Annotated in this window: 67 protein-coding genes, 1 pseudogene and 1 riboswitch (1 of these 69 running past the window's edge); of the genes and pseudogenes, 11 read left to right on the forward strand and 57 right to left on the reverse strand. The window is 31.7% G+C overall.

What is annotated here, in order from left to right; genetic code table 11:
• Positions 1–267: 267 nt before the first annotated feature.
• The 13 genes from TICRE_RS01890 to TICRE_RS01950 form a co-directional block, all read right to left on the reverse strand.
• Positions 268–699 (reverse strand): VOC family protein, encoded by a 432-nt coding sequence (locus TICRE_RS01890; protein ID WP_075724574.1) that lies wholly within the window; start codon positions 697–699, stop codon positions 268–270.
• A gap of 116 nt (positions 700–815) precedes the next feature.
• Positions 816–1,568, reverse strand: coding sequence for an alpha/beta hydrolase (locus TICRE_RS01895; protein ID WP_075724576.1), 753 nt, complete (start codon positions 1,566–1,568; stop codon positions 816–818).
• A gap of 39 nt (positions 1,569–1,607) precedes the next feature.
• The gene (locus TICRE_RS01900; RefSeq protein ID WP_143583007.1) at positions 1,608–1,925 is read right to left on the reverse strand and encodes a GNAT family N-acetyltransferase; all 318 of its coding nucleotides are present in this window, start codon (positions 1,923–1,925) and stop codon (positions 1,608–1,610) included.
• A gap of 24 nt (positions 1,926–1,949) precedes the next feature.
• Positions 1,950–2,423 carry a hypothetical protein gene (locus TICRE_RS01905; RefSeq protein WP_075724580.1) on the reverse strand — a complete coding sequence of 158 codons (474 nt, stop codon included), beginning with the start codon at positions 2,421–2,423 and terminating at the stop codon, positions 1,950–1,952.
• Between the two features lie 32 nt (positions 2,424–2,455).
• Positions 2,456–2,971, reverse strand: a complete 516-nt coding sequence (locus tag TICRE_RS01910; RefSeq protein WP_075724582.1) for an AAA family ATPase — start codon at positions 2,969–2,971, stop codon at positions 2,456–2,458.
• Between the two features lie 6 nt (positions 2,972–2,977).
• The gene (locus tag TICRE_RS01915; protein WP_075724585.1) at positions 2,978–3,484 is read right to left on the reverse strand and encodes a GNAT family N-acetyltransferase; all 507 of its coding nucleotides are present in this window, start codon (positions 3,482–3,484) and stop codon (positions 2,978–2,980) included.
• Between the two features lie 71 nt (positions 3,485–3,555).
• A complete protein-coding gene (locus TICRE_RS01920) occupies positions 3,556–4,002 on the reverse strand; it encodes a GNAT family N-acetyltransferase (protein ID WP_075724586.1) in 447 nt (148 codons plus the stop codon).
• 48 nt (positions 4,003–4,050) lie between these two features.
• Positions 4,051–4,629 carry a histidine phosphatase family protein gene (locus TICRE_RS01925; RefSeq protein WP_075724588.1) on the reverse strand — a complete coding sequence of 193 codons (579 nt, stop codon included), beginning with the start codon at positions 4,627–4,629 and terminating at the stop codon, positions 4,051–4,053.
• Positions 4,630–4,723: 94 nt separating this feature from the next.
• Positions 4,724–5,314 (reverse strand): hypothetical protein, encoded by a 591-nt coding sequence (locus tag TICRE_RS01930; protein ID WP_075724590.1) that lies wholly within the window; start codon positions 5,312–5,314, stop codon positions 4,724–4,726.
• 1 nt (position 5,315) lies between these two features.
• Positions 5,316–5,573 carry a hypothetical protein gene (locus TICRE_RS01935; protein ID WP_075724592.1) on the reverse strand — a complete coding sequence of 86 codons (258 nt, stop codon included), beginning with the start codon at positions 5,571–5,573 and terminating at the stop codon, positions 5,316–5,318.
• Between the two features lie 3 nt (positions 5,574–5,576).
• Positions 5,577–6,938, reverse strand: a complete 1,362-nt coding sequence (locus tag TICRE_RS01940) for a DNA cytosine methyltransferase (RefSeq protein WP_075724594.1) — start codon at positions 6,936–6,938, stop codon at positions 5,577–5,579.
• 2 nt (positions 6,939–6,940) lie between these two features.
• A complete protein-coding gene (locus TICRE_RS01945; protein ID WP_075724596.1) occupies positions 6,941–7,291 on the reverse strand; it encodes a DUF7768 domain-containing protein in 351 nt (116 codons plus the stop codon).
• A gap of 19 nt (positions 7,292–7,310) precedes the next feature.
• Entirely contained in the window at positions 7,311–8,213 is a 903-nt protein-coding gene (locus TICRE_RS01950; RefSeq protein WP_075724598.1) for a conjugal transfer protein TrbL family protein, read from the reverse strand.
• A 182-nt stretch (positions 8,214–8,395) separates the two neighbouring features.
• Between TICRE_RS01950 and TICRE_RS01955 the strand changes: the two genes are divergently transcribed.
• Entirely contained in the window at positions 8,396–8,695 is a 300-nt protein-coding gene (locus tag TICRE_RS01955) for a DUF2089 family protein (RefSeq protein WP_233120121.1), read from the forward strand.
• Between the two features lies 1 nt (position 8,696).
• Positions 8,697–9,020, forward strand: a complete 324-nt coding sequence (locus tag TICRE_RS01960; protein WP_075724600.1) for a hypothetical protein — start codon at positions 8,697–8,699, stop codon at positions 9,018–9,020.
• A 124-nt stretch (positions 9,021–9,144) separates the two neighbouring features.
• On the opposite strand, the gene TICRE_RS01965 is transcribed toward TICRE_RS01960, so the two are convergent.
• The 31 genes from TICRE_RS01965 to lspA form a co-directional block, all read right to left on the reverse strand.
• Positions 9,145–9,486, reverse strand: coding sequence for a DUF3852 domain-containing protein (locus tag TICRE_RS01965; protein WP_075724602.1), 342 nt, complete (start codon positions 9,484–9,486; stop codon positions 9,145–9,147).
• Between the two features lie 25 nt (positions 9,487–9,511).
• Complete coding sequence (locus TICRE_RS01970) at positions 9,512–11,203, reverse strand: hypothetical protein (protein ID WP_075724604.1); 1,692 nt, start codon at positions 11,201–11,203, stop codon at positions 9,512–9,514.
• Between the two features lie 65 nt (positions 11,204–11,268).
• Positions 11,269–11,910, reverse strand: coding sequence for a DUF6550 family protein (locus TICRE_RS01975; RefSeq protein ID WP_075724606.1), 642 nt, complete (start codon positions 11,908–11,910; stop codon positions 11,269–11,271).
• Between the two features lie 108 nt (positions 11,911–12,018).
• The gene (locus TICRE_RS01980; RefSeq protein WP_075724608.1) at positions 12,019–12,579 is read right to left on the reverse strand and encodes a hypothetical protein; all 561 of its coding nucleotides are present in this window, start codon (positions 12,577–12,579) and stop codon (positions 12,019–12,021) included.
• 5 nt (positions 12,580–12,584) lie between these two features.
• Positions 12,585–12,980, reverse strand: coding sequence for a DUF4320 family protein (locus TICRE_RS01985; RefSeq protein WP_075724610.1), 396 nt, complete (start codon positions 12,978–12,980; stop codon positions 12,585–12,587).
• Positions 12,981–12,991: 11 nt separating this feature from the next.
• Entirely contained in the window at positions 12,992–13,864 is an 873-nt protein-coding gene (locus tag TICRE_RS01990; protein ID WP_075724612.1) for a secretion protein F, read from the reverse strand.
• A gap of 5 nt (positions 13,865–13,869) precedes the next feature.
• Entirely contained in the window at positions 13,870–14,799 is a 930-nt protein-coding gene (locus TICRE_RS01995) for a type II secretion system F family protein (protein WP_075724614.1), read from the reverse strand.
• Positions 14,800–14,804: 5 nt separating this feature from the next.
• A complete protein-coding gene (locus TICRE_RS02000) occupies positions 14,805–16,388 on the reverse strand; it encodes a CpaF/VirB11 family protein (protein WP_075724616.1) in 1,584 nt (527 codons plus the stop codon).
• Positions 16,382–17,191: an AAA family ATPase gene (locus tag TICRE_RS02005; RefSeq protein ID WP_075724618.1), complete on the reverse strand. Its 810-nt coding sequence runs from the start codon at positions 17,189–17,191 to the stop codon at positions 16,382–16,384. The genes TICRE_RS02000 and TICRE_RS02005 overlap by 7 nt, the downstream gene beginning before the upstream one ends.
• Before the next feature lies 1 nt (position 17,192).
• Positions 17,193–18,023, reverse strand: a complete 831-nt coding sequence (gene cpaB, locus TICRE_RS02010) for a Flp pilus assembly protein CpaB (RefSeq protein ID WP_075724620.1) — start codon at positions 18,021–18,023, stop codon at positions 17,193–17,195.
• Positions 18,024–18,035: 12 nt separating this feature from the next.
• Positions 18,036–18,479, reverse strand: coding sequence for a prepilin peptidase (locus tag TICRE_RS02015; RefSeq protein WP_084191740.1), 444 nt, complete (start codon positions 18,477–18,479; stop codon positions 18,036–18,038).
• Positions 18,469–18,699, reverse strand: a complete 231-nt coding sequence (locus tag TICRE_RS02020) for a DUF6133 family protein (protein WP_075724622.1) — start codon at positions 18,697–18,699, stop codon at positions 18,469–18,471. Before TICRE_RS02020 ends, TICRE_RS02015 begins: the two co-directional genes overlap by 11 nt.
• A gap of 24 nt (positions 18,700–18,723) precedes the next feature.
• Positions 18,724–19,278, reverse strand: a complete 555-nt coding sequence (locus tag TICRE_RS02025) for a YodL domain-containing protein (protein ID WP_075724624.1) — start codon at positions 19,276–19,278, stop codon at positions 18,724–18,726.
• A 90-nt stretch (positions 19,279–19,368) separates the two neighbouring features.
• Entirely contained in the window at positions 19,369–19,869 is a 501-nt protein-coding gene (locus tag TICRE_RS02030) for a hypothetical protein (RefSeq protein ID WP_075724626.1), read from the reverse strand.
• A 29-nt stretch (positions 19,870–19,898) separates the two neighbouring features.
• Positions 19,899–20,726 carry a DNA adenine methylase gene (locus TICRE_RS02035; RefSeq protein WP_075724628.1) on the reverse strand — a complete coding sequence of 276 codons (828 nt, stop codon included), beginning with the start codon at positions 20,724–20,726 and terminating at the stop codon, positions 19,899–19,901.
• Between the two features lie 18 nt (positions 20,727–20,744).
• Positions 20,745–21,083, reverse strand: coding sequence for an HTH domain-containing protein (locus TICRE_RS02040; RefSeq protein WP_158016383.1), 339 nt, complete (start codon positions 21,081–21,083; stop codon positions 20,745–20,747).
• A gap of 128 nt (positions 21,084–21,211) precedes the next feature.
• On the reverse strand, positions 21,212–21,499 hold the full coding sequence (locus TICRE_RS02045) for a hypothetical protein (protein ID WP_075724632.1): 288 nt from the start codon (positions 21,497–21,499) through the stop codon (positions 21,212–21,214).
• 75 nt (positions 21,500–21,574) lie between these two features.
• A complete protein-coding gene (locus TICRE_RS02050; protein WP_075724634.1) occupies positions 21,575–22,594 on the reverse strand; it encodes a hypothetical protein in 1,020 nt (339 codons plus the stop codon).
• Positions 22,591–22,869, reverse strand: a complete 279-nt coding sequence (locus TICRE_RS02055) for a DUF4314 domain-containing protein (protein WP_075724636.1) — start codon at positions 22,867–22,869, stop codon at positions 22,591–22,593. Before TICRE_RS02055 ends, TICRE_RS02050 begins: the two co-directional genes overlap by 4 nt.
• Positions 22,862–24,523: an antirestriction protein ArdA gene (locus TICRE_RS12920; protein WP_084191742.1), complete on the reverse strand. Its 1,662-nt coding sequence runs from the start codon at positions 24,521–24,523 to the stop codon at positions 22,862–22,864. Before TICRE_RS12920 ends, TICRE_RS02055 begins: the two co-directional genes overlap by 8 nt.
• A 16-nt stretch (positions 24,524–24,539) precedes the next feature.
• The gene (locus TICRE_RS02070) at positions 24,540–25,229 is read right to left on the reverse strand and encodes a hypothetical protein (RefSeq protein WP_075724638.1); all 690 of its coding nucleotides are present in this window, start codon (positions 25,227–25,229) and stop codon (positions 24,540–24,542) included.
• 211 nt (positions 25,230–25,440) lie between these two features.
• The gene (locus TICRE_RS13710) at positions 25,441–25,548 is read right to left on the reverse strand and encodes a hypothetical protein (protein ID WP_158016387.1); all 108 of its coding nucleotides are present in this window, start codon (positions 25,546–25,548) and stop codon (positions 25,441–25,443) included.
• 146 nt (positions 25,549–25,694) lie between these two features.
• Entirely contained in the window at positions 25,695–25,964 is a 270-nt protein-coding gene (locus tag TICRE_RS02075) for a thioredoxin family protein (RefSeq protein ID WP_075724640.1), read from the reverse strand.
• The gene (locus TICRE_RS02080) at positions 25,957–26,379 is read right to left on the reverse strand and encodes a MerR family transcriptional regulator (RefSeq protein WP_075724642.1); all 423 of its coding nucleotides are present in this window, start codon (positions 26,377–26,379) and stop codon (positions 25,957–25,959) included. Before TICRE_RS02080 ends, TICRE_RS02075 begins: the two co-directional genes overlap by 8 nt.
• An 87-nt stretch (positions 26,380–26,466) precedes the next feature.
• Complete coding sequence (locus TICRE_RS02085; protein ID WP_075724644.1) at positions 26,467–27,276, reverse strand: ABC transporter permease; 810 nt, start codon at positions 27,274–27,276, stop codon at positions 26,467–26,469.
• Entirely contained in the window at positions 27,263–28,234 is a 972-nt protein-coding gene (locus TICRE_RS02090; protein ID WP_075724646.1) for an ABC transporter ATP-binding protein, read from the reverse strand. The genes TICRE_RS02085 and TICRE_RS02090 overlap by 14 nt, the downstream gene beginning before the upstream one ends.
• Before the next feature lie 177 nt (positions 28,235–28,411).
• The gene (locus tag TICRE_RS13360; RefSeq protein WP_332881334.1) at positions 28,412–28,663 is read right to left on the reverse strand and encodes a TraM recognition domain-containing protein; all 252 of its coding nucleotides are present in this window, start codon (positions 28,661–28,663) and stop codon (positions 28,412–28,414) included.
• A gap of 410 nt (positions 28,664–29,073) precedes the next feature.
• Positions 29,074–29,622 (reverse strand): Csac_0668 family 2Fe-2S cluster-binding (seleno)protein, encoded by a 549-nt coding sequence (locus TICRE_RS02100; protein WP_332881333.1) that lies wholly within the window; start codon positions 29,620–29,622, stop codon positions 29,074–29,076.
• A 20-nt stretch (positions 29,623–29,642) separates the two neighbouring features.
• Positions 29,643–31,055, reverse strand: a complete 1,413-nt coding sequence (merA, locus tag TICRE_RS02105; protein ID WP_158016385.1) for a mercury(II) reductase — start codon at positions 31,053–31,055, stop codon at positions 29,643–29,645.
• A 1-nt stretch (position 31,056) separates the two neighbouring features.
• Positions 31,057–31,410 carry an ArsR/SmtB family transcription factor gene (locus TICRE_RS02110; protein ID WP_075724650.1) on the reverse strand — a complete coding sequence of 118 codons (354 nt, stop codon included), beginning with the start codon at positions 31,408–31,410 and terminating at the stop codon, positions 31,057–31,059.
• 369 nt (positions 31,411–31,779) lie between these two features.
• The gene (gene lspA / locus TICRE_RS02115) at positions 31,780–32,235 is read right to left on the reverse strand and encodes a signal peptidase II (RefSeq protein ID WP_075724652.1); all 456 of its coding nucleotides are present in this window, start codon (positions 32,233–32,235) and stop codon (positions 31,780–31,782) included.
• 364 nt (positions 32,236–32,599) lie between these two features.
• Between lspA and TICRE_RS02120 the strand changes: the two genes are divergently transcribed.
• Positions 32,600–33,295 carry a ZIP family metal transporter gene (locus TICRE_RS02120; RefSeq protein ID WP_084191748.1) on the forward strand — a complete coding sequence of 232 codons (696 nt, stop codon included), beginning with the start codon at positions 32,600–32,602 and terminating at the stop codon, positions 33,293–33,295.
• Positions 33,296–33,301: 6 nt separating this feature from the next.
• Here the strand turns inward: TICRE_RS02120 and TICRE_RS13365 are convergent, their stop codons facing one another.
• From TICRE_RS13365 to rlmD, 8 genes and pseudogenes are all read right to left on the reverse strand, one after another.
• Complete coding sequence (locus TICRE_RS13365; protein ID WP_075724656.1) at positions 33,302–33,769, reverse strand: HAD-IC family P-type ATPase; 468 nt, start codon at positions 33,767–33,769, stop codon at positions 33,302–33,304.
• 4 nt (positions 33,770–33,773) lie between these two features.
• Complete coding sequence (locus TICRE_RS13370) at positions 33,774–33,938, reverse strand: hypothetical protein (RefSeq protein ID WP_198927464.1); 165 nt, start codon at positions 33,936–33,938, stop codon at positions 33,774–33,776.
• Entirely contained in the window at positions 33,931–34,161 is a 231-nt protein-coding gene (locus tag TICRE_RS13375; protein WP_075724658.1) for a P-type ATPase, read from the reverse strand. The genes TICRE_RS13370 and TICRE_RS13375 overlap by 8 nt, the downstream gene beginning before the upstream one ends.
• A 344-nt stretch (positions 34,162–34,505) precedes the next feature.
• Positions 34,506–36,344, reverse strand: a complete 1,839-nt coding sequence (locus TICRE_RS02135) for a heavy metal translocating P-type ATPase (RefSeq protein ID WP_233120122.1) — start codon at positions 36,342–36,344, stop codon at positions 34,506–34,508.
• Between the two features lie 15 nt (positions 36,345–36,359).
• Positions 36,360–36,581 (reverse strand): cation transporter, encoded by a 222-nt coding sequence (locus TICRE_RS13590; protein WP_233120123.1) that lies wholly within the window; start codon positions 36,579–36,581, stop codon positions 36,360–36,362.
• A 145-nt stretch (positions 36,582–36,726) separates the two neighbouring features.
• Complete coding sequence (locus TICRE_RS02140) at positions 36,727–37,095, reverse strand: ArsR/SmtB family transcription factor (protein ID WP_075724660.1); 369 nt, start codon at positions 37,093–37,095, stop codon at positions 36,727–36,729.
• A 202-nt stretch (positions 37,096–37,297) separates the two neighbouring features.
• Positions 37,298–37,618, reverse strand: a pseudogene (locus tag TICRE_RS02145) (MATE family efflux transporter); the annotation flags it as partial.
• Positions 37,619–37,829: 211 nt separating this feature from the next.
• On the reverse strand, positions 37,830–39,209 hold the full coding sequence (rlmD, locus tag TICRE_RS02150) for a 23S rRNA (uracil(1939)-C(5))-methyltransferase RlmD (RefSeq protein WP_075724664.1): 1,380 nt from the start codon (positions 39,207–39,209) through the stop codon (positions 37,830–37,832).
• Between the two features lie 210 nt (positions 39,210–39,419).
• On the opposite strand from rlmD, the gene TICRE_RS02155 reads away from it, so the two are divergent.
• Together TICRE_RS02155 and TICRE_RS02160 are read left to right on the forward strand one after the other, a co-directional pair.
• Positions 39,420–40,436, forward strand: coding sequence for a C40 family peptidase (locus TICRE_RS02155; protein WP_143583009.1), 1,017 nt, complete (start codon positions 39,420–39,422; stop codon positions 40,434–40,436).
• 101 nt (positions 40,437–40,537) lie between these two features.
• Positions 40,538–41,239: a zinc dependent phospholipase C family protein gene (locus tag TICRE_RS02160; protein WP_075724668.1), complete on the forward strand. Its 702-nt coding sequence runs from the start codon at positions 40,538–40,540 to the stop codon at positions 41,237–41,239.
• A gap of 42 nt (positions 41,240–41,281) precedes the next feature.
• Here the strand turns inward: TICRE_RS02160 and TICRE_RS02165 are convergent, their stop codons facing one another.
• From TICRE_RS02165 to TICRE_RS02180, 4 genes are all read right to left on the reverse strand, one after another.
• Positions 41,282–43,159, reverse strand: a complete 1,878-nt coding sequence (locus tag TICRE_RS02165; RefSeq protein WP_075724670.1) for an ABC transporter ATP-binding protein — start codon at positions 43,157–43,159, stop codon at positions 41,282–41,284.
• Entirely contained in the window at positions 43,156–45,369 is a 2,214-nt protein-coding gene (locus TICRE_RS02170; RefSeq protein ID WP_075724672.1) for an ABC transporter ATP-binding protein, read from the reverse strand. The genes TICRE_RS02165 and TICRE_RS02170 overlap by 4 nt, the downstream gene beginning before the upstream one ends.
• On the reverse strand, positions 45,363–45,815 hold the full coding sequence (locus tag TICRE_RS02175) for a MarR family winged helix-turn-helix transcriptional regulator (RefSeq protein WP_075724674.1): 453 nt from the start codon (positions 45,813–45,815) through the stop codon (positions 45,363–45,365). Before TICRE_RS02175 ends, TICRE_RS02170 begins: the two co-directional genes overlap by 7 nt.
• 222 nt (positions 45,816–46,037) lie before the next feature.
• Positions 46,038–48,365, reverse strand: coding sequence for an ATP-dependent DNA helicase (locus TICRE_RS02180; RefSeq protein WP_075724676.1), 2,328 nt, complete (start codon positions 48,363–48,365; stop codon positions 46,038–46,040).
• A gap of 165 nt (positions 48,366–48,530) precedes the next feature.
• Positions 48,531–48,655, forward strand: a riboswitch (cyclic di-AMP (ydaO/yuaA leader).
• 166 nt (positions 48,656–48,821) lie between these two features.
• On the opposite strand from TICRE_RS02180, the gene TICRE_RS02185 reads away from it, so the two are divergent.
• Positions 48,822–50,693, forward strand: coding sequence for a glycine betaine ABC transporter substrate-binding protein (locus TICRE_RS02185; RefSeq protein WP_084191752.1), 1,872 nt, complete (start codon positions 48,822–48,824; stop codon positions 50,691–50,693).
• Positions 50,683–51,885: a quaternary amine ABC transporter ATP-binding protein gene (locus TICRE_RS02190; protein ID WP_075724680.1), complete on the forward strand. Its 1,203-nt coding sequence runs from the start codon at positions 50,683–50,685 to the stop codon at positions 51,883–51,885. The genes TICRE_RS02185 and TICRE_RS02190 overlap by 11 nt, the downstream gene beginning before the upstream one ends.
• A gap of 49 nt (positions 51,886–51,934) precedes the next feature.
• Here the strand turns inward: TICRE_RS02190 and TICRE_RS02195 are convergent, their stop codons facing one another.
• Positions 51,935–54,067 (reverse strand): adenosylcobalamin-dependent ribonucleoside-diphosphate reductase, encoded by a 2,133-nt coding sequence (locus tag TICRE_RS02195; RefSeq protein WP_075724682.1) that lies wholly within the window; start codon positions 54,065–54,067, stop codon positions 51,935–51,937.
• 204 nt (positions 54,068–54,271) lie between these two features.
• On the opposite strand from TICRE_RS02195, the gene TICRE_RS02200 reads away from it, so the two are divergent.
• The 4 genes from TICRE_RS02200 to hydA all read left to right on the forward strand — a co-directional run.
• Positions 54,272–54,985, forward strand: a complete 714-nt coding sequence (locus TICRE_RS02200; RefSeq protein WP_084191754.1) for a ZIP family metal transporter — start codon at positions 54,272–54,274, stop codon at positions 54,983–54,985.
• Between the two features lie 155 nt (positions 54,986–55,140).
• A complete protein-coding gene (locus TICRE_RS02205) occupies positions 55,141–56,559 on the forward strand; it encodes a sigma-54 interaction domain-containing protein (protein ID WP_143583011.1) in 1,419 nt (472 codons plus the stop codon).
• Positions 56,560–56,790: 231 nt separating this feature from the next.
• On the forward strand, positions 56,791–57,555 hold the full coding sequence (locus TICRE_RS02210; protein ID WP_075724688.1) for an isochorismatase family protein: 765 nt from the start codon (positions 56,791–56,793) through the stop codon (positions 57,553–57,555).
• A 110-nt stretch (positions 57,556–57,665) separates the two neighbouring features.
• Positions 57,666–57,671, forward strand: the beginning of a protein-coding gene (gene hydA / locus TICRE_RS02215) for a dihydropyrimidinase (RefSeq protein ID WP_075724690.1). The gene runs 1,413 nt beyond the window's last position; only the first 6 of its 1,419 coding nucleotides appear in the window; it begins with the start codon at positions 57,666–57,668; its stop codon lies beyond the right edge, outside the window.

Here is a 57,671-nt window from a genome sequence, read left to right on the forward strand (position 1 = left end):
TCTATGCCCTTTTTCTGTGTATAACTAGATTCTCCAAAATTAACGAGCATATTTATTTATTGAATTAAATTTCCCTTTGTGGATAACCTTAGATAATTTCAAAACTCTATTCTGCAACTATCTATATATATTTTGGGTATAACTTTCATTTTATCAAATATAATAAATATGATTTATATATCTTAATTCTATGGGTTTGTTGGGAAATCAACTATATTTTTTATTCTCATCAAATATAAAATAATACTTTTCATAAGATCTGTTTGTTTAAAAAACAAGTAAACCGTCATCATCATATTTAAAGTTGGGCCCCCAAGCAACCTCCCAATAATATCCATCTAAATCAGCAAAATATGCATGATAACCACCCCAAAAAACGTCTTGGGGTTCTTTGACTATTTTTGCACCGGCATTTTTAGCTAATTCAATAATTTTATCAACATCTTCTTTGTGTTCAACATTATATGCTAATGTAATTCCAGCAAAACCATTAGCTATTCTGGGGGTATTCTCTTCACTAATATCTTTTGCTAATAAACCCAAGGGAAATAGTTCAAATTTTGTTCCGGGAGTATTGAAAAATATTACATCGGGATTATTGTCTTTCTCATCAGTTTGAAACCCTAGTTCATCCCTATAAAATCTTATGGATTTCTCCATATTCCGTACACCTAAACAAATACATGTAATTTTATTCATCTTAAATTCCTCCTCAACGAATACCTTTTATCTTTTTAAATAAGAAGCTAGCTGTATTGTTTTACTTATAAATAATTTCTTAATATATCGTCAATAACAAATATGAAACCATTCCATCAAAGATGCTTTTTAATCCAGTCAGTTGACAATTTGACTACCATATCAAAATAATCCAAAAAACTATGTGTTGCTCCATTAATAACCTCTATTCGTGAATCAGTTGAAAGTAGATTAATCGCTACTTTTGATTTTTCATAAAGTAAACTTTCTTCCTCATCACCATCTCCATGAATTATTAAAACTGGACACTTAACCTCTTTTAATAATTCCCCTTGATCAATTAGTTCAAATCCCTCTATTACCTTTCTATCGATTATAATCTTATTTCGTGTTCCTCCGGATATGTATTCTGTTATGGATCCATTTTCCTCTAATTCCTTCATTTGCTCTTGAGTAAAGAATTCATCCCAATTGTATTTCATAGGACCAGTTAAAGCTCCTAATAAAACCATTGTTACTATTTCAGGAATATAACTCTTCAAGCAAATTAAGGTTCCAAGACTATATCCAAATAAAGCAATTCTTTCATATCCCTTTGAAATTACATGTGAAATTGCAGATTTTAAATCATCTACTTCTTTTTCAATAGTTAAGCTATCATTATCACTTTCTCCACAACCACTAAAATCAAAGACTAAAGCATCAAAACCACACTTATTAAAGGCTGTAGCGAGCTTGTCGAATCGGCCTTTTGAATATTTATCAGACATAAACCCATGGCACATTATGATTATAGTTTTTGAATTAGATGAATATAGATTTCCTACTAATCTTAAGGATCTTGAATTTTTAAATGATATTCGTTCCATTACTATTCCTCCTAGAGGTTGATCTATCATACTATCAACTTAAATTTCAAACCAATACACTGGACTTTTTTTAATAAATTCAAAGCCTGCTTTTTCTGCTATTCTATTTGAAGCTATATTGGAATCCATACAATCCCATTGAGCTACATACCCATTATCCATACATTCATTTACAAAGTAGCGAATTAGTGTTAATGCAACACCTTTTTTCCTGTGCTCATTTTCTGTTTCAATATCAATTGAAATTATATTTTTAAATCTGGCTGTTCCAATAATTACTGCAATGATTTTATTTTTATTAACTGCTACAAAAGCCACGCTTTTACTTAAAAAGTTTTCATACGTACTCCAAGACATCAATAATCGCTCTGTCAAAAATTCCTAATTTACAAATTCTCCTGTTTCCAACATCTCTAAAAACTCATAATCAACTTTAAATATTTTATAACTAACTGGAGTTGTAGTGATTTTATCATACTTATAATCCCTTCGAAAAGTATATTCATCCTCACTTTGAATTACTCTATTCTTAAATATGTCAAGTATATATGGCCTTGCCTCTTTCGACTCAATAGAAAACTCAAAATAATCAATGCCTTTATCTTTTAATTGTACAAATATATCTTCCACTATAAAAATTGCAAATTCATTATAGGACTCTATATTAGGAAGTTCCCCTAATATGGAAAATCCACCTACTGCAAATGAAAATACTAGTGCAATATTGGGATTCTTAAAATCATCAACCCACATTTCTCCTGTACATTCACCTGCAATAATTCCTGAAAAACTAGGACTATCATCATATGTTATATTACTGATAACGCTTGCACAAAGATTCTCTACCTTAAACAAATAATACACCCCTATTATTATAATATATATCCCTATTCATTTATTACCTTACGAATATAGACTAAAATCTCTTCTAAGCTATTACAACTATCAATATAATACTCATGTTCCAAAAGTTTCATATCATTATAATCATAGTGGGATTCAGCTTGTTCTACAGATTTAAAATATTGATTTGGAGTAGGATTATTTAACCTTTCTCTAATCCGGTTCTCCCAAATAATCCTATCTGTACAATCACACAAGAAATTATAAACCTTGCATTCTTTGAAATCTATCTTGGATTGAAATGTGTGCCAATGAGTATTATTATATAATCCTATATCTACTATTAAATCAGTATTGTTATTTATATTTGTTTGAATTAACCTTGCTAGCAAATCGTGGGTTACTCTATTATTATCTGAATTATCCCCTATATATTGTGATATAACATCAAATATATCATCTTTTCTCAATACCCCAACATTTATTTTCTTACTCAATATGTTAGTTATAGTTGTTTTGCCTGTAGCTGCCTTACCTCTAAAAAAGTAAATACTTGACACTCTTCCTCACCTCATTTCATTTAAATTAAGTACATATATTGATTGTTCAGTCCCAAATCGCCTTATTTTATCCTTTAATCTAAACCTTAGTTTTTGGAGTAATCTACAAGATCTAATATTTTCAGTTTGTGTTTCAGATACTAGATATTTTATATCCAATACGTTTGAACAATATTCGATTACTGAATGTATTGCTTCATATGCATATCCCATTCCCCACATCGATGGTAAGAATTGATATGACAATTCTTTGTTCATAGATTCGTGATAAGTTGATATATCAATAATCCCAGCAAATTCTCCACTATTTTTTAGTCTAACAGAAAGATACAAGGAATCACCAGCAGTAATCCATTTATTAAGCTTTTCTATTGCTGCATCAATCTGTATGACTCCTCCCAAATGTTTCCTTACACCATGGTTAATAAACAATGCTACTGCTTCATTGATATCATTTTTGCTTAGGGGTTGTAATATACATCTTTTAGTCTCAATTAGATAATTAGAATCCATTTATTAATCTCCTTATTCTAATATACAAATATTTATTGTGCATATCTCTCTAAAGATATAGATTTCATACTCTATAATTTCACCACATATTGGCAGGTTCTCTTCCTACCTATTTTATACATCTCATGCCATGGTGGAACATCTACAATGTCTATAAATTCTGCACCACTGTATTCACATGTCTTTCTAGAGGCAATATTTTCAGGGCTGCAAGTTATAATTACTTTATCCATATCATGTTTTTTAGCCAGCAGAAATAGCAACTTACAAGCTTTTGATGCATAACGATTTCCCCTGAATTCTTCAAAGACTTCATACCCAATATTTCCACCATATTTAGTATTCTCATTATGTCCTACCCGTAAATCGCATTTACCAACTTCATATCCATCTATGTTTCTAATAATAGTAAAATAGTATGCAGGTACATATCCCTTCTCTTTATTTTCATCGGCAGTTTTATCTAGATGTAAATAAATTTCCTGATCATTTAAATTGATAGTATCATAAAGCAACATAGTTTCCCCCCTAACTTTATCAATAGTATTCAGATAATGGTATACATCTTATAACTCTGGATCCCATAGTCTTTCAACATTCTTTAATTCGTTTGATACGAAACTTAATTTATAAATATCTGGCATTGAAGTGCTATTCCAAAAATTAAATCCATATTCTTTATTATAATAATTCATTATAATTGTCATTATATTTCCATGTGTTCCAATAACTATACTTTTACCCTTAAATTCATCAAGTAACTTCTCCATAATCGGTATAGATCTTTCCTGAGCCTCTCTAGTAGACTCACCACCCCTAAGTGAATAATCTATATCGTCAAAAGATTTCTCTATAGCTTTCACCAATTCATCCCAAGGTAACTTATAGTCTAAACCTTTTATCGGTCTTTCTCGTAATTCTTCAAATTTATTAATAGGTAAATTTCTCTTATTCGCCAGATATTCTACAGTTTGAATGGCTCTTTTATAGGAGCTTGAGGCAATAAGGTCAACATCTATATCCTTAAATATTTCTGCCACTCTTTTTGCTTTTTCTAATCCTTCTTTGGATAACTCTCTTGTTTTCTCTTTCCCAAATACAAAAGGTGATTCTGCATGCCTGATCATGTAAATTGTTGTCTGCATCTTCTTCCCCCCAATATTCTCTTAATTCACAACTTTATTGTTATAATCATTGTACTATATAATTTTTACTAAATAAACTCAATATTTCCTTATCTTACATATCCCCCAATACAATCCATCTCTCCCCATCATAATCCTCATACTTCTCTGTGGTTACATTCTGTTCATAATAGACTCCAAGAAGTCTTTTAATATCTTGATTATCTGCTCTTCTAGTGGCAAAACCTTGATCTTTTAAATTCTTTTCTATTCTTGATAAATATGGAAAGATATTTGATTCCTTTTCATCTTTAAGTCTTATTATAATTAGAAACTCTCTAGCAGTTGCCATTTGTACCTGCATTCTATCAAGATTCGTACTATCTTGCTTTAGTAAATTTCTTATAGCAGGATTTTGTTCCATTTCTATTCTTCTTTTTAAATACTGCTTATTATCTTCAAAGTTCTCTTTTGAATTAAGACAAAGCATTTCAATTTCAACTATTCCTTTTAATACTGTCATTAATGCATAAATCCTTGCAGTTATACTTTCATCTGATAGTACTGAAATGTTAGTTGGGTGGATTTTAAAATACACTAACTCTCCATATGGAGTCTTAAGACTATAATCTGTGATTTCATCAATGCCAATGAGTTCCCTTGTTGATTCTTTTTGTTTCTCTTTCTTTCTCTGTTTTCTTCCCATTTTATAACCTCCAGTCAAATAATTGTTGCTTAATAATAAAGAAGTTACAAGCATATCTGATAAAATTTAAGATGCTAGTATCTTCAAATTGTATAGTTAAAAATGCATATACTGATGTTATAACAATTGGTGGCATGAATCCTAATTGCGATAAGGCAAACACAGAAATAATAAGCCCTATCCCAATAAATACAATATCTCTTAATTCCCATAGCCAAAGTGTTGCCTTTGCTTTTAGATTATCAGGATACATATACATTATTTATTCATCTCCTTCTTCCTTTTCTTTTCTTAAAAAATAAGCAATCCCTCGCATAATAAAATCTACACAAGGGATCGCTACACTATTACCTAATGCCTTATACCTTGCACTATCTGATGCTTTTTCAATATTAGTCCATCCATCAGGAAAACCTTGAAGCCTTTCACATTCAAGTGGGGTAAGTCTCCTAACAAGATTATTTTCATAAGTTTTAAGTGGATTGTAGACTGCATGTATATCAGTTGTAGTTAGAGTATAACTAACATCTTCTTGAAATCCACATCCATTTCCACCATTGTGATCTTGTCTTCCTATTATATTTGCTGATATACAATAGCCCTTATTATCTATTTTATTTGACACTAAAGGTACATTATTTCCACCAGTTCCATAGGATGCTGATATTGTTGGTGCCACTGTTAGTGGTCCATTATATCTACAATCTTTTCCATGATTTTCAAATAATTCTTGTGGATGCTTATATATCTTGTCCATGCAATCATGATTCAAAACTATAGGTAGGTTTCCTACCATACCTGCTCTTAAGGTTCCCGTAATATTTTCTGTTAAATCCATTCTTTCTCCACCTTGATCATTTAGGCATATTATTGGTTCTACACTTCTACTTCTATTCCAGCTTGAATCATTAATGCTTTTTTGAGTTGTACTGGCAGTTCCTTTTCTCTTTCCTTGGATCTTCTCAATATCCCCAAACAAGCCCTCTTGCTCAAATAATATTTTTGCCGCGGTGTGTCCTCCAAGATCTGCCACAAGAAAGATTCTTTTTCTTCTTTGGGGGACACCCCAGTATTGAGCATCGAGTACTCTCCAAGCAATGGAGAATTCATCTCCCAGGATGGTCCCAACAGATTTCCATATCCCTTTCGGAGGTCTAGGTATAGATATTCTGCTGTCTGCAATCTTCGCTGTCTCCTCGAGGACTGCCCTAAGGTCTTCTCCTCCTGCACTTGAAAAGGCTCCAGGGACATTTTCCCAAAGGAAGTATCTAGGTCGAATAAGGTGATTTGCTTTTCTTCCCTCTCCATCTCTCCACCTCATTTCTTTTGTTATTCTAATCTGTTCCATAAACAGTCCTGATCGTTCACCAGCTAGTCCTGCCCTTTCCCCTGCAACAGATAGATCCTGACAAGGTGAGCCACCAGTAATTAAATCAACAGAAGGTAATTCCTCCCCTTTTAATTTAGTAATATCTCCAAGATGAATCATATTAGGAAACCTAACTTTTGTCACTCTAATGGGGAAAGTTTCTATTTCACTTGCCCATATAGGTATAATTCCATTGTATAGACCAGCAAGGGGGAATCCTCCTATTCCATCAAAAAGACTCCCCAAGGTAAGCATTATTACATTCCTAACCTTAAAGGAGCCAATTCATTTGTTTGCATATCTAATTCCATTATTCTTTTAATAGGTATCCCTTTTCTCCTAGCAAATTCTATTTCTTCAAACATGCCACTTGAAATACAGTTACCAAATACCCAAAGTTCATCACACTTATCTAGAAATTCTTTCCCCATATTAATTCCTAGTTTTCTTTCTTCTAAATTATCATCATCTAAAATCTGAGGATAAAGAAGATGGGGACAAAAAAAGGCATTACCTTCATTTAATACATATCGGCAAGCCTCTTTAGCATATTCTATATTCTTTTCTACATCTCCAGCATAGGGAGATGCAACAAATATTAGTTTCATAAAACACAACCTTTCCAATTTATTTTGGTACTGTTTGAACAATGGTCTTAGTTGTATTAACTGCTGCTTGTGCTGTATAAACTGCGCTCATTACATTGGCACGAGTTGATGTATCTAGTCCGAATGCTCCTGCAACTCTTGGCACTTCTCCTGCTGATAACATTAAACCTAGACCCAATAATGCGTGATCTTTTACTACCATTAAACCAGCTGTTAGTATTGTTGCTTGTAGAAATGTAGTTAAACAAAGACCAATTATCTGCTTAGACCATTGAATAAATCCATCTATATATCCACGAGGAACAGAAAACATATACAGACTTCCTACTGCTATTTGTATCAGGAGAATTCCACCTCTTTTAAGGTTAGCAAAGAACACTTTAATAACTGCATAACCCATTAGTACAATTATAAATAGAGCCATAAATGGACTTGTTATCATGGAAAGTCCTCCAAATATTCCTGAACTTCCTACACTAGTAATATCTCCTACAGTATTTAGATTTGCAATAATACTTGAAGCTAACTCATTAATTCCAGTGCCATACCCAGTGATTCCTGCAGTTAAACTTGCTTGTAGATTAACAGATAATTTATATAATTCTATTGGTACAATGGTAAACAGACTTACTGCCATAAATCCTTTTATAGCATTTAAGCCTGCATCCCTGATACTACCTCTGCCATTTTGATATTCTATTCCTGTTTCAAAGACTGATACTATAAGACCTGTTCCGTATAATGACCAGGCAAGATAGGAGAAAAATAGAACAATAGACTGTACCCAACTCATTTCAAATAGTTCTACTCCCATATTTCCCATATTAGCAAAGAAATCAGCAAGAAATCCTACAATTTGACCATAGGCCCAATCTATTATTTGATTCATTACATCTCCTAATATAAAATCCCAAATAAACATTTTTATCACCTCAATTCCTTTAAAAAGTGCATTCTCTTTTATATGATAGACTAATAGCTACTATATTTTCTTAGTAGTTGCTGTTAATCCATCCTTTATTTTTACTTATGTTTATATAGTGTTTAATATTGACTTTAATAATGTTAAGGTATATATTAAATATTATTAAAGGAGGTTTTAATATGGCAATAGATGTTGTGCCCGAATGGATGATTAACCTTGATGATGAAGATGTATCATTTATCAAAAAATTTCTTTTAGCTTCAGGTTCACTAAAGGAGATTGCTAATCAATATGAAGTTACTTACCCCACCGTAAGACTCAGGCTTGATAAATTAATACAAAAAATTCAAATAAGCGAAAATACTGCAAACGAACCTTACATCTCTTTAGTCAAGCGATTAGCTTTAAACGATAAGGTGGACTTTGAAACTGCTAAACTATTAATTTCAGAATACAAAAAAGTTAAAGGAGCTGAATAATATGAAAAACGTAACTATAATGTTGTTTCTTGTGATGCTATTGTTAGTTGGAGGAATTTTTCTTCAAATATTTCTATCTAAAAAGAAGAGCAAGTGGTTTGGACTTATACTTCCAACAATCACATTTCTATATTCTTTATTGATGATTTTTAGTATTGCTGTTTTTGAGGGAATGAAGAGTGGCGAGATATTCATGCTATTTGCTTCAACCTTTCTAATTAGTAATATTCCGACCATTGTCTTACTTGGGATTTATTTTGGTTGTCGTGAGAAAATGAAACTTCGTTCCCAACTTGACAAAATGAATATTCAAGACTTGGAGTAAACTCCTATTATTGATATACACTTTATGGGTCTATACCAATTCCACTAAAACTAATGTTAATTATGATGAGAGAGTGAGTAATCCTTCAAATTTATGATTGGATTGCTCACTCTCTATTTCACCACTACATCCCAAGTATTGTCCAAATATATGTTGGAGCAGTTAAGGTAAACACTAAACAAGCAAACAAAATTGCTGGTGCTGCCCACTCAAACTGGCCATGTTTTCTGTAGTCAAAATAAGCCATGCCAAGTTTAGCAAAGAAAAACACTGCCAAAACTAAATCAATTGCAGGGAACACCACCTTGTTTACCACAGTCTTAATTTGCTGGGATGCATCTCCCCAGGTACCTTCGATTGCTCCTGCTACATCTCCTGTACCTCCAGCAAATGCTGTGGTACTAGCTATTAATACAATCAGCAATAATATCAAAACTATTAATACATTCTTCTTGTATCTCTTCATAAAAACCACCTTTCTTTTTCTGATTTTAAGGTTTCAAGGGAGCAATATGCCAATCTTGCCATAGGTTTCCCCTTATTGTTAGTGCATCTGTTAAATTTATAGAAAGCATTCCCACTGGAGTCCATGCATCTATAAGCCAAGTATTTACTGTATATGCTCCATCAGGCATCCATATAGGAGTAAAGTGGGTACGATTTTTATAGGTTGAATAATTGTTTTTCTTAAATTCAAATTTTGGATTTGAACCATTAGATGTTCGATCTAGCAATCTCCAATAAGTTTCATATCTGAATTCTGGAAAATATGATATAGCATTTTGAGGATAGGTAATTGCTGAACTTTGATTACTACTTATACTTGCATTTACTAATTGATTAATACCGTATCCACTTTTAAAGCTACTTCCACTTCCAGTAGGATTTTTATTATCATTCATAATTCTCATATCAGCAGAAAGCCTTGCACTATATTGTTTAAAATCAAATTCCCACCATCCATGATCACACCAATACCCTGAATCTTCTCCAGTGCTATGCCACACCCAATATGAATACCACCATGGACTCCATATAGACCAATTAGCATTTGTATTTTCTTCTCTTCTTGGAATAGATGCATAGGAGAAAGAATCATTTCTATCATTTGCCACTGGGTTTGGTGGAGGGTTTTTATCTAAATCTACAATTTTAATGTTTATAGTTGATTTAGCAGTTCCTCCAGGGCCATTAACATTTACATATATAATCATGTTTTGCTCTGTATTTGGGGTTGTCCATTTTACCCAAGCAAGTTGTGAATCTCCTCTTGGATAATAGACATTTCCCACATCAAATGTTCTTCCACCAATACTAAAGCTAACATCAGTTGGATTATCAGGATCAGACTGTCCACCACTTACCATTACTGATGTAATTACTTCTGTATTTACTCTATATTCATAATCATATGTGCTGATAATAGGTTCTTCAGGTTTTTCTTTAAATCGAACAATTCCAAGACCTAAATAATTCTTAATATCCGAGTTTGAAGCAGGGATTGATGTACTCCCACTCCATGCATGATATCCTAAATCTCCTACCTCTAAAAACATTGCAAGGGGAAGATTTTTATGACTTAAAGATACCATTTTACTTCTAAGACCACCACTTAATTTCTCATCATACATGGCTGCTTCCGTTGCAGTTGTGGCTGTCATTACCCCCTGAAATGTATAATAAGCTATGGGTTCAAGAAGTAATTTGTATTCTCCATTGATTAAAATATCGTAGTTCATACCAGTAATATCTGATATTCTCTTAATTGTATATTCTGAACAGAAATACTTCTTTATAGCTTCTATATTATTACTTCCATTTGTGCTTACTATCCTCGGCATTTCTTGCCCTGGGTTTACAAAGGAATAACTTGTAGTACTAGGTGATAGTGTTATTCCATTGTTGTAGCTTATTTTACTTGTTTTGCCAAAGTGTAAGCGAACATTAGTTGGAGATTTATTCGTAAAATCTATTGGTGTGCTGACTATAGCATGATCACTAGCACGAACTACAGTTATACGGACTCCATCATAACCAGATGACCATTTATTTTCACTGGTCCCACTTCCCATATCACCTCCACCTGAATCTATATTTCCATCTCCAATTGCAAACACAGAAAGGGGTATTATGAAATTAAATATTACTAAAACTACCATGAAAAATATTCTTCTTCTCCTCATCTAATTCTCCTTTCTACAAAGAAAAAACACTGTATCTCTACAGTGTATATCTTAGTTATATATATTTAATTCATATCACCTATTTGTTTATTTATATCTCCATCACCATCAACTTTTGTACCTTCACCTTCACCGACATCATCAATCCACCCAAATCCAGGTACAAATATTTTACCATCCTTCTTATCCCCACCTTGTGGCTCATCTTTTTTCTTGGGAGGTTCTTCAGGTTTTTCTACCTTATCATGATCTATATTCTTAGGTGGTTCTTCCACCTTTTCTCCATCAGGTTTTTTAGTTGGATCTGTTAATTCTTCCTTTGTAGGTTCTTTTGCTTTCTTTACATCACCTTGAATAGTTTGATTTGTACCTTTATCTACTCCATTTTTATTGTTTTGAGTGTCTGAAACTTTTATAGCCGGTACATTAATCTCTTTTTCACTAGCCTCTATTTTTTCTTTATCTTCTTTTTCTGCATTGCCTATAGTATTATCATCTATCTTTTCTAAATTTCCCTTATCTATATTAATTTCATTATCTTTTTCTACAATTATATCGTTAATAGTATCCCCTCCACTAGGCAGTGCTACTTCTTCTACTGGTTCTTTCTGAAACTTCGAACTTATCATAAATACTAATGCTGCACAGATTAACAAACCACTTGCAACTACAAGCCATTTTTTAGTTCTATCATTAAATACTTTCATAGATTTCTGCCTCCTTTTCCTACATCTATTTTCATCTTTTCCACTACCCTACTATTAATTCCAACCCTACCACAAGATATTTTAAAAGTCTATTAATATTTTCATCTACTAAAACTTAGGAGTATAACCAGCACTTGTCTTTATCCTGATTTTCATACTTGGAAGTAGTTTGCCTCCAAAGGATACTGGGACCTCCAGCATAATAGTACTGTCTATTTTAAACCTTGAACTTAGTATATCTCCTGATGCTATGGGAGCATTCCTTATCACCACATCTAAATCCCAAATCCTAAACTCCATCTTATTATCCGATGTAGATTTTATATGGTATCCTCCACTTTGATTTAGTCCTAATATATTATCTAGTCTGCCATAAATATCCCCATAATTTAGGGATTCCTGAAAATCATCTGCTACTGGCTGATATCCCCCTGAATATCCTTCCCTAACTCCATGATAAACATCATCATAGTTATCATTTACTGTAGAAATCACTGCATCTTGTACTGCATCACGAACACCCTGCGCTATAATCATAAGCCTAAAATATTCAGATATACCAGTAAATATTATTATCAAAGCCAGAGTAACTGCAATTATTAATGGAAATGAACTACCACCTTTATCTTTTAATATTAGTTTTAATTTATTTAGTAATTTTATCATCATCTCACCTACTTCCAATATACTTCTGATTTACCTGCTGCATCAGCTCTTAAGGTTACTGGGAAGGAACCAAATCCTGCAAATAAACCTATATTAGTTTCATAGCTTATAGTTACAGTTATTTCTTCATTTAATTGTATTCTTCCTGACTTTGACCATCTTACAGTTGGATCAATTCCCATTTTATCTTTCAATAAAGTTTCCCTATTTGTAGTCTCAGTTCCTACTCTCCCTGCAATTTCTGCTTCTCTAACAAGTTCTGTAGCAAAGCTATCTATTTGCTGCTTTAGTATATAAACTGGAAATACCTTTACTGCAAGGGCAATAACAAGCATTACACAAAGGATCAAAATAGCCACATCTATATATCCTTCTCCTTTATTAGATCTTAGTATCTTAAACATATTAGCACCCCCTAAAACAATCCACTAAAGGAACGGATAATTTCATAGATAATGATTGATAAATAAACACCCATAAAGCACATAAGCATTATAAAAGAGAAGACTCTTATTTTTGGTGGAATTTTCATTGCTTCTGATTTCAGCCTTTGCAGTTCTAGTTGTTTCATATCATGAGAAAGCATTTGAAAATACATTGTTCCATCATCACCACGAAGAACACCTATTAATCCTCTAGTTATATCTGATAGCATTGGCGAATTGATTCTTGCCTCAAATCTTGTAAGGGCTGCTTCATAAGATGAAGACCTCATATCTGCAGTTAATATATCTAGTTCCTTTGTGAAGTCCTCTCCTGCATTTTTCTTAAAGTTTTCTAACATGGACAATACATCCCTGCTTGCCTTTAATTCTTGAGTAATTGTTGCTACAAATCTGGGAAGTTCTCTTTCTATCTTTTCTCTTTTCTCCTTTAATTCCTCATCAGCCTTCTTTATTTCCTTGAAATATGTCATTATACTAAGGAATAAGATTATTGGCGCCAATAGAGGAAGTATTATTAGTGCTGGAATTACTCCAATTCCAATTAAACTTGCCTTTACAATGGCTGATGCCATATATTCTTCAGGTGTCATATTTATTCCAGATGCATTTAATGTATTTCTCATTCTAGCTTTTTTATATTCATCCATAGGGATATATTTTGAAAGTCTTACTGCCCATCCTAAAAGTAATATGTCAATATTCTTTGATTTTTGCTTCCCTTCTCTTCCTGCTGACTGCATAGCTTTTTGTGTAGCTAATCTTGGAAGTTTAAGTAAATCAGAGATAATAAAGAACAAACCAAGAGCAAGGAGTATTCCAAAAATAAAGATTAAAAATATCATTCTATCTACCTCCTATACTCTATTGGCTGAGTTAGTTTAATTACAAAGGCAGTTGATATAAATATAGCTATAAAACATGTGGCAAGGACTATCTGACCCATTATGGTATGCATCAAAGTGTGATACCAGTCTTTATTTAGAAAATATAAAAGTGGAATATTACCAAGGACTAGAATCTGCATAGTGATGAATTCTTTTCTTGGCTCAAATACCATGTTTTCAAGTTCTCCATTTACTACTCTCATATCAGATAGTTTACTGACAATAGGTGTTAAGGTAGTTTTTAAACTTCTATCAAATTGGCAAGCAATCAGAGCATCACACCATTCATGAAAAACAGCATTATCAATCCTTGGTTTCATATCTTGTAAAGATGCTGTAATGTCTGGGTTTATCAGTCTAACTCGAGAAATAAACTCCTTAAATACAGACAGTACCGGTGGATTTAAATAGTCTATATTTTCTTCTACTGCAGTTACAATATCTTCATTTCTTAAATAAGCAGTTGTAATTATACTAAGTGCTGTTTCTAATTCTGCTGAAATAGCCTTTTTAAAATGAGTTTGAGTAAGCCTTACATACCAAAAGGGTATAAACATAAAGCCTATTGCCATTACTGGTACTAAAAAATAGTTATTAATTATAATGGAAATAGATGCTCCTATTGAAAAAAGCAAAAGTGATAATGCACAGAGTATTGGGAACATCTTTTCCCTTCCAGTTATACTTAAAATTTCTTGTACTTCAGTTATTTCTTTTCTTAAAAAGGACATCCTTTTCCTCTTAGTGGTCTCATTAATTTCTTCTTTTATGCTTTTAGGCTTACTAGTTAATTTGATAAAAATACTATCAGTAAAGTCCATTGGTGAGATATTGAATAATATAAAAAAGCCTGTAATCATTCCGATACAGGCGATTAATAAAATGGTACTCATATGCTTTATACCTCCTTCTTCTTAAGCTTTTCTATTGTATCAATGGGCATTCCATTTTCTAAAAATCTTTTAGATAAGCTTTCAGATATACTATTAATTTGTTTATGGTTTCCTTTAATTAGAAACTCCCCATCTTCCAATCTGTTTTCAGTAATAATATATTGGAATAATGTTCTATAGTTTCTTGTGCCATCAGGTAAGATTTCACATTCCATAATCTCCATCATTTTTCTTTCTTTGTTTTCTAATTGTTTACAAAATACAACTATAGGATAGGCTTCAGTTACATATCCCATTAATGTTTCATCTGTCATATCTACTGCTCTTTTGCAAAGAGACACCATTCTTCTATAAGTTGCTTCACAGGAATTTGAATGTATAGTTGTAAGAACTGCTACTCCAGTTCTAGCCGCCTCCTGTGCTGCATTGGCCTCTGCTCCACGCATTTCTCCTACAACAATAATATCAGGATTAAAGCGAAGAGACATATCTAAAAGTGTTATCTGATCTATTCTTTGCCTTTCATTATCACTATCACGAGTAATAGTATGGATTACTGAATTAGCTACTCTTCCATTCTTCTCACGAACCAGTGATAATTCCCTAGATCCATTCTCTATAGTAAATATCCTTTTATTATCTGGTATTGTTGTAAGTAGCCAGCCTGCAATTGTTGTTTTACCTGAACTTGTTGCACCTGCCACACAGACAGAAATTCCATATCTTATACATTCAGATAAAAAATCTAGCATATTATTGGTTGCAGTTCCACCATTTATAAAATCTTCTTTCATCATATTCTGTGGATTTACTATACGAATAGATGCTGCAATACCCACATCTTCATCTACCAATGGGGTTTTTAAAACTGCTATACGAATATTTTTTGATAAATGTCCAAGGACTGCTGGACTTGCGTTATCTAGCACCATTCCTGATATATGAAGCATTCTCCTTATTACATTGATTGCGTGTTCAGGTGAGTCAAAATGCTCCTTAAGTTTTTCACTTCTTCCATCTGAATATTGTATTTCAATATCCTTCCATGAGTTTATATCAATTTCTTCTATACCATCTCCATGAATGTATTTAGTTAAAAAACCAAACTCAGCCATTTCACTATATAGAGCATCTATCAGTTTGTTTCCATCCATACCCCTTACCGAAATTCTTTTATCCTGAACATATTTTGAGATATACCTTTTTAGATGTTCCTTAGAATCCTCTATAGTTTCATCTGTTATAAGGATTGAATAATTATTTGAAATATATTCCTGAACATCTTTTAATACTGATGAGAAATCTTTACCTTCTGATTCTGGGGCGAAAAATAGAGAGTGGGTTCTGTTATCAGATCCTAACTCTCTTTGTGACTTTGCTGATATATTATTTTCTTCACTATCCACTGATATATCTTTATTTTGTATCTCTGCATTATCTGTAGAATACTGTATATTTGTTATTTCTTTACTCTTATGTTTCTCTGAATCCTCATTATTAACAGGTGATTTAATATCAGATTCAGCTAGTTCTTCAAAGTTTTCTATATCCTCTATAAAAATAGATTTATTTCTTTTCTGTCCTAACACCCAAACACCTCCTTTACTATCTTTTCCATTTCCTTTCGAAACAATCTACTATCCTTCATTGATAGGTCTCCAAATAAGTCTCCTGCAAGGTATTGGGCCTCTAGTTCTTCTGAATGAGGGAGTTTAAAGGCTACTGATCCAAGTGCCTGACTTATATGTTCAACTCCTTGCTGTGGCTTTAAATTTGATGCTATTTTATATTGCTTATCAGCATCCCATTTGCTATCCCTAAGAAGTGGCAATTGACTTGATAGATAACTAATGCTTTTCAAATCACAATTAGCCAGTCTTAATACTGAATCAGCCTCCATTAATGCAACTGCTGACAAGATATCATTTGCTATATAGCTACCACAATCAATAATTATAAAAGGTGCTATTTCACGTAAACTTTCTATAAGTTCCCTTGCTTGTTTTTCAGAATATGGGGGATAGGTATATTCATTTTCTCCTTTTAACATTCCAAGGATAGTTAAATATGATAACTTTTTATGGGTTATCATATTATGTTTTATTAAGGCTTCATTTACATGGGTTGCTGCAAGGATACTTCCTAAGGATTTTTCATGTTCCAAATCTGATGGTGGACAAATGCATGGAAGCATTGGTGCAGTCATATCACATAATACTAAAACTACATTCTTTCTTTTGTCAGCTAGATATTTTGCTAACTTAGTAGCAAGAGTTGTTTTTCCACTTCCTGGACTTCCCCATACTGCTAAAACTCCCCCATGTAGAATATCTTCATATTCCCTTTCTTCTGTATTTCTTTTAAATATTCCTTTTTTCTTGAAATTCAGCAATCTATTCCACCTCACTATCCTCAGTTTCTTTCTCTTTTTCTTGGCTAGTATTTTCTATATTACTAGCATTATTATCCGTTTCAGTTAATTCTTCCTCTTCAGGCTCTGCATATATTTCTTCTATAATCTCCTCTTGTATTTCAATAAACTTCCTTGTATTTTCAGGTATTCCCCTATATACCAAGGATAAATGCGATTTAGAATCAGCCTCTAGTTCTGCAAGGATATTCCCTTGTTCTGGTGATACAAGAAGAGTTACTGTCGATGGAAGTTCCCTCTCATCTTCCACTATTTGTTCTCCAGTATTTGCATCATATCCTGATGAAGCAGTTACAGATATTACTTCCACATATTTAAGTTCTGCTGGTATCACTGTTTCACCCTGCTTTTTATAATCAGGTGCAATTACAGACACTATATCCCCAGATTGAAGTTTTCCAGAAAGACCATTGGCAAATGTTTTAATAGTTATTGATATTGCTTGTTTACTTCCATCAAGGTTGTATAAATAGGCATTTTCTGCTGCTGGTATATCTGATAACTTTGTATTTAAAATATAGTCTCCAATTCCTAAATCAGATAATGCATATTTCCCTATTACTGTTTCTTTAGTTCTAATAATATTATCAGGTAAATTATAACCACCTACTTCAACTACCTGAACCATATCCTTTGTGATCTCATCTCCTGATTTTATCTCTTTTACTGCTCTTACAATCTCTGTCCTTTCGCTCACACTTTTATTAAATAAGGGAGTTAGTCCAAAGCTGATAATTAAAGAAAGTACAATACATATTACACCTATTACAGTTCTATTTTTAATAAATCCCATTTCCATTTCCTCCTAAGTCATAAAATATATAATCATAAAATATATAATCATAAAACCTATCCCTAAAAAGGGAGCAAGTGGCATTGGTAAATTCCTAGCCACTTGCTTTTTCATTACTTTAGATTTTAAGACTATTAGTAAATAAAATAATACTAAGAAACTAAGTCCTAGTATTAAACCATATATTCCTTTCCAAAATCCAAGGACTATACCTGCTGATGCTACTAGCTTAATATCTCCACCACCTATGCTATCTTCTATTATTATTGCTGCTATTACAAATGGTATGCCAATTACCATTCCAAATAGATTGTTAAAGTTAAAATCCAGCAGTCCAGCCAAACCAATGAGGACACAGATTATATTTGGTATTTCCCTTCTTTTAATATCTGTATAAGATGCAACCATAAGCAGAGAAGAAAAAAGTAAGCCTTGAATAATTGTATTATCCAGCATAGTTAAACATTTCTTGAATCTTTTGATTTAAAGTAGGCATAACTACTTCACCAAATAATAGGTACAAACCTGCCAGGAGTAATGCCCCTAATACAACTGATATTAGAATCTTTACTGCAGTATCAATATATCCTTCTCCACTATTATTACTTACTGCTAACTTCACGGATATTGCCTTTCTTGTAATAAGTTGATTTACCTTCTTAATCATATTTTTCATATAGTTCTTCCTCCTAAAATTTATTTACATAGTCATTTCCATATCTTGACTTGGTTCCCCAAGTTTAAAGTCAATTTCCTTAAAGCCAAATCTGTCTACATAATAATATTCACTGCTTGTACCATCATAAAGTTCTATTACATCAGATATAGACAAGGAATGCCCTTTAAATTCTTGAGGATGGTCTAGATTAAACTTTGTGTAAATTTCCTCTAAATCATTGGTTTCAATTTCCCCATCATAGACAATTTTGTAATTATCCCTATCTAATTCACCGAAGTTTTCCATAAGTTCTTCATATCCTATAAACTTTCGATCAGGACTTACATCAGTTTTTAATTGCCATATACGGCAATCCTTTAAGGCCTTTACTTCCTCATCACTAAAGACTAGACCTCCATTTGACAATCTTTCAAAGACACCATCCTTCCACTTAGGTATAAGATTCCTTTGCAGTATCCAGTTTTCTAACTCTTCACTTCTAAACATAGAGTCTAAAGTTACCTTTTCTTCTTCTACATAGCCTGCAGGATTTCCATAATAAAAAATACAACTATTTTTAAGCTGAATACCACTCATATTGCACCTCCATTTCTTTGGTTTTACTTTTATTATCTAGTTTGCATCACCCCCTTCAAGGTTTTATATATGGAAATATTTCCTTAGAGCCTATTCATCACCATATACGATGTTTTCCAATATTAAATTTTCCTCTAATTCTCTAATGCAAACACCCGATATTTCAAAAATATCTATAACAAATTGAGGTACATCTGCCATATCATAATTATGATCAGACTCTATAACTACAATTTCACCACTATCTTCTTCTGTATAAGCACAAAGTTTTGCATTTATTGGGATACCTGCTTCTTCTAAAAGATAGTCTGGTAGAAGAATTTCATCAAATTCTTCAAATCTTGTACAGTATGAACAATCATCACATCTTCCACAAATTCCTGCTAAATGGGTTATTAAATCTTCTGATAAGTTTTTAAGTCCCTCTGCTATTTTTATTAATTCCATTGCATTCATTGTTCCTTTCATTACTATAAACCCATTTTCTACTGTCTTTAACTCTAAATCTCTGCTATTTAATATCTTTGATGCTTTTAAAACCTCTAAGGGTATGATGATGTTTTTATTGGAACTTTCTTTAATAATTTTCATTTATCTTTTCTCTCCTTTTTCTTTTCTTCTTAGATTCCATTTTCTGTTTCAAATAAGTTTATCTGTGATGGCTTACTGTTTTTTCTTTCCTCCATATCATAATTAGCTATTAGTATTTCGGAAAATTGGGCACCATTGTCATAACGCTGTTTAATATTATTAATTCTAGTAAAGCTTTCAATCTGGATATTTGGTGCATCATATAAATCTCTAATATATTCACAATCATTGTAGGAAAGGAGAAACTTTCCCTCTATACTCATTAAAGTATCCCTAAGCCTTATATGATCCTTTTCTTGAAATCCACCTTCTCCTACATTTTTATAGTATTTTTCTGTTTCAAAATATGGTGGATCTAAATAGAAAAAACTGATAGGGCGATCATATTGGCCTATCAGTTTTTCAAAATCCTTGTTTTCAATTACAACTTTACTTAATCTTCTATGTGCCTGCTCTATTAGGGGAAAGTTAACCCACATGTCGTGGGGCTGGCTTCCAAAGCTAGTTAGTCCTGAGGCATAGCTATATCGAATAAGCTGATAAAAATAAGATGCCTTTAATACATCACTTTCAGGACTATCTGTGGAAAGTACATCTTTTACCCTAGCAAAATCTTCTCTAGAATTTAATACAAAATATAAGGCTTCCATTAATTCATTAGGCTTTTCTCTTACACAACGAAATAGATTAGTTAGAAGTCCATTAAAATCGTTATATACTTCAAAATCATTACCAGGAGGTTTATGAAAAAGTACCCATCCACCACCTCCAAACACTTCTATATATCTTTCATAATAAAGAGGAAATGATGACACTATTAATTCTCTTAGTGCCTTTTTCCCACCTATCCAACTCATAAAACTGTTTATATTAGATCACCTCTTTTCTTCGCCACCATCTATTTGAAGGATTAGCTGGCCACTATTATCAGGAAATCTCTTTAGTGACTTTACTAATCCATTCTTTGCTCTTGCAATCTCTCTGATTCTGCTTGTCATTTGATATATACTGTTTAAAACTTCATCAGTATCCTCTGCATAGTAGTAGCCATTTTCATCACTGCAAATTGGGATTCCATCATTTCTTAATTGATTAACTATTTTTCTGATAGTTCTGCTACTAATAGAAAGCTTGTTTTGAAGATATGCACTGGATGCTGCCTTTTCTTTTCCTGTATGATAATCTTTTAGGTATTTTAAAAATTCATTTTCCACCTCCATCTCCTCCTTTTATCAATCTTTATGGAAATAAAAAAAGGCCGATTGCTTAACTGTAAATTACAGTAATCAATCGGCCTTAACTATTTTTAGGTATTAAAAAACACGGTCTTCTTTCTACCGTGCTATACTAAGATTCCAAGGGCTTTTAAAAGTTTAATTGAATCTTTTATTCCTTCAATATAAATAAACTCTTGCATTTCCCTTTCTATGAAATTAGATATATCTTTGTAATCTTCTATCTTTCTTTTTACTTCTATTGGAATATCTTTGTTTTCATACAGTTCCTTACTTAATATTTTTACACTTTCTACTGCCTCCTTTACCTCTTCATTTTCCTCAATTAATTTAAAATATGCCATCTCTAACCTTTCCACCAATGCATCTTCTAATATCTCCTTATACTCATCCATATGTCCCACCCCCTTCAAGGAACACAATATACCACAAGTCTTAGGAGATATCGATTAGAATTTAATTATATTTTACTACTCCATTAATAAACTTATATTAGCTGGTTCTTTACTAAGTTGATAATGAAATTTTTCATCATTTCTTTTAATAAATCCATATTTACAAGATACTAATTCTTCTTTTTCAATATCTGCTTTAGCATATTTTACATAGTCAAAATTATCTCCAAGTATAGTACCATCTTTAACAATTTTATCCCTATCTGCTACAAACCTTCCATATCTTTCAAGATCAGCAGTCTTTGGTAAATAATCATAACAGTCTAGATTTTGCGAAATATCTAAGGCATAATCAAGTCTTGTGCAGTTTTCTAGTTCCATTGCTGATTTAAAATGCTCTAAGAAAAAATCCTTATCATCATAGGATTCATCTAGTAAATATCCTAAGTTATTTCCATCTATAATTAATTCTTCTATGCTTTCATATTGCTCTATTAAATCTTTAATATTTGGCAGTATACATTTGACATCTTCTAATTTGGCTTTATTTACATCTTCTATGCCTAAAGAGTCTAAAGCTAATTCTAATTCATCAAGTTCTCCAGTTGATCTTTCATAATCAGGTAAGTTTACCCATACTCCTTCATGATTATGTTTACTAGATAGTTTAAGTTTAACTGCCCAGTCCCCTTTAGATAATTCATCTATATTTGTACCGTCATATATTTGTTTAATAATACCTCTTGGAATTACATATCCCTTATTTGTAAATGTTCCTTGAAAATCTTCATGATATTCTCTGCCTAATTTTTCTGTATTAATAAACTTTAAGGCTTCATCCCTTGCATGTTCTTTATACTTGGCTACATATTCTCCTAGAGATCTTTCATCAGCTACATTGTGATAATAATCAAATCTATATAATTGTTCTGTAATGTTAATTAAATCAGCTGCATTATTTACTTTGTTTAACTCAACTGCTCCCTCTAGGATAGATCTTTCCTTTACAGACAACTCTTTGAATCTATCTTGTAAATACTCTAACTCTTCCTGATTCTTTTCAAGACTATTAATTAAATCATCTAAGTTCTTCATAGGGTCATACCTCCCATACCTTGGTCATTGGATTGTTCCTGACTAGTTTCTTGTGGTCTAGATAATACTTTAAAATTATCTTCTCCAGGTATTAAACCAAGTCCTCTTCCATTATCCCACTTCATATGGATTGTACCTATATCATCTACTCCTATTACTGTTCCTTTAATGCCTTTCTCTACGCCTTGGATATCATCCATTGTAGAAAGTAATTCTATCCTTGTTCCCACAGGGTACCTTTCTTTTATTCTCTCCACCTGCTTTCTTTTATTCAAAGTTCATCCCTCCCATTATTTGTTCCTGATTTATTCCTAATTCTTCTGCTGATTTTATAAACCAATCCTTATAGTTCCAAAAGCTTACATAAATATCTCCTATGTCAGTACTTATCTCTCTTTGCTCGAAACCCTCTCCCCAGCCATCAGAAACTTGTCCGGTCACACAACCCTTTATTTTCTCAAGTTCCTTCGTAGTTAGGTCATCATTTAATGTTAATATTGCTACACCCATCAACTCATCATCTACCATTTCTACAGAGAATTCATATTTAGCTACCTTGCCATTTACACTGTCATGTTCATCATAATAGTGCATAAGACCTCTTTCTTTTTCTTCTGGAAGAGTATCCCTTTCTATGGCTTCATGGATCTCATCAATATAATCAACTATTTCATAGTTTCCTAATTCCAAAGGTTCATTTAAGCTTTCTCTATAGCCATAATCATTTTCTATATCATAGGTTGTAACAGTTAGGGGCATATATAGTTTCATTATCTTTTGCTCTTTTATTTTAGGCATCTTCATACCAAGATTTTCTGATAGTATATTTGATAGCTTTTGATTGTAACCATGGTAGATAATATATCCCTTATCAGAAAATGTACCTAATTCATTTTTCATTTTCACTTCACCATATCTTTTAAAATCAATATAGTCTTCTAGATTATGGTCATATTCAAAATGTCCTGACTCACAAATCATATATCTACCATAGTCTTCTGCAGTTTTTATTCCATCAAATAGTTCAAACTCGTACATTGATTCTGCTAATAATAGAACTTCATCAATGGTTCTAGGGTTTACATAGTCCATAAGTCTTTCAAAGTATCTTATATGCCCTTTCTTTTCCATGAATTCCTTGGACACTTTATTTAAGGTATCTATTTTTTCTACTGGATTTATATTCTCTGGAATCATTTCTAATACATTATCAGGTAGGTTATGACTATCAATATTAACTTCACAGTCTTGTAAGTATGATACTTCTAATCTCATTAAGGCCTTTTCAATTTCAATATCAGAACAAGGAAGGTATATAAACTCACTTTCATCCTTTGCTTTCAATTCAACTGTTGCCATGGATTCTTTCCAGCCATAGGGTGGAAACTGCTTTCCATTATATACTTGCTCTACTTCATTTGAGTTTCTATATAGGACACCATAGGGAGTTACAGTAGCACTTTTATTACTTTTTATTACTTCCATTGCATATTCTTCTCCATCTAATTCATCTAATTCTTTAGTTGCTACTGCCATTTTCTCAGTTAAGTATAGATCCTTTCCTATCTTATTAAAGTTACTAAAGTTATTTATAAGGCTGTAGCAATGTAAGTTAAAACTCAGGTTTATTAAATCTGCCATTGATTTAGGTTCTTCTGCAAAGGCTGTAGCATAAAACTTTTCTATTTCTTTTGGACTAAGACCATCAAATCTTTTCATTAAATAATTTAGTTCATCTATATTTACATTTTTATCAGCCATAATATTTGAAAATCTTTCATCCCTGCTGCCTTCTACATAGCAGTTTGCCCCTGTGCTTATTTCTATTCCTAGTTCATTGCATACTTCTTGAAGTTTATCTTCCTCCATCGGAAACCATATGGTCTTTATTTTATTATCATCACTTGATTTTTTGATTGTAATATTCAAATTTTAATCCCCCCTTCTATTTAGTAATTAAAAATATCTCTGCACCATATCTATTGATTAATGCAGAGTTAATGATTGCTTTAAAAGTCATATCATCAATTAATTCTTCATCTGCAAGTTCATTAATTTTTATACACTCCTTCCCAGTTGATATGGTTTTTGCAGTTTGATATAGGGCATATGCTTCAGTATCTATTTCTTTAAGACATATTTGTTTAAGGTCAATCTTACCTTGACTTACTATATCTTCTGAACTTTTCCATAAACTTTCATCTGCAGTTAGAAGAAAAAGAATGGTAATATATCCAAGAGATATATCATTGATATCTAAACTTTTCTTTTGTAGAAAATTATAGAATCTTTCCTTATGGTTATGATTTAGAAATATTTCACCCTTAAATTTACTTACTAGACTTTTTAATCTTTCTTGTACATAATAATTATTTATCTTTGCAAAGCATTCTCTGACTAGATCCTTATATCTACATCTATCCACATTAATTTTCAAATCCGAACCAATGTATCCACATTCATTCCAACCATTGTTAATATTTATAAGATTGCAGTTACAATCTTTTGCACCTCCTTCACAGTTAAAATAATTATTAATGACTATACCACTTCTTCTTGGCTGAAAATTTGGCACCATTACCATCAGCTGTTCTATTCCCTCCAATGATGTACCATACATAAATAATTTTGACATTGTTCTCATTCCTTTCAATTTTATTCTGAAATAAAAAAGAGGCGGAGCCTATCGATCATAAGTTGATCGAAGACTTCGCCTCTTTGTGTTTCTATATCTAAGTTTGGTTTTTCAGAAAGAATATTAATCTTTTTACAATACTAACTTTATAATATTATTTAATACAAAGAAATTATTTCATGGATAAATCCCTTACCTATTGCATCCTGAATCAATAATCAGTATCACTAACCTGCTCAATCAGTTCATCAAGTAAAATATGTTTTACTGCAATATTTTTTACAAGCGTCCCCTGTTTTTTACATGCTGGGTAAATTATTTACTTCTATTCAAAATGTGCTTCCATTGAGTCACTACAACGTTTATTTAATACGATTAGTGCAACAATAAAAATTGTTGCACTAATCTTATTATTTTATTTCTTAATAACTTGGTAAATAAATATTACCCTGGTCCATAAAGTAATTATTGCCCCAATCCAGCTACCCTTAATATTTCAATATCAATTCCCTTGTTTTTACAACAATCAACTAGTTTGCCATCGATTGCTACTGCCGGAACAGATTGAATTCCATATTTTTTTGCTTTATCTTCGCACTCATTTGTTTCACACTTTTTATTTAAATCATAAACTACCACTTCGCAGTTAGGGCATGCTAATTCTTTAATTTGCTTTACAGTATTATCACACACATAACAACCTGCAGTGAACACTTCAATTAATCTTTTAGCCATTTTTTACACCTCCTTTCGATAAAGTTTCAATAATTGGGCATTTACAAATAGGATTGCCTGGCCCAGGACATTGAGTAGACAAGTCTTCTAAAGCAAATTTCATTTTTTCAAGATCATGAATTTTTAATTCAATCTCCCTAATTTTTCGAGTAGCAAATTCAAGAATTTCTTTAGAATCAAAGTGCTCTTCATCTTCGGTAATTGCTAGAAGTTTTTCAATTTCATCGAGGGAAAATCCTAATTCTTGAGAACGTTTGATAAATTTAATCCTCTCGACAGTTTCTAAAGGGAATATTCGATAACCTGACTCAGTTCTAGGTGGTTCTGAAATTAAACCACGCCTTTCATAATACCTAATGGTTTCAATATTTACATTAGATTTTTTTGCAACTACACTTATTGATAAACCTTTCATTAATATCACCTTCTAATATAATTATAATGTCTGTATCTAGGTACAGAGTCAAGGCTTTTTTAATTTTATTATATTAAAAATGATTATCTACCATTTCCCACCTGACATACGAGCAAATCTTTTAGCTCCAAAATAACCCATTATAAGTGAACTTATGATTATTCCTGATATACTATATATCAAATGCATATGACTGATTTGTGGTGTTAAAACTGCTCTTAATGCTTCATTAACATATAATAAAGGATTTATTAAAACTAGCTTTTGAATAATTGGTGTTGCACTTAATGCATTCCAAGAGAAGAATATAGCTCCTGTGAAAACCAAAGGCATTAAGAAGCCTGGGAACATGGCTGCAATTTGGCTTGGTTTTATTATTGTACCGACCAAAAGACCAAGAGTTGCTGAGCAAATAGCAGCAAGTATCAATATTGGAATAAGCATTAGGATACTTTGAGTGTTTATTGTTATATCTAGAGAACTGGCCATAAATAGTAGGGATACTGGCAATACTATCAATCCACCAATCCATGATTCCAAAATTCCTACAAACATCTTGGCAAAAGCCACCACTCTTACATTAACAGGTGCTTGTAAACGATCCTCTATTTCTCTAGACATATTAAAATCCATTGTTAAAGGAACTGCTGTACCATGGATTCCCGTTACCAAAATGCTCATGCCCACCATCCCAGGAAACATCTGATTTGGGAAAGTTGGTGCAACAATTCCAACTCTTGGTAAGATATATCCGTAAAGAAGAATTAATACAAAAGGTAACATGGCTACACGAAATACAAACTCCCATTTATCCCTTGCTTGAATTACTAAGTCACGTTTGACCATAGTTTTAAATGCTATCCAATTCGAATTATTATTTATCTCATTTGTTTTCATTATGCTCTACACTCCCCTTTCCAGTTAAATGTATGAATACATCATCAAGTGTACTTGCACTTAAGCTTATATTTTGTAAAGGTGAATCTAATTTATTCACCCATTCTAAAATCTGATTGAAATCAGGTTTATTATGCTTCATATATAGAAGTAGTACGCCATTTTTAATCGCAGCATTTTTTACTTCGGGTAAGGTCTTAGCCTGTTCAGCAAATTTCGGATCAAGATTGGCTAATTTTATCGAAATAATATTATTGCTAGGAATTAGTGCTTTTAATTCTTCAACTCTTCCAATAGCTTTTAACTCTCCCTTATCAACAATAGCAATTCGATCGCAAAGTTGTTCTGGCTCTTCCATATAATGAGTTGTAAGAAATATTGTGGTTCCAGCCTTATTTAAAGCTAGCATTTGTTCCCATAATATAGATCTATAACTAGGATCTAGACCAGTTGTTGGTTCATCTAAAAATAAAATATCAGGGTTATGCATAATAGCACGAGCTATTTTTAAGCGTTGTGCCATTCCTCCTGAATAACTTCTCACATAATCATTTTGTCGTTCGGTAAGTCCAAACTTATCAAGGTACTCATCAGCTCTTTTATTTGCCGTTTTATCATCTATCCCAAAATATTTGGCATGATATATTAGATTTTCCCTTGCAGTTAATCCTCTATCCAGATTATTATGTTGAGCAACTACGCCTATTTTTCTACGTGCTAGAGCAGGGTCTTCTAAAATTGATTGTTCATCAATAAAGATTTTACCTGATGTAGGTTCTAACTGAGTTGTCACCATACTAATTGTTGTACTTTTACCAGCTCCGTTTGGTCCTAAAAAACCAAAAATTTCTCCTCGTTGGACTTCAAAGCTAATATCACGCACAGCTTTCACTTGTCGTTCCTTTGATATTGGAAATACTTTGTGCAAACATTCCACTCTAAGAATTACATCTGACATTTCATTGTTCTCCTTTCATTTTAAGTTATTACAATTACCACTTTTAATTGAATAGCACTATTCCATTAGCTACATCAATAGACTATATCTTTCCCTTAAATTATTTAATCAATCAAGTTATATCATCATTATAATGCCTGTACCTAAGTACAGAGTCAAGGGGTCAAAAATACTTTTTTAATGTAATAATGCCTTAGATAGAACATAAGCAGTTTCTGAGTTAGGAGCAAATCCGCCAAAGATAGAAAGCTGACAGTTTTCAGTTATAATTTCACTGCCTTCTTTTCCATAGTTCTTATCAAGCTGTGCAAAAGATTGAATGATGAGTACTAATGATATTTTTCTTGAACGACCTGCACTAAGCATCATTTCAAAGGATTCAATCTTTAGGATTGTACCAATTTTGACAATACTGTAGATAGAACTGATGCCATTGCTCGTTCAGTAGTTAGCTGCACCTGCAAACCATATTGCCTTATGTTCTGGTGGTAAATCCATCAGTAGCTGAAACTGGCTCTTCCCTTTAACCTTTAAGTCCTGCACCATTTTGAATAGCATAAGTTAACCTAAGATTTCGCCTCTTTGTGTTTCTATATTTAGTTTTTTACTTATATAAAACAACAGCACCAAGATTTTTGCATCTCAGTGCTGTTGACGTTTTTAATTTAATTCTAAAGATAAAAACTATGCTCATTTTCTACTAATTAAATACAACCTATTAAACATTTTTTTCACTGTCGCAGATAATCAGAGCAAAATCATGTCTTAATGTATCATTAAATATAAACACCTAATCATTTGGTTAGGACAATGCTTGTATCAATTTTTCTTTTGTGTTTTTACAACACAACATAAGAAGAATTAGTCTTATGCTTATTTAGGGTTTCTTTTATTTCTAGACCTTTTTTTATTGCCTCTTGTATAATTGGACTACAGCATTTTCCTAATGGATTTTTAGTTTCGCATTTACCATTTTTCATTGCACCTGTTAATACTATTATATCCTTCATATTTTTTGCATCTTTATTAATAACAGCATCTATAATTTGATCTTCTGTAACTTTGTTGCAGTAGCATATATATTTAGGATTAGCATCATTTTTAAACCAAATAGGTTCTTTCACATCTTTTTTATCAAATCTATTATCAGATTCTTGACCATAATATACAACAGAGCAAGCTTCGTTCATACATAAATAATAGTCATTATCTCCAACATGTTCTTTAACCTTATCAATTACCATATGCTTTACAGTTATGTTTTTTACAAGTTTGCCTTCTTCTCCGCATACAGGGCATAAATTATTTTTTTCTACCATACTGGCAGATTCTGTTTTACTCCCTCAGCAAGATTTACTTTCAAAACTAAACTCTTCTTTTATTATCATTGATTGTCATCCCCCTTTACTTATTCAGCACAACAGCTAAGTTTTTTCATATCCTTATCAAAGGATTGTGCAACAAGTTTTATTGCTTCTGACATAGTAGGGTATACGTGTATAGTATTCGATATATCAGTGTTTGTGAGATCAAATTGTATTGCTAAAGTTGCCTCTTGGATAATCTCTGCTGCTAACTCACCTATTGCATGAACCCCCAGAATCTTCTTAGTGTCTTTATCAATAATCATCTTTACAAATCCTTGAGTATTTCTAATTGTAGCTGCTTTTGGAACTAATTCCATATCTAAAGACCTGCTATCAACTTTAAATCCTAACTCTATAGCTTCAGCTTCCTTAAGTCCTACAGATGACACCTGAGGATTAGTAAATATTGCATGGGGAACTGCTTTATAGTTAGGTTTTCTTATATTGTTCTGAGTAGCATTTTCACCCGCTACTGAACCTTCATGGGCATTTACTGTAACAAGCATATAGTTTCCTATAACATCACCAGCTGCATAAACATTAGGATTTGATGTTTGTAGATATTCATTAACTTTTATAAAACCTTTTTCATCTACTATTACTCCTGCCTTTTCCAGCCCCATGTTGTCAGAGTTTGGGGTTCTCCCTGTGGCTATTAATAATTGGTCACCTTCAAAAGTCTGTTCATTCCCGTCTTTTATAACAGTTACATATTTCCTATTATTTTCTTCATACACTTTTTGAAACGAAAGATCTGTTACAATATTTATTCCCTGATTTTTTAGTGCTTTTTCTAAGGCCTTAGAAACTTCAGGTTCTTCATTTTTAACTATTCTTCCGCTTCTTTGTAGAATTGTAACCTTTGAACCAAACATAGAAAACATTTGAGCAAACTCAACAGCGATCCAGCCACCACCTATAATAACTAATTTTTCAGGTAACTTATCTAACTCCATAATTTCAATATTTGTTAAGTATTTTACACATTCTAATCCATCAATTTTAGCAACAGAAGATCTAGAACCAGTTGTAATTATATATTTAGAAGCCTTATACTGTTTTTCATTTACTCGGATGGTATCTTGATTAATAAATTCAGCCTTACCTTTAAGTAAGGTGATATTTTTGTCATCTTCATAAATATCGATATATTTTTCTTTTCTTAGCTCTGCAATCAGATTATCTTTTTGCATAATAATCTCTTTGAAATCTAAACTTACTTGTTTCATATTGATGCCCGCAAAAGGGTTCTCTTTTCCAAAATGATATACTTCTGCTGCTCTTAGCAAGTTCTTGGTAGGCACACATCCTACATTTAAACATGTTCCTCCAACTACTCCACTTTCAACAACTGCAACCTTCTTATTAAACTGAGAAGCCTTAATTGCTGCAGCAAACCCTGCCGAGCCACCTCCAATAATAATTAAATCAAAGTCTTTTGAATTTCCACTCATTTTAGCCCTCCTTGTTTTCAACATACTTTTCATTTTTTAAAATTTCACAAGTACATATTTTATCTGTATTTCCATCAGCTATAGATTGCCCTAGCTGAACTAGTGCTAATACTCTTTCATCTGAAATAGAGTAATAAACATTCTTCCCATCCCTTAATGCTTTCACATAGTTACACCACCTTAAGCATTGCAATTGCATTGATATAAGACTTTGGGAGCACCCAATGTCCTCTGTCAATTCTCCAACATTTTTAGGACCATCTAATAAGGATAATATAATTCTATATCTCGTGGGATTTGATAATCCATGAAAAAATTTTGTATATACTTCAATTTGCTCATCAATAGTTTGCATAACTTTACCCCCTAAATAAACCCAGACATACAATTAACCCAACTGAAACTATTATCATACTCAAGTAATTGTCTAGTATTTTTTGAATCAATATCGTTTCTTGCAATAAAGTAAAATTCATCCTTAATAAGAATAAACATATCAATATATGTTGATATGTTTATTCTACCATAATATGAACATGAGTACAATACAATCTAACAGTATAGATTCTATTAACTACTCATAATTTTCTACTGATGCACATTATATAAAGTTTCCTCCAGACCATCAGATTATTATTCCATCTTTCCAAACTTGTTTTCCTATTTCTATCCTATCATATCTAGATTAGATTTCAACAAGAAGAAGCAACCTGTATTTTTGGTATTATTCTACATTTTTAAATTCTTGAAACAAAATCATATATGATAACAATATTGTGCCTGAAACTATAAATATATCTGCAAAATTAAAAATTGCAAAATTTATCAATGTAAAGCTAAAGAAATCAATTACAAAATTTAATCTAACCCTATCAATTAAATTTCCCAGTGCGCCACATATTATAAAAACAAGAGATAAGTTGAATAGAAACATACCTTTTCTTAAGTTTTTTATTAAATAGAATATTAGACCTAAAACAACAATCGATGATATAATTATTAAAAAAGTTTGTTTGTTCTGTAATATGCTAAATGCAGCTCCAGTGTTTCTTGCATAGGTTAAGTGAAATATATCTTGTATTAAAGGATATGAACCAATTGGCTTAAGATATAGTTCTGCTAGATACTTGGTATACTGGTCAATAAATAATAATATAATAGCTAATAAGATATAAAACATAATTTCCCTCCAATTATTTTAGGTACTAATCTAGTAAATATACCCTTATTTTTTTAATAAATTTTCTAATCTCATACTTCATCTTCATTCAATATTATTACAGATATTTTAAGCGTATATACTAATTACTTATATTAACTATACTTGAATATTTGTTGTTCACATATTCATTGTATCAAAATTGTTTATTAGCGCCATTTAATTATCATAACCATTATACAATATCATCATTAATTATTGTTCTTAATTTAAACTTATAGTAATAATGTAAATAGATATAAAATATTTTGGGAGTGATAATGATATGAGTAAAATTATGAACACAATACTAATTACAGTGGGTTCGGGCTATTTTACAGCATGAATGGGAATTCTTACTGGTATTTTATTCTCATTTTTTATTAAAAATAGGGGGAGACGCTTTAAAGGAACTGTAATTGGTTTTGTTGGTGGATTGATGTTATCCATTGTTTGTTTTGACTTACTTCCAGAGTCATTTGAGGCAGGCAGTATTTATGTAGCTTTAATTGGAATTACTTTTGGACTAATTTTAGCTGTATTATTAGATGGAAAACTAGATCACGTTAACATTTCTACTTTTGATAATAAAAAGAACAGATTTATGAAAGCGGGCATCTTTATGGCCATAGCTATAGGAATACACAATATCCCAAGTGGTATTGCACTAGGATCTTTATTATCAACTTCTCCAATAAAAGGCATTCATCTAGCTATAGCTTTAATACTACATGGGATACCTGAAGGACTTGCAATAGGGCTTTTTTTTAGAGAAAGTAACCTAAGCACATTTTCTCTTATTATCATATCTATTATAACTTCAATTCCGATGGGTTTAGGAGCTTTACTTGGAGGTATAATAAGTAAAATTTCACTTGTTGTAATCAGTATAAGTCTTGCATTTGCTAGTGGAATGATTCTATACATAATTTGCAGTGAAACTCTACCAAATGCCAGAGAGACATGGAAAGGTAGGCTATCTACCATCGGAATTGTCATAGGTGTGATTGCTGGTATTTTGATTACATCCTTTCTAGTTTAATATATTTTATAATTTATCTTTAGTTCTCATAATCCTCATAGCATTTATAATAGCAAGGATAGAAACACCTACATCTGCAATAACAGCTTCCGACATAGTAGCTATTCCTATATCTGCTCTTGCTAGAACTGGTGCATCATTTATGCCATCTCTAACAAAAGCGAGTTTCTCTTTAACTGATCTAGCTTTATCTAACCTTTCTAATTGTTCAACTTTCTGGTCTGGAAGAAGTTCCGCATGCACCTCATCTATACCTAAAAATTCTCCTACCTTTTCACCAACAGATATAGCATCTCCAGTAAGCATAACAGTCTTTTTTACTACAATTTCTTTAAGCTTATTAATAGCTTTTTTTGAATCTTCTTTAACTTCATCTGAGATTACAATATACCCATCATATTCTTTATCTATTGCTATATGAACCACAGTACCTACTAAGTCAAGTATTTCAAACTTTATATTTTCTTTGTTCATTAACTTAGTATTTCCAGCTAAGACTTCTCACCTTTTGTCTTAGCCCAAATTCCTTTGTAACTTCTATTGTTAAAAGGCTATTGTTATTTATAAACTCACCTAAAACTGTATCCCCATTTTGTACAGTTCGTGGAACTGATACTTCTGTTAACGCTAAAGTATCAACCAATAGATTTTCCTTTCACTATGTTGCCGTCTAATGGAACCTTTTCTCCAGGTTGTATGATTATTTTATCTCCAACCTTAGCTTGCTCTGGGGATACCTTTCTTATCTCTTCCCCTTCCTTAAGGCTTGAGTAGTCTGGTCTCATATCCATAAATGCTGAGATAGACTTCCTCGAGCGATTAACAGCCACATCTTGAAAGAATTCTCCTACTTGATAAAATAACATTACAGAAACACCTTCAGGATATTCTCTAATAATAAATGTGCAACAGTTGTAATTGTCATTAGAAAATTTCCATCAAAAACTTCCAACTCTACCGATATTCTTAAATGCTCTTTAAACAACTTTGGTACAGTTTGCACAATTTAAGCCTTCAAGAATAAGTTCTTACTGTTTTTCTTTCATAAAGATACCACCTCTTTCTTTAATTAGTATCTTTAGTATCTCGTTTTTATTATCAATATTACAAAAACATTATATAAATCTATTTGCGAAAAGGGTTGTAGCAAAATCGCTGTTCAAGATATGTTACACTCTTAATCAGCGATTAAAAAACATTTTTTGTACTGTTATAGATTCTTTACATTCAAAGCTCTAAAAGCATTTAGTACTGCGATGATAGTTACACCTACATCTGCAAATATAGCTGCCCACATAGTAGCTAATCCAAAAGCACTCAAAATAAGAACAATTATTTTTATTCCAATTGCAAATACTATGTTTTGATTTGCAATTTTTAATGTCTTTTTAGAAATCCTCATTGCAGTAGCAATTTTCGATGGTTCATCAGTCATTATTACAACATCGGCAGCTTCAATGGCTGCATCGGAACCTAAACCACCCATTGCTATTCCAATATCTGCACGAGCTAATACAGGTGCATCATTGATTCCGTCACCGACAAAAGCAATTTTACCTTTTTTAGATTTTTGCAAAAATAATTCTTCTAGCTTTTCAACCTTATCTGCTGGCAACAGTTCTGCATAAACTTTATCAAGACCAAGCTCTTTACCAACTTTTGAACCTACACTTTTATTATCACCTGTCAACATGACAGTTTGTTTAATATTAGCTGCTTTAAGTTCCTTGATTGCCTGTGCTGAATCTGGCTTTACCTCATCAGCAATTGTAATATAACCTATATATTGCTTATTCACAGCAACATGTACAACAGTACCGATCAGCTCTCCCTTGAAATAAGGAATATTCATCATTTTCATAAGTTTGATATTTCCTGCCATAACCTTTCTTCCATCTACTGTTGCAACAACACCATGACCTGATATCTCTTCCACATCTGAAATACGTCCATTATCTATTTCTTTGCCGTATGCACGTTTCAGTGAAAGCGAAATCGGATGATTGGAATAGCTTTCCACATATGCAGTTAATTCAAGTAGCTCTTCTTTGGAAACTCCTTCTGGATGAATTTCTTGTACATTAAATACACCTTTCGTTAATGTTCCAGTTTTATCAAAAACAACAATTTCAGTTTCTGCTAATGCCTCTAAATAGTTACTCCCCTTGACTAAAATACCTTTCCTTGAGGCTCCGCCTATTCCACCGAAGAAACTTAAAGGAATTGAAACAACTAAAGCACACGGACAAGAAACTACTAAGAATGCTAATGCTCTGTATATCCAGACGCTAAAGGTTGCCCCCTCTATAATAAGAGGTGGAATAATAGCCAGTAAGGCTGCAATTATAACCACAACTGGTGTATAATATCTCGCAAATTTCGTAATAAATTGTTCTGAATTGGATTTTTTACTACTTGCATTTTCAACTAAATCAAGAATTTTACTTACAGTAGATTCTCCAAATTCCTTGGTAACCTCTGCTGTAATAACTCCATTAATGTTGATGCAGCCACTTAGGATATCACTTCCAACTTCTACTTCACGAGGGACAGACTCGCCAGTAAGAGCTGATGTGTCAATCATTGAATATCCCTCAATTACCTTGCCATCAAGGGGAATTTTTTCTCCTGCTTTAATTACAATAATATCTCCAATTTGTACTTCATCTGGGTCAGTCCTAACAAGTTCATCGCCTTTTTTAACATTTGCATAATCTGGTCGAATATCCATAAGGCTTGCAATTGACTTTCTCGACTTACCAACTGCATAGCTTTGAAACAGTTCTCCAACTTGATAAAACAGCATAACTGCAACACCTTCAGGATACTCACCGATTAAAAATGCACCAATTGTTGCAATACTCATTAAAAAGTTTTCATCGAAAACTTGACCTTTAAAAATATTTCTTACAGCTCTTTTTACTACATCCCCACCTACAATAACGTAACTGATTACAAACATAGCGATCTGTAACCATTCAATATTTATAATTATTGCTGCAGCAAACACCACTGCACCAATAATTATTCTCCAAATTCGTTTTTTCATGCTACCTCAACTCCTTTAAGCTTTTTTCATAACAACATGTGATTCAATATCTTTAACGATTTTTTCTGCTTCTTGTACAATTATAGGCATTTTTTCATCCTCACCTTCAATAACAAGTTTTTGTGTCATAAAGTTTACAGTGGCTTCCTTCACACCATCAAGCTTATTAATAGCATTCTCCATTTTTGCTGCACAATTTGCACACTCTATACCTTCAAGTATAAATCTTTTTTTCATTATTAAGTCCCCCTAAATATTATTTATTATTTTGTTATATTTACTCCAAGTCTTTTTCAAATTTTCTTAAAACATTGCTTATCTTATGTGAATACTTGAATAGACATTCAATTATTCTGAAAAAACATCCTATTTTATTGCATTATTACTTTTCATTGATATGAATTAAACCTTGGTCAAATATATGCTTTATGTGATTATCATCTAAAGAATAATATACCACTTTACCTTCTTTTCTGTTTTTCACTAGAGTAGCTTGCCTTAAAACTCGTAATTGATGCGAAATTGCTGATTGTGTCATGTTAAGCAATACAGCGATATCACAAACACACATTTCAGCTTCATTCAAAGCCCATAGTATCCTGATTCGTGTTGAATCTCCAAATACTTTAAATAATTCTGCTAAATCGTAAAGGCTTTCTTCTTGAGGCATTTTATCTCTGACTTGATTTACAATATCCTCATGAATTACATTGCAGTCACATCTTTCAATTGAATTAAGTTTTTCACTCATATTATCACCTCTTTTTAAAGTATTTCATTTGAACACTTGAGCAACTACTCATATATTGTATGTTTATTATATTATTATTGTTCTCATATGTCAATAGTCATATGAACATTTATTCAAGTATTTTTTAATAATTATTTGAAACATTTTAAAACCACCTGCTTACGGTTACAGTACCATAAAAGAGTGGTTTTAAATTATTTCATTAAATATCGTTAAGCTCAACATCTTTTTGTGTTCTATCCCTAAATAGAATAGTCAAAAAGACAGAACGAATAGTGAAGTCAATAAGAATAGATATCCATACCCCTGCAATATCTATTCCCATTTTTACACCTAAAACTCGTATACCCCACATCCCGATAGCTGTACTATAAAGAGAAGATTTAGTATTACCAGATCCTTGTAAAGCTCCTGCAAAAATAAAGCTAACTGCCAATGGAATTTGAGCAAAAGCATCAATGCGCAAAGCAGTTACAATTTTCCCTATTGCTTCTGTATCTTGAGTGAACCAAGTTGCAAACCAAGGAGATCCAAAATAAAAACTATCCCACCAAAATCCATCAGATTATTATTCAATCTATCCACCCTGTTTTCTTCATTTCTACCATGTCATCACTCAAATTACCATATGTCATCTATAAAACACCTTTAAAAACGGGGTCAAAACGAGGTGTTTTTTCACTCATTTTTTGCTCTAAAATCACCCTCAAACCACTATATGTTGTGGTCTATCCTTATTGTTCCTCCTCCGAACCACAATACGTCATCAGAATTGCTGCCTCAACGTGAGGAGTCCTAGGGAACATGTCCATCATCTTCATCCTTACTATTTTGTATCCTCTTTCTTTAAACACTTTTAAGTCTCTTACAAGCGTTACCGGATTACATGATACATAAACAAATCTATTAGGACTAAAGTCTATTATTTTTTCTATAGCTTTAGGATGTATTCCATCTCTTGGGGGATCTATTATTATTAGGTCTGGTTTTTTATCTAGATTATCTACTGCTTTAAAAACATCTTCTGCAATAAACTCTATATTTTCCAGATTGTTTAGTTTCATATTTTCTCTTGCCTTTACTACAGCTTCTTCTACTATTTCTATACCTATTACTTCTTTTGCTATTGGCGAGATTATTTGCGCTATGGTTCCTGTTCCAGAGTAGAGGTCAAAAACTATATCTTTCTTTTCTTCACCTATAAATTCTCTTACGATAGAATAAAGTTTTTCAGCTCCAAAGGTATTTGTCTGAAAAAATGAGAAGGGGGAAATATTAAACTTAAGTCCTAGTATCTCTTCTATTATATAGTCCCTTCCATATAATAAATCTATCTTATCAGCCTTTACAGTGTCCCCAAGTCCATCATTTATAGTGTGAAGAACTCCTGTTACTTCACCTTTTAATTCTTTTAAATTTAATAATTCATTTAGAAAGCTCTTTTTATCTAAACTATCTTGACTACTAGTTACAAGATTTACTAAGATTTCTCCAGTTGAAAGGGCTTTTCTTATTACAAGATGTCTTAAAAACCCTTCATGATTTCTCTTATTATAGAAAGAAGAATCTATACTTCTAAAATAATTCATTACTGTTTTTCTTATAGATGTAAAATCACTATCTACTAAATCACAACCATCTGTATCTACTATCTCATAAAATCTTCCCTTTTTATGAAGTCCTAAAACTATAGGCCCTCCCTTAAATTCATCTCCAAATGTATATTCCATCTTATTTCTATAAGCAAATTCATTTGGACTTCTTTCTACTCCTAAAAATTCAAACCCATCTATATTTTCTTTTTTAAATAAATTTAATACTTGCTCTTCTTTTAGTTTTAGTTCATCTTCATATAAAAGAGTTCCATATGGACAAGGACCTAGATCATACTCTCCATATTTTGTAAGGTTTTTTTCTAGGGGAGAATTTTCTATTACCTCTAAAAGTTTTCCCTCAATATAGTCTTTTCTTTTCTTTTTAAACTTTACAAGTACAATTTGTCCTTTTATACCGCCTTTAAATATTACCTTTTTATCTTCATATATACCTATAGATTTATTTGGAAATATTGTATCCTCTATCTTTATTTGTACTATTTTACTTTTTCTACTCAATTTTTCTTCACTCCTATTCTAAAATATTATATCACTCTAGCCCTCTAAACATAAGGGTTAATTTGATTTTTAAAAAAATATGTTAAATAATTACAAAAAAGTTACAAAAAAGGCTTTCTTTTTTAACTACTTTGTAATATACTATAAAAAGAAGATACCAACTCGACACTAAAAGTTAAGAACTGATTCAAAGGAGGAGCTAATTTGCCAATGAAAAAGAAAACACTAAAAAATACTATAGTAGCATGTACAATAGCGGGAATGATAACTCTAGGAGGTACTGCTTCTGAAGCTGCTCTAGGAGATAGAGCATTATATCAAGGGGTAAACCATAGTGATGTAAAAGAACTTCAACAAGGTTTAAGAAAATTAAACTTTTTTACTCATACAAAAGATACTACATATTTTGGGAGCATTACACAAACTGCAGTTAAAAAATTTCAAAAAGCTAATGGACTAGCTGTAGATGGATCATTTGGTCCTGCTTCAGTAAAGGTTTTAAAAAATAAATTAAATGGTAATGCACAATCAAAGCCAGTTAGTAACCCACCAAGTCCAGCAGGTAATGTTTCTAATCAATTATCATATAAAAGAACTCTAAAACAAGGTTCACAAGGAGCAGATGTAAAACAATTACAATTAGTACTTAAAAAACTAGGTCACTATAGATCATCAATAGATACTTCATTTGGTGCTGGAACCAAATCAGCTGTGATGAGTTTTCAAAGAGCTCAAAAAATATCAGTTGATGGAATTGTAGGTCCATCTACAGTAAAGACTATAAACAATGTATTAAGTGGTAAAATAGCAGCAGGTAAACCAAGTGCTCAACCAAACAGAAATGATTCTGGTAAAAGCACTACTATAAATATAATAAATACTGCTAAAAGATACTTAGGTTCTAGATACGTATTTGGTGGTTCTAGTCCATCAGGATTTGACTGTTCTGGATTTACTCAGTATGTATATAAGCAAACAGGAATAAGTATCCCACGTGCTACTACCTCTCAAGCAGGTATTGGTACAACACTTAGTAAATCTGAACTTGAACCAGGAGATTTACTGATATTTAGTAATACTTATAAAGCAGGACCTAGTCATGCAGGGATTTATATAGGAAATGGTCAATTTATCCATGCAGCAAATGCTCGTAAAGGTGTAACAACTGACAGCATAAATTCTGCATACTACAGTAGTAAATTCACTTCTGGAAGAAAAGTATATTAATATTAAAATATTTCCCAAGTAGTTTTAAAAAACTACTTGGTTTTTTTTATTTTTCATATGATTTTTTTCTCTTTTGGGTATAATAATAAAAGGTGATAATTATGAAAGATATGGAATTAACTTATGATAGGGTTTTAGGTGGATTATTTAGTTTAGCAAATCCTATTAAAAAAACAATTATAAAGACAAAATGTGAAGTTCATAAATTTATCAATGTACAAAGCATTGAAATCCTTAAAAATGATGAATATTTTAAAGAAAAATCTTTTTTTAATCATTATATAGAAGATATAAATAACGGTGCAGTATGGACCGATCAAGATTTTAAAAGTTCTAATCATTTTTATGACCCTTCAAAGAAGAAAGGGATGTATGGTAGGAAAAGTGCAATGGATGTTGGAGTAGAATATTATAATAAAGCTCTAGACCTTTGGAGAGAAGATCAAGATAGCGAGTCTCTTTTTTACCTTGGCTCAGCTCTTCATATAATTCAGGATATGACAGTACCTCAACATATAAATATAAGACTCTTAGATAATCATAGACAATATGAAAATTATATTAAAAAAACTTATAGATATATGGATACTTTTAGAGTAGATAGAGGTGTGCATATAATGGATCGTTATGAAGATTATGTAGAATTTAACGCAAGAGTATCTAAGCGAATCTATAAAAAGCATAAAAATATTAAAGATTCAGATGAAAGATATTACTCATTTGCTAAATGTGGGCTCCCTTTAGCTGAAAGAACTACAGCTGGGGCGATGATTCTCTTTTATAAAGAAATTCATGAGATATAAAGATAAAAAAACAAGGAATATATATTCCTTGTTTTTTTATCTTTAAGATACTGCTCGTTCTTCAAACTGACTGTTATAGAGTTCAGCATAAAATCCTTCTTTTGCTAATAATTCATTATGGCTCCCTTGTTCTACTATATCACCGTCATTCATAACAAGTATGAGATCTGCATTTTTTATAGTTGAAAGTCTGTGAGCTATTATGAAGCTAGTTCTCTTCTGCATTAAGTTTTCCATAGCTTTTTGTATTAACACTTCTGTTCTAGTATCTACTGAAGATGTAGCTTCATCTAGTATCAAGAGTCTAGGATCACTTAATATAGCCCTAGCTATTGTAAGAAGCTGTTTTTGTCCTTGAGATATATTGTTGGCTTCTTCATTTATAACCATATTATATCCTTCAGGTAATGTTTGAATAAATCTATGAGCATGAGCTGCCTTTGCAGCATTGATTACTTCTTCATCTGTAGCATCTAGTCTTCCATATCTAATATTATCCATTATAGTACCTTTAAATAGCCAGGTATCTTGAAGTACCATACCAAAATTTGATCTTAAATCTTCTCTTGAAAATTCTTTTATATCATGGCCATCTATAGATATACTACCTCCATTTAGTTCATAAAACCTCATAAGAAGTTTTACTATAGTAGTTTTACCAGCCCCTGTGGGACCCACGATAGCTACCTTTTGTCCAGGATTTACATGTGCTGTAAAATCATTTATTATAATTTTTTCTTTATCATAACCAAATTTTACATTGTCAAAACTTACTCTTCCCTCTATAGTTTTAACTTCAATAGGATTCTTTGTTTCTAATATTTCTTCATCTTCTTCTAAAAACTCAAATACTCTCTCCGATGCAGCAACTGTAGATTGAAGTACATTTGATATCTGGGCTACTTGATTTATAGGTTGAGTAAAGCTTCTTATATATTGAATAAATGAAAGAATATCTCCTACTTCTATAGTTTTTCTAATAGCAAACCATCCTCCCAGAATGGAAACTCCTACATATCCTAGATTACCAACAAAACTCATAATAGGCATCATAAGTCCTGAAAGAAACTGAGATTTCCAAGCCGAATCATATAGTTCGTTATTTATATTTCTAAAAACTCCTACTGCTTCTCCTTCAGCATTAAAAGCTTTCATAATCTGGTGACCACCATATACTTCTTCAATGTGTCCATTTACCTTACCTAGAGATTCTTGTTGCCTAGTAAAGTATTTTTGTGACCTCTTTACTACATTTATTACAAGTAGAACTGAAACAGGTAAGATTAAAAGAGCTATTAAAGTCATTTGCCAAGATATGGAAACCATCATTATAAGGACACCTATTATGGTAGTAAATGAAGTTATAATCTGGCTTAAACTCTGATTTAATGACTGACTCACTGTATCTACATCATTTGTAACCCTAGATAATACATCACCATGAGATACTTTATCAAAGTATTTTAGGGGTAGTTTATTTACCTTTTCAGATATCTCATTTCTTAAATTGTAGGATACCTTTTGAGCAACTCCTGTAACTATAAAGCCCTGTATAAATGCAAATAATGAAGATGAGGCATAAAGGGCTAACAAGATAAATATTATATTTTTTACATATTCAAAATCTATCCCTCCACCTTCTACTCCGGTGATTTTTTCTATTACTCCTTCAAATATCTTTGTAGTAGCCTTACCAAGAATTTTAGGTCCTAATATAGCAAATATAGTACTACCTATGGCAAATATAACTACAAAGATTAATTTTAATCTAAATGGCTTTAAATATGTCAAGAGTTTTTTAAATGTCCCTTTAAAATCTTTTGGTTTTTCAGTAGCAGCCCCTATATGTCCACCCATAGGGCCACCCATTCCACCCCCACCTCTTGGTTTGTTTTCAGTTTTTATATTTTTTTCTTTCATATAGCAAGCTCCTCTTCTGATAATTGGGATAGAGCAATTTGTTTGTAAACATCACAAGTCTTTAAAAGTTGTTTATGTGTACCCATACCAACTATCTTTCCTTCATCTAAAACTATAATCTTTTGGGCATTTTTAATGGTGTTTATTCTCTGCCCTACTATTAAAATTGTGCTCTCCTTTAATCTTTCATCTAGTGCAAGTCTTAAACTAGCATCTGTTTTAAAATCTAGTGCTGAAAAACTATCATCAAATATAACAATCTCAGGTTTTTTAGCTATTGTTCTAGCTATTGAAAGTCTTTGTTTTTGTCCTCCTGATACATTTGTACCCCCTTGAGATATCTCTGTATTAAGACCATCTTCTTTTCCATCTATAAACTCTTTAGACTTAGATGTCTCAACTGCTTCTAATACAGCTTTATAATCTATATCTTCATTTTTCCCATATTTTATATTACTTTCTATAGTTCCTGAAAAAAGAGTACTCTTTTGAGGAGTATAACCTATTCGGTTTCTTAAGTCATGAAGGCTTAAATCTCTAATATCAACATTATCAAGTAAAATTTCACCTTCAGTAACATCATAAAACCTTGGTATTAAATTTATAATAGTTGACTTTCCACTTCCAGTACTTCCTATAAAAGCAACAGTTTCACCAGGTTTTGCAGTAAAATTTATATCCTTTATAACACATTCTTCTGCTCCTGGATATTTAAAACCTACATTTCTAAATTCTATAAGACCTTTAGTTTTTCCATCTATAGTCTTAGGATTTTGAGGGTCTTTAATTGAAACTTCAGTATTTAATATATCCATAATTCTTCCAGCTGATACAGATGCCCTAGGAAGTATGACAGATACCATAGATAGCATCAAGAAAGACATAATAATTTGCATTGCATACTGCATAAATGCCATCATATCTCCAACCTGTATATTTGAATTGGATATTTCCTTAGCGCCTACCCATACGATTAGAAGTATAACTCCATTCATTATAAGATTCATAGTAGGCATAAGAGTTATCATTATTCTAGATACAAAAAGGTTCGTATTTGTAAGCTCCTCATTTGCACGATCAAATTTTTCTTCTTCATATTTTTTTGTATTAAAAGCTCTTATAACAAGCATACCAGTAAGCGATTCTCTCATTACAAGGTTTACCTTGTCTACAAGTTTTTGTATTCTCTTAAATCTAGGTATTGCCACACTAAATATTGCTATTAGGAGTATTAAGATTCCACCTACTCCAACTCCTACTATCCAAGCCATAGAAGCATTTGTCCTTATAGCCCTTATAACTCCTCCAATACCAAGTATAGGGGCATAAACTACCATTCTAAGCATCATAACTGTAAACTGTTGTATCTGTTGTATATCATTTGTACTTCTGGTAATAAGTGAAGCAGTTGAAAAGTTGTCAAACTCACTATTTGAAAAGCTAGAGACTTTAGTAAAAACCTTATCTCTTAAATTTCTACTAAGTTTTGATGCAACTTTTGATGATAAAAAACCTACGGCTATCGCAGCTAACATACCTAAAAATGCAATAAGAAGCATGATACCTCCTATTGAGATAATATAATTTGATTGGATTTTTTGAATACTTATTCCAATAGCTTTATATTCATCTTTGATATAAACTATAGCTGATTGATTTATCATTGCTTCTGGTAAAGTTTCAAACTTTTCATCTATCTCTAATTTTATCATTTCAAGCTGTTCTTGAGGTAGACTTCCAAGTGCTGTAAATGGATCTACTCCATCTGGTAAATTAGGAAAAGGTACCTCCCCACTTTTTATTGCATTTACTGCTAATATAGAACGTGCTAAGAAGTTATCCATCTTTTCTATTTGAGTCTTGTCTTTATTTTCTAAAACATATAAAGGTTCATCTTTTAATACTTCATACTTTTTCTGCAAAATTTTGTACTCTTTTTCTTCTAAGTTTTCCTTGCTTATAAGCCTATAATTATTATCTAAAACTTCTAGTTCATCATCTTTTAAAAACAACTTTATCGTTTCCATCTCTTTTTTTCTAATAACTTCAGGCACTGAGTTCTCTATACCATTTTGTTGTATACCTACATTTACTATATTTGACATATAATCTGGTAAACTTAAATCTGCCATAGCTTGAGAAAATAATAAAGCTACAATTAAGATTAAAGATATAGTAAACGGTTTAAACTCCTTAAATAATTTTAACACCCTTTCACCTCATTCTTTTCTGATTTTTCTTTTAGATTGTTACCCATTTTTTGAAGAAGTAATTTAAGAGTTTCTTTTTCTTCTAAAGAAAACCCATTAAAACACTCTTCTGATAAAGCTTCAATAGCTTCTTTTGCCTTTTTACATATATCTCTGCCTTCTGATGTTAAATGCACTCTAGATACTCTCTGGTCTTTAAGATCTTGTTTTCTAATTAATAGACCTGATTTTTCCATCCTCTTTAACATTACATTTATAGTAGAGGGGGTTATCTTTAATATATCTGCAATCTCTCTTTGACTTAAACCATCACTTTTTTCTAATGTGAATAACAAAGGCGGCTGACCGTGATATATCCCTATTTCACTTAAAAGTATATGTGTTCGATAATAATGTACTCTTGCTACATTTAAAAATGCAAAGTACAAAGAATCCTTATCAATCATATTTTCACTTCCTTTACCCATTTTACTTAGTCGGCTAACTATTATTATGATATCTTATTTTTTATTCAATGTCAATATTTGTTTGTTAGTCGACTAAGTATTTTTAAAAAATAAAAAATGAAAAGTTTTTTATTCTAAGAACATAATTATTTATATAATCATTTTAGCCCTAGATTAATAAACTTCCCACTTTATATTAGCCCTAAATTATCTTTTTCATTACTATTTATTCCAAAATCTTTGTAATTTTATACTCAATTCTTTATTATTTTTAACCGATTCACTACTCTTCCACTCTTGGGGGAAAAGCTTTCTATACTTAGTAGTTCCAAATCTATCATCTATAAGAAGAATTGCTCCTTTATCTTGTTCAGTTCTTATAACCCTTCCTGCCGCCTGAAGAACTTTATTTATTCCAGGATAAGTATATGCATAGTCAAAACCTTTACGAGTAGTTTCATTAAAATATTCTTTTACAATATCTCTTTCAAAACTGATTCCAGGCAGACCTACCCCTACTATTACAGCACCTATAAGTTTATCTCCAACTAAATCTATTCCCTCAGAAAACATGCCTCCAAGAACACCAAATGCTATAAGATCATCATCATTATTAAATTGTTCTAAGAATTCTTCTTTATTTTTCTCATTCATATTTTGTTCTTGAAGAAGAATATTTAAGCCATCATACTCTAATATTTCATATATTCTCTTCATATATAGGTAGGATGGGAAAAATATGAAATAGTTTCCCCTTTTTACTGAAGTAAAAGTCTTTATAGCTTCTACTATCGTCCTATAACTTTCTTCTCTATCAATATATCTAGTAGATATATTGTCTCTTATGAGTAAGGATAAGTTTTCTCTTGGAAAAGGAGAAGTAAGTCTTATATGATAATCTTGTTCGCCTTCACCAAGTAAGTTTTTATAATAATCTATAGGAGTTAAGGTAGCTGAAAAGAATATACTAGATACCCCTCTTTTAAGAGATTCCCTTAGAAGGGATGAAGGGTTTACGCAAAACAGTTTTAACCTCATCCCATCTTCTTGTATTTTTACCTCTGTTATATAGTTTTCATCATATAACTCAGATATTTTCAAATACTTTACTATATCAAAATAAACTTCTATTACCTTTTCATAGTCTGGATCATCCTTTTCCTCTATAAGCCAAGGTTCTAGTGATGTTAATAGAGATTTTAAAGGAAAGTAAAACTCTGTAAATTCTTGTTTTGATTTAAAGTTCTCTACTATATTACTTTCTTGTTTTAAACTATCAAATAATCTATCTATTTTTCTAATCTTTTTCTTTATCGATACATGTTTTCCTTTAAATTTATTTCTTAATTCATAAAATTTTTCTTTATTTAATGTAGCTGAAAACATTTCTCTAGATCTATCTATTAAATTATGAGCTTCATCTACTAAAAATACATAGTTATAACTTAAGTCATCGAAAAACCTCTTTAAATAAACCTGTGGATCAAATACATAATTGTAATCACAAATTATAACATCCATCCAAAGACTTATATCTAGCGAAAATTCAAAGGGACACACGTGATATTTTAAAGAGTATTCTTTTATCTTTTCTCTATCTATCAAATCTTCATTTAAAAATATATCCATTATAGCATCATTTACTCTATCAAAATGGCCTTTTGCAAATTTACAGTCCCGAGGATTGCATTTTACCTCTTCATTTAAACAAATCTTATCTTTAGCAGTTAATACTATTGTCTTTATCTTTAGTCCTCTATCAATTAGGAGATTCATAGATTTAACTGGAACTTCACGAGTTATAGTTTTAGCTGTGAGATAAAATATCTTCTTAGCTTTCCCCTCACCCATGGCTTTTATAGCTGGAAAAAGAGTAGACATAGTTTTTCCTATCCCTGTTGGTGCTTTAGTAAAAAGATTTTTCTTTTCCTTTATTGTCTTATAAACTGCAACTGCTAGTTCTCTCTGCCCATTTCTATATGTTTTAAAGGGGAAATTTAAACTCTCTATAGACTCATCCCTTATATATTCCCAATCAAAACTCAGTTTTGCCCAATCTATATACTTTTCTATTAAAGAGATCAGAAAATCTTTTAATTTTTCTTGCGTAAACTCTTCTTTAAATTTCTTTATTTCTTCAGATTCAATATGAAAATATGTAATTTGTATATCTATTTTTTCTAAGTCATTTTGGATACTATAAATATATCCATAAACTTTAGCTTGCGCCCAATGCAGAGGATTAAAGTCTTTTTCTATAGTTTTTAAATCATGCGTTGTACTCTTTATTTCATCTATTATAGCAGTACTTTCAAGCCTATATATGCCATCAGCTCTACCCTCTATTTCAAAACTATATTCTTCATATTCAAATATATATTTTAAACTAACTTCGGCTTTATAATTTTTTCCATAAGCTTTTTGAACTTGTTGGTGAGCACGAGTCCCTTCTAGAGCTCTATTTGTAGATTTAAAACTATTATCTATATCTCCACTTCTCATAACAAACTCTATTAAATTTCTAACTGATATTTTTATATTTTTTTTCATAAATTTCCTCCATACATCATTATACCAAATTAGAAAGAAAACTTATATCAAGGGGGTTTTTTTATATAGGATTTTAAAATGTGTATTTTGACACATTTGCAATAGCCCATATTTTGTGATATGCTTATTAAGTGATAATTTTAAAAAAGAAAGATTACAACTTAATAAATTACAATGCTTAATTCTTTTTTAAGAAGCGGGGGAACCAATATTTTGGGGTGAATCATTTTGAAGAACAACCCTTTGTTCTAATCCATCAGCTAACCTCGTAGGCCAAAAAGGGGAGTATATCATTGAATTTTAAAAACTATGGTGCTCCATAGTTTTTTTGTACTCATTTTCAGGAAAATGCTTATTTCACTACTATTATGTGTAATTTTATATATGATTTTTCTTTATAGGCAAATGAAAATGTAAATAATTAGACTAAAGGGAGGAAAATATAATTTGAAAAAAATGATAAGTATTTTAATGATAATTTTAATCTTGTTTTCTAGTGTTTTGGGAAGTACTTCATTTGCAGAAGATAAGAAAATAGTATTTGCAGATCCAGGTTGGGACAGTGTGAAACTTCACAATGCTATAGCTGGTACTATTGTCAAGGCACTTTATGGATATTCATTTACGGAAGTTCCAGGTTCAAGTACAATCCTACATGAGGCTCTACTAAAAGGTGAAGTTGATGTTCATATGGAAGAATGGACAGACAATTTAGCAACTTATGATGTAGATCTAAATGCAGGGAATTTTAGAGAACTTGGGATAAACTTTAATGATAGCTACCAAGGTATCTATGTACCAAGATATGTTATAGAAGGAGATAGTGAGAGAGGAATTAAAGCTAGTGCTCCTGATTTAAAAAATATTTGGGACTTAAAAAAGTATCCTGAAATATTTAAAGATGAAGAAAATCCTACTATGGGTAGAATGTATGGTTCTATTCCAGGCTGGGAAGTAGATGAAATAATTTATAATAAATATAAACATTATGGTTTAGATGAAAACTTTATATACTTTAGACCAGGTTCAGAAGCAGCCCTTACGGCAGCTATAACTTCAGCATATGAAAAAGGAGAACCAATAGCTGGATATTACTGGGAACCAACTTGGCTTCTAGGACTTTATGATATGGTTTTATTAGATGACAAACCTTATAACGCAGATACAGTAAAACAAGGTAAAACAACACTTCCCGCAGTTAAGGTTACGGTAGCTACAAGTAATAAATTTTATGAAAATGAAGAAAATAAAAAAGTTATAGCTTTTCTAGAAAAATATAGAACATCAAGCGCCCTTACCTCAGAAGGTTTAGCTCACATACAAGAAACAGGAGATAGTTATATTGAAACTGCTAAATGGTTCTTAGTCAAGCACGATGAGCTCCTAGATGAATGGTTAGACAAAGAAGATGCGCAGAAGATGAGAAATTATTTAAGCGAAGAAGAAAATGAAAAAAAAGGAAACTTGATTTATGATTTTCCTTTCAAAGTTCCAATTAACTTAAAGGCAATAGATGATTCAGTAAGAAACTTTAGTGTTAAACATGATGCATTCTTTGAAGTAATTAGAGAAGCTCTTAAAACTCTTGTAACATCAATTCAAACAGTTCTTAACTTTATACCATGGTTTGTACTTCTTATAGCAGTATTCTTGGCTGGTTGGAAAGTCTCAGGCAAGTTTCTTACAGGTCTACTTTATACAGGATTTCTATTTTTAATAGGGATGGTAGGCTATTGGAATCTTATGAATGAAACCTTAGCTATAATCCTAGCTTCTGTCCTTATATCGCTCCTTATTGGTTTTCCAATTGGCATTTTTCTTTCAACAAGTGATAGGGGAAATAGTATAATAAGACCAATACTAGATACTATGCAAACTATGCCCGTATTTGTATACCTTATACCTGCACTTCTTTTCTTTGGATTAGGTAAAGCTCCAGCTGTAATAGCTACTACTATATATGCAGTAGTTCCTATAATAAGGCTTACAAATCTTGGTATAAGACAAATTGATGAAGAAATTGTGGAAGCTTCCAAATCATTTGGTTCCACAACCTTTCAGTCTCTATTTAAAGTACAAATACCACAAGCCTTACCTACAATAATGACAGGTGTAAACCAAACCCTAATGATGGCTATATCCATGGTAGTTACAACATCTATGATAGGTGCCACGGGTCTTGGTATGGAAGTGTTACTTGGAGTTAATAGAGTAGAAATAGGAAGAGGTCTAGTTTCTGGTACTGCAGTTGTAATAATAGCAGTAGTCTTAGATAGACTTACTCAAGGACTTGTTAATAAAAATGAGGTGAAAACAGATGTCCAATAATATAGAAGATGATATAGAAAATAGAGAAACACTACTAAAGGTAAAAAACTTATCAAAAATTTATGGAAATGAAAAGAAAGAAGCCTTAAAGCTTAAAAAATCTGGACTTACCAAGGACGAAGTTTATGCAAAGACTAAAACTACAATAGCTCTTTGGGAGGTATCTTTAGAAGTTAAGAAAAAAGAAATCTTTGTAATAATAGGTCTTTCGGGTTCTGGAAAATCGACTTTAGTTAGATGTTTTAATATGCTCAACAAACCCACTTCTGGAAATATACTCTATGAAGAAAAGGATATAAGTAAATATAACAAAAATGAACTTATGGAGTATAGGAGAAACAAAATATCTATGGTATTCCAAAATTTTGGTCTTATGAGCCATAGGGATGTTATTGGAAATGTAGAATATGGTTTAGAAATAAAAGGTATGAGCAAAGAAGAACGTCATAAAAAAGCAAAAGAAATGATATCTATGGTAGGTCTTGAAGGTGTTGAAAATAAACCTATAAATAATCTTTCAGGAGGTATGAAACAAAGGGTAGGGATAGCAAGAGCTCTTGCAAATGATCCTGAAATACTTCTTATGGATGAACCTTTTTCAGCACTTGACCCACTTGTTCGAAAAGATATGCAGTTTGAACTCTTAACTATACACAGAAAACTAGATAAAACTATTATTTTCATTACACATGATATAAACGAAGCATTTAAAATTGGAGATAGAGTAGCTATAATGAAAGATGGCGAACTTATACAGGTAGATACTCCAGAGAAAATGACATCTAACCCTAAAAATGATTATGTTAAACAATTTATAGATAGTGCAGACAAGACACAGGTAATATCTGTAAAAAATGTAATGATAACACCTAATAGCCTTGTAAGACTTAGAGACAATCCTCAAATAGCTATAAAGGTAATGAGAGAGAGTGGCGTATCAAGTGCATATGTAATAGCAGATAAGACAAAATTTCAAGGAGTTATAACTCTTGACGATGCTCTAAGGGCTCAAAGGGAATCTCTTAGACTTTCAGATATATTGATTAGAGATATAAAAACTACAAGCCCTGATACACTTTTAACTGATATTATAACTGATGCTACAGAAGCGAGATTTCCACTTGCAGTAGTTGATGATGAAAATAACTTAAAGGGAATTATTTCAAAAGTACATGTATTATCATCAATGTAGTAAAAAAAGCTATACCAATTTAATATGGTCTAGCTTTTTTATATTATATTTATATTGAACAAGGTGAATATCCACAGTCTTGACACTCTGCGCATCCTCCTGAATGATTTAACTTTCCTCCACACATAGGACAAGTATCAGGATCTTCTAAGAGATGAGCCTGAGCTAATTCATCTATTTCTCTTTGAAGTTCATCTATTCTATCTAATTTATCTTTATCTTTCTTATCAGTTATTAAAATACCAGATCTAGCACATCCATCTCTATAAATTGTAATTCCCTTTAATCCTTCTTCCCATGCATACATATAAAGACCTTCTACATCTTCAACAGTAAACTCATTTGGAACATTTACAGTAGAAGAAATGCTTGCATCTATATATTCTTGCCATACAGATTGTACGTGTATTCTTTCTTTATAGTCTAAATTAGATGTTGTAGTGAAAAAACTTGGTAAGTCTTCTTCTTTTGTTATATTGTTTTTATCCATATAGTCTTTTACTATAGGAGTAAAAACCTTATAATAGGTATCTTCGTGATGAAGTGATTCTGATTTTCTAGTGTATGATACCTGAAATATTGGCTCTAGTCCATTTGAACAGCCTATAAGAGTCGATATACTTCCCGTAGGTGGTATAGTTAAAAGCTGACTATTACGAAGCCCATATTTCTTTATAAGCTCTAATATATCATTATCTGCATTTGCAAGTAAAAATGGTGATTCTAATACCTTTTCGGCTCTATAGTCTGGGAAAGGACCTTCTTCCTTTGCTAACATTGCAGATTGTCTTAAAGCTTCATTTATAAAACATTTACCTATTTGGTGTATAAGGCTCAAAGATTCATCACTACCATATCTAATACCAAGTTTTATAAAGGTATCTGCAGCCCCCATTATTCCAAGTCCTATTTGTCTAAGTTTTTCACTCATCTCTCTTTGTTGTGGTAGAGGATGAAGTAACATATTCTCATCTAATATTTCATTTAAATATATGACTCCATTTCTTACCATCTCTTCAAATTTTTCAAACTCAAATCTAGCATACTTTGTAAATGGATCCTTTACAAACTCGCTTAAGTTTATAGAAGCAAGATTACAACTTCCAAACGGAGGTAGAGTCTCTTCTGCACATGGATTTACTCCAGCAAATTCAAACTGGTCATCCTCACTCATCAAATGCCAACTATCTATCTTGTTTTTATAAAGAATTCCCGGCTCTGCCATATTCCAGTTGTTTTTAGCTAAGACTCTAAAGAGTCTTTTAGCATCTATCTTTTTTCTTATCTCTTCACCAGTTGCCTCTACCTTAAAATAAAGTTCATATTCTTCGTTATTCTTTACAGCTTTCATAAACTCATCATCTATATTTACAGATATGTTTGCGAAGTTTACTTTTTCTAAGTCATTCTTAACATTTATAAAATCCTCTATATCAGGATGATTACAGTCTAAGTTTAACATTAGAGCGCCTCTTCTACCCCTCATCCCTATAAGCCCTGTAACAAGTGAATAAAGATCCATAAAGCTTACAGCACCAGTAGTTGTAGCTGCAGCATTATTAACTCTTGCTCCCTTTGGTCTAAGTTTTGAAAGAGTAAGACCACATCCACCACCATAAGAATAAGTTCTAGCTAAATATTTAGCAGTATCAAATATAGATTCTATATTATCCTCTACTTTTGGCATTACATAACAGTTTGAAAGTGTAATCTTCCTACCAAATTTATCCAATCCTCTTCCTGCTAATATTCTACCTGCTGGCATAAACTTCTTATCCTTTATAGCCTTCTTTATTGGAGAGTTTCCTCCACTTACCCTATCTAAAAACTCTTCAAAACTTTCATTGTCATATCTATATTTTTTTTCATAGATATCTCTTTGAAGATCTGTCATATCCCAACCTTGTTCACGAAGCTTAGCCCTTTCTTCTCTATATATAATATATTTTCTAGCTACATCAGGACGGGTCTTCATAAGATGAAGTTCTACAAGGTCTTGTATCTTTTCAATACTTACAGTTTCTTGCTGCTTTAACTCTTGTTCTATAGAAGAAGCAATTTCCTTTGCAAGAGATTCGTCTATACCATCTTCAGTTTCCCTCATAGCTTTAGTAATGGCTATTTCTATCTTTTCATTTTCAAACTCAACTACATTGCCGTTTCTCTTTTCAACATTTAGCATCTATTTTCCTCCTATATCCACAACATATCCACAAAATAACTATATCTTGTGGATATGTTGCTTGTCATCTACTATATATATAGTTTATCATATTAAAAAAAACTTTACAATCTATTAATTTTTATAATAATTAAATTTAAAATATATTAAAAAGAATATATCTTTCATTTTTCGAATATTAATTAAAGAGAAAGGATGATGGTTTTGAAAGATATTTTAGATGTAACTCTATACGGATTTATAGTAGGAATGTTAGGAACAGGACTTGGAGGAATCTTTTCACTCATTTTAGGACAAAACAAGAAAATATTTAGTTTTCTTTTAGGACTTACAGGTGGATTTATGATGTTTATTATTACTTTTCATCTTCTTCCTGAATCTTTTATGTTAGGTGGTACATGGTTTACAATTATCAGCATAATACTTGGTGTACTATTTGTTATATTTGTGCAATCTAGTTTAAAATATTTAAACAAATCAACAACAGTAATAAGTGGGTTAGTTCTTGGAATAAGTATAGCCGTACATAACTTTCCTGAAGGCCTTGCACTTGGATCTAGTTTTTTTTCTTTAAGAGAATTTGGATTTACTCTTTCCCTAGCAATGCTTCTTCACAATATACCAGAAGGACTGGCGATAGCTATTCCACTTAAATCTAAAGGGGTCTCTCCCATCAAAATAGTTTTATTTACAGCTCTTACTGGAATACCTACAGGAATAGGTTCATTTTTAGGCGCTAGCGTTGGAATGTTTTCAACTACACTTATATCAGTTTGTCTTGCCTTTGCCGGAGGAACTATGCTCTATATAATAGCAGATGAAATAATGCCCGAAGGGAAAAGATTATACAGTGGAAAATTATCTTCATTAGGAGTTGTAGCAGGTTTTATAGTTGGAATAATTCTCTATTTTAAATAAAAATAAGTATAGACTTTTAAAGGTCTATACTTATTTTATTTTTTCTCCAACATCATGAAAATACTTATAAGAAATATATTCAATTATATGTTAATATAATAATATAAACATTAGATTAATTTATCTATATATATGTGGAGAAAGGATCTGATATATTGTATGATTTTATAAGCCTTAAAGAAAAACTTTTAAAAGAAAATCCTGATTATATATTTGGAGCGTTAGAGTTTTCCTCCGATGGCATATTTATCTGTGACAATGAAGGAAAGACAATTTATGTAAATCCGGCATACGAAATGATAACAGGATTAAAAAGATCTGAAGTAATAGGCAAAGAATTGTCCAAACTATTAAAAGAAAATAAATTCAATATCTCAGCATCACTAAAAGTTCTAGAAACAAAAGAACCTGTATCTTTAATTCATAGATATGTATCAGGTAGAAGTGCGCTTACTACAGCCACACCTATCTATGATGATAATGAAAAAAATATAATAGGTGTGATATGTAATACTAGAAATATCGAAGAACTAATGAATTTAAGAAAAGAATTAGAAAATGTCAATTTAATCAAGCAAAGATATTCCCAAGAACTAGAACTCCTACGAAAACAACATTTCTCAGCAAAAGGATTAATCTATAAAAGTATGGCTATGAAGGAAACACTTGAAATCGCATCAACTGTAGCAAAATTTGATAGTACTATACTAATAACTGGAGAATCAGGAACTGGAAAAGAAGTTCTTGCAACATTTATATATCAAAATAGCAATAGAAAAGATAAAGCTTTTATAAAAGTAAACTGCGCTGCTATACCTAAAAATCTATTTGAGTCAGAACTATTTGGATATATGCCTGGCTCATTTACTGGAGCTTCAGATAAGGGAAAAGCAGGTATGTTTGAGCTTGCAAATGGGGGTACTATTCTTTTAGATGAAATAGGAGAACTAACTATGCCTATTCAGTCCAAGCTTTTAAGAGTCATCCAAGAACAAGAAGTATATAGAGTAGGTGGCACAGAACCTATTAAACTTGATGTTAGAATTATAGCATCTACTAATAGAGACTTACTTAAAGAAATAAAAAATGATAATTTTAGAGAAGACTTATACTTTAGATTAAATGTAGTACCTCTTCAGATCCCACCCCTTAGAAAAAGAGCTGAAGATATATCAGAAATGATCAAATATTTTATGACCAAGTTAAATTCTAAATACAACAAAAATATTATAATGTCTCAAAAAGCAGAAGAAGCATTGGTAAACTACTCATGGCCTGGTAATGTAAGAGAACTCCAAAACATTATAGAGTATATGTTTATTATGAATGATAGAGAAGAAATATGCTTTGAACAACTACCTGATAAAATTTTAAATGGCCATGTTTTGATGAATGCCTCTATCCATACTATTGAAAATAAAGGTAGATTAGAATACTTAATGGAAGTCTATGAAAAGACAATATTAAAATCAGCACTTTCTAATCATAGTTCAATAAGAAAGGCGGCAAAAACATTAGGTATAAACGCATCTACTCTATCTAGGAAAATTAAAAAATATGAGATTGAAATATAAAAAATATAAACTGTTGCATTTGTGCATTATCCTATAATAGTGTTGCATCTGGGAAAACGTTATATTTGTCTTTGTTTGTGCTAGGAATACCTTTTCCCATTGCTTTTTTGCAACAGTTTTGTTTTTTATATCTACCCCTTTCGCTTAATATAGCTATTTAAAATGTTGGCACGATACTTGCTTTATATATAGGCAGAAAGAAAACAAAAAATTTGAAAGGGTGGATATATAATGAGTAAAAGAGATGAAGCTGACAAAGTAGTATCTGCAAGTGAAGAGTACCAAGATAAAGGTGGAAATTATGAATTTGACCAAGAACTATTAGAAAAGGCATTTGCGGAAGCAACTAAGATTTATAAAGAAAGAGGCTTTGGAAGAAGAATGGGTTATGGTAAAGCACCAGCTATAACTACAGTAGATATGGCTAGGGCTTGGATGGATGATGGGCATCCATTTACATGTGAAAACAATCATGAAATTTGTGCAAATGCACTTAAAGTATTAGAAGCTGGAAGAAAAGCAGGCGTACCTATTTTCCATACAACTACAGGCTATACTGGAAAAGAACAGTGGGATCTTCCTAGATGGGATGAAAAGATTCCTATGCATGCATTAGATATAGATTCAGAGTGGATGGAGATAGATCCTAAGCTTAAGCCACAACCAGAAGAGCCAGTAATACACAAAAAATATGCAAGTAATTTCTTTGGTACACATTTAGCTCAAACTCTTTACAAGTTAGGTGTAGATACTCTAATAGTTATGGGTGCTACTGCTTGTGCATGTGTTAGACATACAGTAATGGATTCAACAGGATACGGATTTAAAACTATAGTTCCTAGAGGAACAATAGGAGATAGGGTTCCTGGAGTTATAGAATGGAACCTGTTTGATATGGACGCTAAGTTTGCAGATGTGGTATCAGTAGAAGAAGTTGTAGAATATTTAAATGGAATTGACGATAGCGTTTACAATCATAGACCAGGTGAAAGATAAAAACAAACATAATATTTAATATAAAATATAAAAAAATAAGGGATACCTAAAAATGAGGTATCCCTTATTTTAAAAGATGGTTTTACTTTTTAAAATAAGGAGGCAAACTTATGAGC

The sequence above is a fragment of the Tissierella creatinophila DSM 6911 genome (assembly GCF_001940565.1).
GTDB lineage: Bacteria > Bacillota > Clostridia > Tissierellales > Tissierellaceae > Tissierella_A > Tissierella_A creatinophila.

Coding starts and splice junctions, on each gene's coding strand:
- TICRE_RS02035 (WP_075724628.1), bottom strand. CDS start 20,726: ATGAGTTGGATAGGTGGGAAAAAGGCACTAAGAGAATTAATAGTGTCA.
- TICRE_RS02165 (WP_075724670.1), bottom strand. CDS start 43,159: ATGAAAGAAAAAAATATAAAAACTGAAAACAAACCAAGAGGTGGGGGT.
- TICRE_RS01945 (WP_075724596.1), bottom strand. CDS start 7,291: ATGAAACTAATATTTGTTGCATCTCCCTATGCTGGAGATGTAGAAAAG.
- TICRE_RS13365 (WP_075724656.1), bottom strand. CDS start 33,769: ATGAACAAAGAAAATATAAAGTTTGAAATACTTGACTTAGTAGGTACT.
- TICRE_RS02140 (WP_075724660.1), bottom strand. CDS start 37,095: ATGAGTGAAAAACTTAATTCAATTGAAAGATGTGACTGCAATGTAATT.
- TICRE_RS02155 (WP_143583009.1), top strand. CDS start 39,420: ATGAAAAAGAAAACACTAAAAAATACTATAGTAGCATGTACAATAGCG.
- TICRE_RS01915 (WP_075724585.1), bottom strand. CDS start 3,484: ATGGATTCTAATTATCTAATTGAGACTAAAAGATGTATATTACAACCC.
- TICRE_RS01985 (WP_075724610.1), bottom strand. CDS start 12,980: ATGTTTAAGATACTAAGATCTAATAAAGGAGAAGGATATATAGATGTG.
- TICRE_RS02120 (WP_084191748.1), top strand. CDS start 32,600: ATGGGAATTCTTACTGGTATTTTATTCTCATTTTTTATTAAAAATAGG.
- TICRE_RS01935 (WP_075724592.1), bottom strand. CDS start 5,573: ATGTATATGTATCCTGATAATCTAAAAGCAAAGGCAACACTTTGGCTA.
- TICRE_RS01900 (WP_143583007.1), bottom strand. CDS start 1,925: ATGTCTTGGAGTACGTATGAAAACTTTTTAAGTAAAAGCGTGGCTTTT.
- TICRE_RS02135 (WP_233120122.1), bottom strand. CDS start 36,344: ATGAAAAAACGAATTTGGAGAATAATTATTGGTGCAGTGGTGTTTGCT.
- TICRE_RS02085 (WP_075724644.1), bottom strand. CDS start 27,276: ATGAAAACAAATGAGATAAATAATAATTCGAATTGGATAGCATTTAAA.
- TICRE_RS02180 (WP_075724676.1), bottom strand. CDS start 48,365: ATGAAAAAAAATATAAAAATATCAGTTAGAAATTTAATAGAGTTTGTT.
- TICRE_RS01890 (WP_075724574.1), bottom strand. CDS start 699: ATGAATAAAATTACATGTATTTGTTTAGGTGTACGGAATATGGAGAAA.
- TICRE_RS01965 (WP_075724602.1), bottom strand. CDS start 9,486: ATGAAGAGATACAAGAAGAATGTATTAATAGTTTTGATATTATTGCTG.
- TICRE_RS02045 (WP_075724632.1), bottom strand. CDS start 21,499: ATGGATGAGTATAAGGAGATATTAGAAGATGCATTGGTGGAAAGGTTA.
- TICRE_RS02050 (WP_075724634.1), bottom strand. CDS start 22,594: ATGAAGAACTTAGATGATTTAATTAATAGTCTTGAAAAGAATCAGGAA.
- TICRE_RS02090 (WP_075724646.1), bottom strand. CDS start 28,234: ATGTCAGATGTAATTCTTAGAGTGGAATGTTTGCACAAAGTATTTCCA.
- TICRE_RS02075 (WP_075724640.1), bottom strand. CDS start 25,964: ATGGCTAAAAGATTAATTGAAGTGTTCACTGCAGGTTGTTATGTGTGT.
- TICRE_RS01895 (WP_075724576.1), bottom strand. CDS start 1,568: ATGGAACGAATATCATTTAAAAATTCAAGATCCTTAAGATTAGTAGGA.
- TICRE_RS02025 (WP_075724624.1), bottom strand. CDS start 19,278: ATGAGTGGTATTCAGCTTAAAAATAGTTGTATTTTTTATTATGGAAAT.
- lspA (WP_075724652.1), bottom strand. CDS start 32,235: ATGTTTTATATCTTATTAGCTATTATATTATTATTTATTGACCAGTAT.
- TICRE_RS02080 (WP_075724642.1), bottom strand. CDS start 26,379: ATGAAAGGTTTATCAATAAGTGTAGTTGCAAAAAAATCTAATGTAAAT.
- TICRE_RS01980 (WP_075724608.1), bottom strand. CDS start 12,579: ATGATGATAAAATTACTAAATAAATTAAAACTAATATTAAAAGATAAA.
- TICRE_RS01975 (WP_075724606.1), bottom strand. CDS start 11,910: ATGAAAGTATTTAATGATAGAACTAAAAAATGGCTTGTAGTTGCAAGT.
- merA (WP_158016385.1), bottom strand. CDS start 31,055: ATGAGTGGAAATTCAAAAGACTTTGATTTAATTATTATTGGAGGTGGC.
- TICRE_RS02195 (WP_075724682.1), bottom strand. CDS start 54,067: ATGCTAAATGTTGAAAAGAGAAACGGCAATGTAGTTGAGTTTGAAAAT.
- TICRE_RS01960 (WP_075724600.1), top strand. CDS start 8,697: ATGAAAAACGTAACTATAATGTTGTTTCTTGTGATGCTATTGTTAGTT.
- TICRE_RS01920 (WP_075724586.1), bottom strand. CDS start 4,002: ATGTTGCTTTATGATACTATCAATTTAAATGATCAGGAAATTTATTTA.
- TICRE_RS02110 (WP_075724650.1), bottom strand. CDS start 31,410: ATGCAAACTATTGATGAGCAAATTGAAGTATATACAAAATTTTTTCAT.
- TICRE_RS01990 (WP_075724612.1), bottom strand. CDS start 13,864: ATGATATTTTTAATCTTTATTTTTGGAATACTCCTTGCTCTTGGTTTG.
- TICRE_RS13590 (WP_233120123.1), bottom strand. CDS start 36,581: ATGAAAAAAAGATTTATACTTGAAGGTATAGAGTGTGCAAATTGTGCA.
- TICRE_RS01930 (WP_075724590.1), bottom strand. CDS start 5,314: ATGGGAAGAAAACAGAGAAAGAAAGAGAAACAAAAAGAATCAACAAGG.
- TICRE_RS01950 (WP_075724598.1), bottom strand. CDS start 8,213: ATGTTTATTTGGGATTTTATATTAGGAGATGTAATGAATCAAATAATA.
- TICRE_RS13375 (WP_075724658.1), bottom strand. CDS start 34,161: ATGTTATTTTATCAAGTAGGAGAATTCTTTCAAGATGTGGCTGTTAAT.
- TICRE_RS02175 (WP_075724674.1), bottom strand. CDS start 45,815: ATGATTGATAAGGATTCTTTGTACTTTGCATTTTTAAATGTAGCAAGA.
- TICRE_RS01970 (WP_075724604.1), bottom strand. CDS start 11,203: ATGAGGAGAAGAAGAATATTTTTCATGGTAGTTTTAGTAATATTTAAT.
- TICRE_RS01995 (WP_075724614.1), bottom strand. CDS start 14,799: ATGAGTACCATTTTATTAATCGCCTGTATCGGAATGATTACAGGCTTT.
- TICRE_RS02190 (WP_075724680.1), top strand. CDS start 50,683: ATGTCCAATAATATAGAAGATGATATAGAAAATAGAGAAACACTACTA.
- TICRE_RS01940 (WP_075724594.1), bottom strand. CDS start 6,938: ATGCTTACCTTGGGGAGTCTTTTTGATGGAATAGGAGGATTCCCCCTT.
- TICRE_RS02185 (WP_084191752.1), top strand. CDS start 48,822: ATGATAAGTATTTTAATGATAATTTTAATCTTGTTTTCTAGTGTTTTG.
- TICRE_RS02210 (WP_075724688.1), top strand. CDS start 56,791: ATGAGTAAAAGAGATGAAGCTGACAAAGTAGTATCTGCAAGTGAAGAG.
- TICRE_RS02070 (WP_075724638.1), bottom strand. CDS start 25,229: ATGTCAAAATTATTTATGTATGGTACATCATTGGAGGGAATAGAACAG.
- cpaB (WP_075724620.1), bottom strand. CDS start 18,023: ATGGGATTTATTAAAAATAGAACTGTAATAGGTGTAATATGTATTGTA.
- TICRE_RS02015 (WP_084191740.1), bottom strand. CDS start 18,479: ATGCTGGATAATACAATTATTCAAGGCTTACTTTTTTCTTCTCTGCTT.
- TICRE_RS01955 (WP_233120121.1), top strand. CDS start 8,396: ATGGCAATAGATGTTGTGCCCGAATGGATGATTAACCTTGATGATGAA.
- TICRE_RS02020 (WP_075724622.1), bottom strand. CDS start 18,699: ATGAAAAATATGATTAAGAAGGTAAATCAACTTATTACAAGAAAGGCA.
- TICRE_RS01925 (WP_075724588.1), bottom strand. CDS start 4,629: ATGCAGACAACAATTTACATGATCAGGCATGCAGAATCACCTTTTGTA.
- TICRE_RS02030 (WP_075724626.1), bottom strand. CDS start 19,869: ATGAAAATTATTAAAGAAAGTTCCAATAAAAACATCATCATACCCTTA.
- TICRE_RS02160 (WP_075724668.1), top strand. CDS start 40,538: ATGAAAGATATGGAATTAACTTATGATAGGGTTTTAGGTGGATTATTT.